The sequence below is a fragment of the Klenkia terrae genome (assembly GCF_900491935.1).
In the GTDB taxonomy this organism is placed as follows: Bacteria; Actinomycetota; Actinomycetes; order Mycobacteriales; family Geodermatophilaceae; genus Klenkia; species Klenkia terrae.
This window is the reverse complement of record NZ_UEXK01000004.1, coordinates 847,057-903,676: the sequence shown is the minus strand read 5'-3', so window position 1 is coordinate 903,676 and position 56,620 is coordinate 847,057. Positions and strand designations below refer to the sequence as shown.

Annotated in this window: 54 protein-coding genes, 2 tRNA genes and 1 pseudogene (1 of these 57 cut by a window edge); 30 read left to right on the top strand and 27 right to left on the bottom strand. The window is 74.9% G+C overall.

Annotated elements, in window-relative coordinates; genetic code table 11:
* The 5 genes from paaB to idi all read left to right on the top strand — a co-directional run.
* Positions 1–112, top strand: partial view of a 1,2-phenylacetyl-CoA epoxidase subunit PaaB gene (gene paaB, locus LFA75_RS04630; RefSeq protein WP_380092203.1) — the 3' end only. It extends 260 nt beyond the left edge of the window; the window shows 112 of its 372 coding nt (coding positions 261–372); its start codon lies off the left edge, out of view; it ends in the stop codon at positions 110–112.
* 124 nt (positions 113–236) lie between these two features.
* Complete coding sequence (paaC, locus tag LFA75_RS04625; protein ID WP_225232519.1) at positions 237–1,148, top strand: 1,2-phenylacetyl-CoA epoxidase subunit PaaC; 912 nt, start codon at positions 237–239, stop codon at positions 1,146–1,148.
* Positions 1,145–1,654, top strand: a complete 510-nt coding sequence (paaD, locus tag LFA75_RS04620; protein ID WP_225232518.1) for a 1,2-phenylacetyl-CoA epoxidase subunit PaaD — start codon at positions 1,145–1,147, stop codon at positions 1,652–1,654. The genes paaC and paaD overlap by 4 nt, the downstream gene beginning before the upstream one ends.
* Positions 1,655–2,731: a 1,2-phenylacetyl-CoA epoxidase subunit PaaE gene (gene paaE / locus LFA75_RS04615; protein WP_225232517.1), complete on the top strand. Its 1,077-nt coding sequence runs from the start codon at positions 1,655–1,657 to the stop codon at positions 2,729–2,731.
* A 14-nt stretch (positions 2,732–2,745) separates the two neighbouring features.
* A complete protein-coding gene (idi, locus tag LFA75_RS04610) occupies positions 2,746–3,393 on the top strand; it encodes an isopentenyl-diphosphate Delta-isomerase (protein ID WP_225232516.1) in 648 nt (215 codons plus the stop codon).
* Positions 3,394–3,403: 10 nt separating this feature from the next.
* On the opposite strand, the gene LFA75_RS04605 is transcribed toward idi, so the two are convergent.
* Positions 3,404–4,357, bottom strand: a complete 954-nt coding sequence (locus tag LFA75_RS04605) for an ATP-binding protein (RefSeq protein ID WP_225232515.1) — start codon at positions 4,355–4,357, stop codon at positions 3,404–3,406.
* A gap of 137 nt (positions 4,358–4,494) precedes the next feature.
* Between LFA75_RS04605 and LFA75_RS04600 the strand changes: the two genes are divergently transcribed.
* Genes LFA75_RS04600 through LFA75_RS04590 form a run of 3 tightly spaced genes read left to right on the top strand, consistent with a single transcriptional unit; the run spans position 4,495 to position 7,350 of the window.
* The gene (locus LFA75_RS04600; protein WP_225232514.1) at positions 4,495–5,523 is read left to right on the top strand and encodes a methylenetetrahydrofolate reductase C-terminal domain-containing protein; all 1,029 of its coding nucleotides are present in this window, start codon (positions 4,495–4,497) and stop codon (positions 5,521–5,523) included.
* Complete coding sequence (locus tag LFA75_RS04595; protein ID WP_225232513.1) at positions 5,520–6,290, top strand: class I SAM-dependent methyltransferase; 771 nt, start codon at positions 5,520–5,522, stop codon at positions 6,288–6,290. The genes LFA75_RS04600 and LFA75_RS04595 overlap by 4 nt, the downstream gene beginning before the upstream one ends.
* A gap of 28 nt (positions 6,291–6,318) precedes the next feature.
* Positions 6,319–7,350 carry an FAD-dependent oxidoreductase gene (locus LFA75_RS04590; protein WP_225232512.1) on the top strand — a complete coding sequence of 344 codons (1,032 nt, stop codon included), beginning with the start codon at positions 6,319–6,321 and terminating at the stop codon, positions 7,348–7,350.
* A gap of 6 nt (positions 7,351–7,356) precedes the next feature.
* Here the strand turns inward: LFA75_RS04590 and LFA75_RS04585 are convergent, their stop codons facing one another.
* The 3 genes from LFA75_RS04585 to LFA75_RS04575 are packed head-to-tail and all read right to left on the bottom strand — an operon-like array spanning position 7,357 to position 11,559.
* Positions 7,357–9,744, bottom strand: coding sequence for a SpoIIE family protein phosphatase (locus LFA75_RS04585; RefSeq protein ID WP_225232511.1), 2,388 nt, complete (start codon positions 9,742–9,744; stop codon positions 7,357–7,359).
* Positions 9,741–10,409, bottom strand: coding sequence for a biliverdin-producing heme oxygenase (locus tag LFA75_RS04580; protein ID WP_225232510.1), 669 nt, complete (start codon positions 10,407–10,409; stop codon positions 9,741–9,743). Before LFA75_RS04580 ends, LFA75_RS04585 begins: the two co-directional genes overlap by 4 nt.
* 13 nt (positions 10,410–10,422) lie before the next feature.
* Complete coding sequence (locus tag LFA75_RS04575; protein ID WP_225232509.1) at positions 10,423–11,559, bottom strand: PucR family transcriptional regulator; 1,137 nt, start codon at positions 11,557–11,559, stop codon at positions 10,423–10,425.
* 96 nt (positions 11,560–11,655) lie between these two features.
* Here LFA75_RS04575 and LFA75_RS04570 point away from each other — a divergent pair, with 96 nt between their 5' ends.
* Entirely contained in the window at positions 11,656–12,582 is a 927-nt protein-coding gene (locus tag LFA75_RS04570) for a proline dehydrogenase family protein (RefSeq protein WP_225232508.1), read from the top strand.
* 92 nt (positions 12,583–12,674) lie between these two features.
* Complete coding sequence (gene pruA / locus LFA75_RS04565) at positions 12,675–14,300, top strand: L-glutamate gamma-semialdehyde dehydrogenase (RefSeq protein ID WP_225232507.1); 1,626 nt, start codon at positions 12,675–12,677, stop codon at positions 14,298–14,300.
* Here the strand turns inward: pruA and LFA75_RS04560 are convergent, their stop codons facing one another.
* Complete coding sequence (locus LFA75_RS04560) at positions 14,301–14,834, bottom strand: gluconokinase (RefSeq protein ID WP_225232506.1); 534 nt, start codon at positions 14,832–14,834, stop codon at positions 14,301–14,303.
* 69 nt (positions 14,835–14,903) lie between these two features.
* On the opposite strand from LFA75_RS04560, the gene LFA75_RS04555 reads away from it, so the two are divergent.
* The gene (locus LFA75_RS04555) at positions 14,904–16,061 is read left to right on the top strand and encodes an MFS transporter (RefSeq protein ID WP_225232505.1); all 1,158 of its coding nucleotides are present in this window, start codon (positions 14,904–14,906) and stop codon (positions 16,059–16,061) included.
* Here the strand turns inward: LFA75_RS04555 and LFA75_RS04550 are convergent.
* Positions 16,045–16,410 (bottom strand): hypothetical protein, encoded by a 366-nt coding sequence (locus LFA75_RS04550; RefSeq protein WP_225232504.1) that lies wholly within the window; start codon positions 16,408–16,410, stop codon positions 16,045–16,047. The genes LFA75_RS04555 and LFA75_RS04550 overlap by 17 nt on opposite strands.
* A 69-nt stretch (positions 16,411–16,479) precedes the next feature.
* Positions 16,480–16,552: transfer RNA gene (locus LFA75_RS04545), tRNA-Lys, on the bottom strand.
* Positions 16,553–16,721: 169 nt separating this feature from the next.
* On the opposite strand from LFA75_RS04545, the gene LFA75_RS04540 reads away from it, so the two are divergent.
* Positions 16,722–17,945, top strand: coding sequence for a L,D-transpeptidase (locus LFA75_RS04540; protein WP_225232503.1), 1,224 nt, complete (start codon positions 16,722–16,724; stop codon positions 17,943–17,945).
* Between the two features lie 76 nt (positions 17,946–18,021).
* Here LFA75_RS04540 and LFA75_RS04535 read toward each other — a convergent pair whose 3' ends face one another.
* From LFA75_RS04535 to orn, 6 genes are all read right to left on the bottom strand, one after another.
* Complete coding sequence (locus LFA75_RS04535) at positions 18,022–18,867, bottom strand: ABC transporter permease subunit (protein WP_225232502.1); 846 nt, start codon at positions 18,865–18,867, stop codon at positions 18,022–18,024.
* The gene (locus tag LFA75_RS04530) at positions 18,864–19,730 is read right to left on the bottom strand and encodes an ABC transporter ATP-binding protein (protein ID WP_225232501.1); all 867 of its coding nucleotides are present in this window, start codon (positions 19,728–19,730) and stop codon (positions 18,864–18,866) included. The genes LFA75_RS04535 and LFA75_RS04530 overlap by 4 nt, the downstream gene beginning before the upstream one ends.
* Before the next feature lie 116 nt (positions 19,731–19,846).
* Positions 19,847–20,917 (bottom strand): hypothetical protein, encoded by a 1,071-nt coding sequence (locus LFA75_RS04525; protein ID WP_225232500.1) that lies wholly within the window; start codon positions 20,915–20,917, stop codon positions 19,847–19,849.
* Complete coding sequence (locus LFA75_RS04520) at positions 20,914–21,510, bottom strand: sigma-70 family RNA polymerase sigma factor (protein ID WP_225232499.1); 597 nt, start codon at positions 21,508–21,510, stop codon at positions 20,914–20,916. Before LFA75_RS04520 ends, LFA75_RS04525 begins: the two co-directional genes overlap by 4 nt.
* Before the next feature lie 90 nt (positions 21,511–21,600).
* A tRNA-His gene (locus tag LFA75_RS04515) sits at positions 21,601–21,676 on the bottom strand.
* A 43-nt stretch (positions 21,677–21,719) separates the two neighbouring features.
* Entirely contained in the window at positions 21,720–22,364 is a 645-nt protein-coding gene (gene orn, locus LFA75_RS04510) for an oligoribonuclease (RefSeq protein WP_225232498.1), read from the bottom strand.
* 96 nt (positions 22,365–22,460) lie between these two features.
* On the opposite strand from orn, the gene LFA75_RS04505 reads away from it, so the two are divergent.
* Entirely contained in the window at positions 22,461–23,096 is a 636-nt protein-coding gene (locus LFA75_RS04505) for a hypothetical protein (RefSeq protein ID WP_225232497.1), read from the top strand.
* Positions 23,097–23,797: 701 nt separating this feature from the next.
* Here the strand turns inward: LFA75_RS04505 and LFA75_RS04500 are convergent.
* Positions 23,798–24,079 carry a hypothetical protein gene (locus LFA75_RS04500; RefSeq protein ID WP_225232496.1) on the bottom strand — a complete coding sequence of 94 codons (282 nt, stop codon included), beginning with the start codon at positions 24,077–24,079 and terminating at the stop codon, positions 23,798–23,800.
* A 212-nt stretch (positions 24,080–24,291) separates the two neighbouring features.
* Here LFA75_RS04500 and LFA75_RS04495 point away from each other — a divergent pair, with 212 nt between their 5' ends.
* On the top strand, positions 24,292–24,897 hold the full coding sequence (locus LFA75_RS04495) for a hypothetical protein (RefSeq protein ID WP_225232495.1): 606 nt from the start codon (positions 24,292–24,294) through the stop codon (positions 24,895–24,897).
* An 18-nt stretch (positions 24,898–24,915) separates the two neighbouring features.
* On the opposite strand, the gene LFA75_RS04490 is transcribed toward LFA75_RS04495, so the two are convergent.
* Positions 24,916–25,512, bottom strand: a complete 597-nt coding sequence (locus LFA75_RS04490) for an SACE_7040 family transcriptional regulator (protein ID WP_225232494.1) — start codon at positions 25,510–25,512, stop codon at positions 24,916–24,918.
* 68 nt (positions 25,513–25,580) lie between these two features.
* On the opposite strand from LFA75_RS04490, the gene LFA75_RS04485 reads away from it, so the two are divergent.
* On the top strand, positions 25,581–27,194 hold the full coding sequence (locus LFA75_RS04485) for a carboxyl transferase domain-containing protein (RefSeq protein WP_225232493.1): 1,614 nt from the start codon (positions 25,581–25,583) through the stop codon (positions 27,192–27,194).
* Position 27,195: 1 nt separating this feature from the next.
* On the opposite strand, the gene LFA75_RS04480 is transcribed toward LFA75_RS04485, so the two are convergent.
* On the bottom strand, positions 27,196–27,723 hold the full coding sequence (locus LFA75_RS04480) for a ferritin (RefSeq protein WP_225232492.1): 528 nt from the start codon (positions 27,721–27,723) through the stop codon (positions 27,196–27,198).
* A 95-nt stretch (positions 27,724–27,818) separates the two neighbouring features.
* On the opposite strand from LFA75_RS04480, the gene LFA75_RS04475 reads away from it, so the two are divergent.
* The 5 genes from LFA75_RS04475 to LFA75_RS04455 all read left to right on the top strand — a co-directional run bounded on the left by LFA75_RS04475 (position 27,819) and on the right by LFA75_RS04455 (position 31,823).
* The gene (locus tag LFA75_RS04475) at positions 27,819–27,992 is read left to right on the top strand and encodes a hypothetical protein (RefSeq protein WP_225232491.1); all 174 of its coding nucleotides are present in this window, start codon (positions 27,819–27,821) and stop codon (positions 27,990–27,992) included.
* A 30-nt stretch (positions 27,993–28,022) separates the two neighbouring features.
* A complete protein-coding gene (locus LFA75_RS04470; protein WP_225232490.1) occupies positions 28,023–30,014 on the top strand; it encodes an acetyl/propionyl/methylcrotonyl-CoA carboxylase subunit alpha in 1,992 nt (663 codons plus the stop codon).
* A gap of 3 nt (positions 30,015–30,017) precedes the next feature.
* Positions 30,018–31,175: an acyl-CoA dehydrogenase family protein gene (locus LFA75_RS04465; RefSeq protein ID WP_225232489.1), complete on the top strand. Its 1,158-nt coding sequence runs from the start codon at positions 30,018–30,020 to the stop codon at positions 31,173–31,175.
* A gap of 154 nt (positions 31,176–31,329) precedes the next feature.
* Positions 31,330–31,575 carry a type II toxin-antitoxin system Phd/YefM family antitoxin gene (locus tag LFA75_RS04460; RefSeq protein WP_225232488.1) on the top strand — a complete coding sequence of 82 codons (246 nt, stop codon included), beginning with the start codon at positions 31,330–31,332 and terminating at the stop codon, positions 31,573–31,575.
* Complete coding sequence (locus LFA75_RS04455) at positions 31,572–31,823, top strand: Txe/YoeB family addiction module toxin (protein ID WP_225232487.1); 252 nt, start codon at positions 31,572–31,574, stop codon at positions 31,821–31,823. Before LFA75_RS04460 ends, LFA75_RS04455 begins: the two co-directional genes overlap by 4 nt.
* A gap of 25 nt (positions 31,824–31,848) precedes the next feature.
* Here the strand turns inward: LFA75_RS04455 and LFA75_RS04450 are convergent, their stop codons facing one another.
* The 6 genes from LFA75_RS04450 to LFA75_RS04425 form a co-directional block, all read right to left on the bottom strand.
* On the bottom strand, positions 31,849–32,859 hold the full coding sequence (locus tag LFA75_RS04450; protein WP_225232486.1) for an NADPH:quinone reductase: 1,011 nt from the start codon (positions 32,857–32,859) through the stop codon (positions 31,849–31,851).
* A gap of 112 nt (positions 32,860–32,971) precedes the next feature.
* The gene (locus LFA75_RS04445) at positions 32,972–34,627 is read right to left on the bottom strand and encodes a DUF885 domain-containing protein (protein WP_225232485.1); all 1,656 of its coding nucleotides are present in this window, start codon (positions 34,625–34,627) and stop codon (positions 32,972–32,974) included.
* A 51-nt stretch (positions 34,628–34,678) separates the two neighbouring features.
* Positions 34,679–36,175: a glycosyltransferase family 2 protein gene (locus LFA75_RS04440; protein WP_225232484.1), complete on the bottom strand. Its 1,497-nt coding sequence runs from the start codon at positions 36,173–36,175 to the stop codon at positions 34,679–34,681.
* Entirely contained in the window at positions 36,172–36,852 is a 681-nt protein-coding gene (locus LFA75_RS04435; protein ID WP_225232483.1) for a hypothetical protein, read from the bottom strand. Before LFA75_RS04435 ends, LFA75_RS04440 begins: the two co-directional genes overlap by 4 nt.
* A gap of 214 nt (positions 36,853–37,066) precedes the next feature.
* Positions 37,067–39,667, bottom strand: coding sequence for a bifunctional FO biosynthesis protein CofGH (locus tag LFA75_RS04430; RefSeq protein ID WP_225232482.1), 2,601 nt, complete (start codon positions 39,665–39,667; stop codon positions 37,067–37,069).
* A 17-nt stretch (positions 39,668–39,684) separates the two neighbouring features.
* The gene (locus tag LFA75_RS04425) at positions 39,685–40,197 is read right to left on the bottom strand and encodes a flavin reductase family protein (protein WP_225232481.1); all 513 of its coding nucleotides are present in this window, start codon (positions 40,195–40,197) and stop codon (positions 39,685–39,687) included.
* Between the two features lie 58 nt (positions 40,198–40,255).
* Between LFA75_RS04425 and LFA75_RS04420 the strand changes: the two genes are divergently transcribed.
* On the top strand, positions 40,256–41,653 hold the full coding sequence (locus tag LFA75_RS04420; protein ID WP_263639350.1) for a dihydrolipoyl dehydrogenase family protein: 1,398 nt from the start codon (positions 40,256–40,258) through the stop codon (positions 41,651–41,653).
* 118 nt (positions 41,654–41,771) lie between these two features.
* Here LFA75_RS04420 and LFA75_RS04415 read toward each other — a convergent pair whose 3' ends face one another.
* Complete coding sequence (locus tag LFA75_RS04415; protein ID WP_225232479.1) at positions 41,772–42,620, bottom strand: transglutaminase-like domain-containing protein; 849 nt, start codon at positions 42,618–42,620, stop codon at positions 41,772–41,774.
* A gap of 17 nt (positions 42,621–42,637) precedes the next feature.
* On the opposite strand from LFA75_RS04415, the gene LFA75_RS04410 reads away from it, so the two are divergent.
* A complete protein-coding gene (locus tag LFA75_RS04410) occupies positions 42,638–43,396 on the top strand; it encodes an SGNH/GDSL hydrolase family protein (RefSeq protein ID WP_225232478.1) in 759 nt (252 codons plus the stop codon).
* A 16-nt stretch (positions 43,397–43,412) separates the two neighbouring features.
* Here LFA75_RS04410 and LFA75_RS04405 read toward each other — a convergent pair whose 3' ends face one another.
* Positions 43,413–45,170, bottom strand: a complete 1,758-nt coding sequence (locus tag LFA75_RS04405; RefSeq protein WP_225232477.1) for a putative bifunctional diguanylate cyclase/phosphodiesterase — start codon at positions 45,168–45,170, stop codon at positions 43,413–43,415.
* Between the two features lie 199 nt (positions 45,171–45,369).
* On the opposite strand from LFA75_RS04405, the gene LFA75_RS04400 reads away from it, so the two are divergent.
* The 3 genes and pseudogenes from LFA75_RS04400 to LFA75_RS04390 all read left to right on the top strand — a co-directional run bounded on the left by LFA75_RS04400 (position 45,370) and on the right by LFA75_RS04390 (position 49,066).
* The gene (locus LFA75_RS04400) at positions 45,370–46,452 is read left to right on the top strand and encodes an alkene reductase (protein ID WP_225232476.1); all 1,083 of its coding nucleotides are present in this window, start codon (positions 45,370–45,372) and stop codon (positions 46,450–46,452) included.
* A 115-nt stretch (positions 46,453–46,567) separates the two neighbouring features.
* The gene (locus LFA75_RS04395; RefSeq protein WP_225232475.1) at positions 46,568–47,587 is read left to right on the top strand and encodes an LLM class flavin-dependent oxidoreductase; all 1,020 of its coding nucleotides are present in this window, start codon (positions 46,568–46,570) and stop codon (positions 47,585–47,587) included.
* A 294-nt stretch (positions 47,588–47,881) separates the two neighbouring features.
* Positions 47,882–49,066, top strand: a pseudogene (locus LFA75_RS04390) (IS30 family transposase).
* A 64-nt stretch (positions 49,067–49,130) separates the two neighbouring features.
* Here LFA75_RS04390 and LFA75_RS04385 read toward each other — a convergent pair.
* From LFA75_RS04385 to LFA75_RS04375, 3 genes are all read right to left on the bottom strand, one after another.
* Positions 49,131–49,427: a Fe-S cluster assembly protein HesB gene (locus tag LFA75_RS04385; protein ID WP_225232474.1), complete on the bottom strand. Its 297-nt coding sequence runs from the start codon at positions 49,425–49,427 to the stop codon at positions 49,131–49,133.
* A gap of 95 nt (positions 49,428–49,522) precedes the next feature.
* Positions 49,523–50,119 (bottom strand): pyridoxamine 5'-phosphate oxidase family protein, encoded by a 597-nt coding sequence (locus tag LFA75_RS04380; protein ID WP_225232473.1) that lies wholly within the window; start codon positions 50,117–50,119, stop codon positions 49,523–49,525.
* On the bottom strand, positions 50,116–51,456 hold the full coding sequence (locus tag LFA75_RS04375) for an FAD-binding oxidoreductase (protein ID WP_225232472.1): 1,341 nt from the start codon (positions 51,454–51,456) through the stop codon (positions 50,116–50,118). Before LFA75_RS04375 ends, LFA75_RS04380 begins: the two co-directional genes overlap by 4 nt.
* A 90-nt stretch (positions 51,457–51,546) precedes the next feature.
* Between LFA75_RS04375 and LFA75_RS04370 the strand changes: the two genes are divergently transcribed.
* The 5 genes from LFA75_RS04370 to LFA75_RS04350 all read left to right on the top strand — a co-directional run bounded on the left by LFA75_RS04370 (position 51,547) and on the right by LFA75_RS04350 (position 56,543).
* Positions 51,547–52,503 (top strand): PDR/VanB family oxidoreductase, encoded by a 957-nt coding sequence (locus LFA75_RS04370; RefSeq protein WP_225232471.1) that lies wholly within the window; start codon positions 51,547–51,549, stop codon positions 52,501–52,503.
* The gene (locus tag LFA75_RS04365) at positions 52,500–53,513 is read left to right on the top strand and encodes a methylenetetrahydrofolate reductase C-terminal domain-containing protein (protein WP_225232470.1); all 1,014 of its coding nucleotides are present in this window, start codon (positions 52,500–52,502) and stop codon (positions 53,511–53,513) included. The genes LFA75_RS04370 and LFA75_RS04365 overlap by 4 nt, the downstream gene beginning before the upstream one ends.
* Positions 53,510–54,748 carry an amidohydrolase family protein gene (locus tag LFA75_RS04360; RefSeq protein ID WP_225232469.1) on the top strand — a complete coding sequence of 413 codons (1,239 nt, stop codon included), beginning with the start codon at positions 53,510–53,512 and terminating at the stop codon, positions 54,746–54,748. The genes LFA75_RS04365 and LFA75_RS04360 overlap by 4 nt, the downstream gene beginning before the upstream one ends.
* A gap of 116 nt (positions 54,749–54,864) precedes the next feature.
* Positions 54,865–55,638, top strand: a complete 774-nt coding sequence (locus LFA75_RS04355) for an ABC transporter ATP-binding protein (RefSeq protein WP_225232468.1) — start codon at positions 54,865–54,867, stop codon at positions 55,636–55,638.
* 35 nt (positions 55,639–55,673) lie between these two features.
* Complete coding sequence (locus LFA75_RS04350; RefSeq protein WP_225232467.1) at positions 55,674–56,543, top strand: ABC transporter permease; 870 nt, start codon at positions 55,674–55,676, stop codon at positions 56,541–56,543.
* The last annotated feature ends 77 nt before the right edge of the window (positions 56,544–56,620 follow it).

Genomic DNA, 56,620 nt, shown 5'->3' with positions numbered 1-56,620 from the left:
CATCACCGCGTCCAGCCCGGACGAGAAGGACCCGATGTTCGCCCCCGCCGGCGACAAGGTCTACCGCCACCCCACGTTCTACGAGATCCCCGAGAACGTCCCCCACATGTGAAGGACCCCCTCGTCCCCCCGCACTCCTCGTACCTCGGAGCGCGGGACCCCTACGAGGGGGCCGTACTGCGCCGCACCCCTCCGGGGCGCGTGGGCGGCCGGCCCGATCGACAAGGAGCACCGCAGTGGTTCACGAGGAGACCGTCTACGACGCGTTGGACCACGCCCACGGGGGCGAGGGCCAGTGGGCGTTCGGCACCGGGTTCGACGACCCGCTGGCCGGGGTGGACACCACCGTGCCCGAGGGCGTGGACCCCGCCGACCTGGGCGCGTACTGCCTGATGCTCGGCGACGACGCGCTCGTGCTGTGCCAGCGGCTCACCGAGTGGGCGACCCGCGCGCCGGAGCTCGAGGAGGAGGTCGCGATCGCCAACTGCGGCCTGGACCTGCTCGGCCAGGCCCGGCTGCTGCTGGCCCGCGCCGGCACGTGCGGCGTCCTCGGCCGCAGCCGCGAGCACGCCACCGGCTCGATCCCCGACGAGGACGCGCTGGCCTACTTCCGGGACGCCGACGAGTTCCGCAACCACCACCTGGCCGAGGCCGACGGCGGTGACTTCGCGCAGACGATGGTCCGGCTGCTGGTCGCCAGCACGCACCGGCTGGCGCTCTTCGCGCACCTGCGCACCACCCGGGACCCGGTGCTCTCGGCGATCGCGGCCAAGGGCGTGCCCGAGCTGACCTACCACCGCGACCACGCCGCACGCTGGGTGCTGCGGCTGGGCGACGGCACCCCCGAGTCGCACCGCCGGGCCCAGGCCGCCGTCGACGCCGTCTGGCCGCTGGTCGCCGACCTGTCCACCGCCACCGACGTCGAGCGCCGCCTGGTCGAGCAGGGCGTCGCGGTCGACCCCGCCGCCGTCCGCGACGAGGTGCGCGACGTGCTGACGATGGTGGTCGAGCGGGCCACGCTGACCGTCCCCGAGTGGCCGGCCGACCGGCCCAGCCCCGGCCGCGCCGGCGAGCACACCGACGAGCTCGCCCCGCTGCTGGCCACCCTGCAGGGCCTGGCCCGCGAGCACCCGGCGGCCACCTGGTGAGCGACACCCTCACCCGGGACCCCCGGGCGGTCGCCGAGACCGTCACCGACCCCGAGCTGCCGATGCTCACCCTCGCCGACCTGGGCGTGCTGCGCGACGTCGCCACCGCCGACGATGGCACCGTGGTCGTCACGATCACGCCGACCTACTCCGGCTGCCCGGCGATGGGCGTCATGCGCGCCGACCTGGTGCACGCCCTGCACCGGGCCGGGTTCGCCGACGTCGACGTCCGCACCGTGCTGTCCCCGCCGTGGTCGACCGACTGGATCAGCGAGGACGGCCGCCGCAAGCTCGCCGAGGGCGGCATCGCCCCGCCCGGGCACGCCCCGGTGCGCGCCGCCGGTCTGGTCCCGCTGAACCTGGGCCCCACCCGCCGGACTGCGGCCTGCCCGCTGTGCGGGTCGCCGGACACCGAGGAGCTCAGCGAGTTCAGCGGCACCGCGTGCAAGGCGCTGCGCCGTTGCCGCAGCTGCCGGGAGCCCTTCGAGCACGTCAAGGAGATCTGAGTGAGCGCCCCCGCCCGCCGCCGTCCGCAGTTCCACCCGCTCACCGTCGCCCGGGTGGAGCAGCTCACCGACGACGCCGTCGCGGTCACCTTCGACGTGCCCGCCGAGCTGGCCGAGGACTACGCGTTCGCCCCCGGCCAGGCGCTGACCCTGCGCCGGGTGGACGGCGACCGGGACGAGCGCCGGTCCTACTCCATCTGCGCGCCGATGGGTGCCGCGCCGCGGGTCGGCGTCCGCGAGGTGCCCGGCGGCTACTTCTCGGCCTGGCTGGTCAACGAGGTGCGCCCCGGCCAGACCATCGACGTGCTGCCGCCCTCGGGCACGTTCACCGCCGACCTGTCCACCCCGGCCGACCACGTGTTCGTCGTCGCCGGGTCCGGGGTCACCCCGGTGCTCAGCCTGGCCGGCACCGTGCTGCGGGACGGCGAGTCCACGGTGACCGTCTTCTACGGCAACCGCCGCACCAACACCGTGATGTTCGCCGACGAGCTGGCCGACCTGAAGGACCGCTTCGGCGAGCGGCTGCAGCTGGTGCACGTGCTCTCCCGCGAGCCGCGGGACGCCGAGGTCACCAGCGGCCGGCTGGACGGCGAGCGGCTGCGCACGCTGGTGCAGGCGCTGGTCGACGTCCCCGACGTGGAGCACTGGTGGCTGTGCGGACCGCACGGCATGGTCACCGAGGCCCAGGAGCTGCTGGCCGAGCTGGGCGTGCCCACCGACCGGGTTCACCAGGAGCTGTTCTTCGTCGACGACGCGCCGCCGGAGCCGGTCCGCGGTGACGACCAGACCGTCGACGGGCCCGCCAGCCAGGTCACCATCGTGCTGGACGGCCGGTCCACGACGCTGGCGCTGGAGCAGGGCGTGCCGGTGCTGGACAGCGCGCAGCGGGTCCGCTCGGACCTGCCCTTCGCCTGCAAGGGCGGCGTGTGCGGCACCTGCCGGGCCAAGGTCACCGCCGGCGAGGTCGAGATGCGCCGCAACTACGCGCTGGACGCCGACGAGGTGGCCAAGGGCTACGTGCTTACCTGCCAGACCGTCCCGGTGTCCGCCGAGGTGACCGTCGACTTCGACGCGTAGCTACCCTTCTCCCTGTGACGCGAAGAGTGGGGGCCGGAGGCTCCCGCGAGGAGCGGCAGGACGGGCTCGTCGCAGCTGGGGACGGCACCTGGCCGCCGTGTCGTCCGGAGGACGACGATGCCATCGCCATCGCCGAAGAGCTGATCGTGCTGCTGGACGACGACGGCCGGGAGATCGGCACCATGCCCAAGCGGCTGGTGCACCACGGGGAGACCCCGCTGCACCGCGCGTTCTCGGCCTACCTGTTCGACGCCGAGGGCCGGTTGCTGGTGACCCGGCGGGCGGCCACCAAGCAGACCTTCCCGGACATGTGGACCAACACGGTGTGCGGCCACCCCGGGCCGGGCGAGGCCGACGCCGACGCCATCGCCCGCCGGGCCTCCGACGAGCTCGGCCTGCAGGTGGCGCAGCTGCGCCCGGTGCTGCCGGACTACCGCTACCGGGCCGAGCTCGCCGGCATCGTGGAGAACGAGATCTGCCCGGTCTACCTGGGGGTGCTGATGGGCGAGCCCGCCCCGGCGCCCGACGAGGTGGGGGAGTGGGAGCTGCTGACCTGGGCGGCGTTCCGCGCCCGGCAGGCCGCCGAGGGCGACGCGTGGTCGCCGTGGTGCCGGGAGCAGGCCGACCTGATCGAGACCACCGGGCTGCTGCCCGCGGCCTGACCCGCCCGGGTCAGGCGGTGCGGGGGTCGATGACCAGCCGGACGACGCAGCCGTCGCCGTGCGCCAGCGGCGCGGTGGTCATCCGGTCCACCGCGCGCCGGGCCAGCCACAGACCCATGCCGCCGACGGAGAGGTCCCGGCCGTGCGCCGGGCCGTAGCCGGCCAGCGGCTCGTCGAAGCCCTGCCCGCGGTCGGCCACCACGCACAGCACGCGCTGCTCGGTGACCCACAGCCGGACGTCGACCGGGGGCACGCCGTGCTCGGCGGCGTTGGAGACCACCTCGTCGATGGCGAGCACCAGGTCACCGGCCTCGTCGGGGTCCAGCGGCCCGTCGGCGAGGCTGGCGGTCAGCGCCCGGCGCAGGTCGCGCAGGCTGACGACGTCCTCGACCTCGAGCGTCGGTCGGGTGGTCTCCAGCGGGTCCGGGCCCGGGGCGGCCCACAGCGAGCGGAGCACCTCGGCGGGGTCCTGCCGGTCCGGGTTGTCCAGCACGCCGTCGCCCCCGAGCAGGCCGGGGTGGCAGGCCAGCGCGCGGGCGACCTCCGGGCCCAGGTCGGCCTCGTCGAGCATGCAGAAGTGGTCGACCGCGCGGTCGGCGAGCACGTGGTTCAGCAGGGCCTCGGTCTGCAGCCAGGCCGCCATCCCGGGGCCCAGCAGGCCCACGCTGTCGGTGACCAGCTGCACGCGGGACCGCGTCCCGCCGAACCGGTCCAGCAGCGCGGAGTAGCCGGCCAGCGCGTCGGGCGCCCGGCCCTGCAGCGGCGCGGGGTCCACGGTGTGCACACCCGGCCCGGGCAGCTGGTCCTGGAGTGCGGCAGCGAGCGGCGCGGAGCAGGCGAGCACGACGGAGCCGCCGGCGCCGAGCCCGGCCCGGAGCACCGGGGCCAGCGCTGCAGCGGTGTCGGGTCCGGCGGTGCCCAGCCGAGCGGCGTGCACGTATCCCACCGGAGCCGTCCCGCTCACGTGTCCACCCCCGCCGTCGACCTGCACTTCTCATGCATGCCCGCGATCCGGGGTTGCACACATCACCCGGCCCCCTCTCGGGGTGTGATGTTCGCCGGAGGGGTTGACACCCCCCGGCTGCGGGCAGCGGTCCGGGGGTGACGACGACGCTGTCCGCACCCGCCCGGGTCGGCTGTCCCAAGCGGATGGTCTTCGGCCCGTGCGGCGGCGTGCGCGCGGACGGCGGCTGCGAGGTGGCCGACCACCCGTGCACCTTCCTCGCCGACCCGGCGCCGCCGTGGGACCAGCCGGTGCCGGTGCCCGCCCCCCGGCCCGGCAGCCTGCTGGCCCGGGCGGCGGCGGGGCCGGTCGTCCTCACCGACCTCACCGTGGCGCCCTTCGACCCCGCGTCGGTCCGGGCGGTCGTCGCCGAGCTGGCCGCGGTGTCGGACGGCCTGCTGCTGGGGGAGCACCAGAACCGGCCCGACCTGCCGCCGACCCTGCTGGCCGCCGAGGTGCTCGCCGCCGGTGGCCGACCCTGGGTCACCCTCGCCTGCCGGGACCGCAACCGGCTGGTGCTGGAGCAGGAGCTGGCCGGGCTGGCGCTGGTCGGGGTGGACGGCGTGCTGTGCGTGACCGGGGACGGCCGGGGGCCGGGGGTGCGGCCGGGGGTCACCCAGGTGTTCGACCTGGACGGACCCCGGCTGGCCGAGCTGGCCGCCCGGGTCGGGTTGAGCGCCGCCGTCCCGGAGTCCCCGGAGGCGCCCCCGACCGCCGCCCGGCCGGCGCGGGTGGCGCTCAAGCAGCAGGCCGGCGCCGCGCTCTGCGTGCTCAACCACGTCTCCGGCCCGGCCCGGGTCGCGGCCTTCGTGCAGGCGTGCCGCAGCGAGGGCGCGACGCTGCCGTTCCTGGCGTCGGTCGCGGTCTACACCGACGAGCGGTCGGCCCGGGTGCTGCAGGCCTTCCCCGGCCTGCACCTGGACGCCGCCGCGGTGCAGCGCGTGCTGGCCGCACCCGACCCGGTCGAGGCCGGGATCGCCGCCGCCGTGGCCGAGGCGCGGGCGCTGCTGGCGGTGCCCGGCGTGGTCGGGGTCAACCTGTCCGGGCTCGCCTCGGACCGCGGCGTGCTGGCCGGCGCGCGCACCAAGGCCGAGGTGGCCCGACGGATCCGGGAGGGACAGGCATGAGCGAGCTGGACAGCGCGGCGATGGAGGACGAGTTCGGGGTCGCGGCGGCGTGGACGGAGGAGGCCGTGCGGGCGCTGGGCCCGGGGTACGGCCTGCCCGCCGGGTGCCGGGGCTCGGGCAGCGTGGGGTCCCTGCGCTGGCTGGCCGACCGGCTGGCGCTGGCGCCCGGCGACCTGCTGGTCGACGCCGGGTCCGGGGTCGGTGGCCCGGCCGCCTGGGTGGCCGGCGACCGCCAGGTGCGCCCGGTCTGCTGCGAGCCCATGGTCGGGGCGGTGCACGCCTCCCGGTACCTGTTCGGGCTGCCGTCCGCGGCGGCGATGGGCCAGGCGCTGCCGCTGGCCGACGGCGTCGCGGGCGCCGCCTGGAGCCTGGGCGTGCTGTGCACGACCAGCGACAAGGCCGGCGCGCTGGCCGAGCTGCAGCGGGTGCTGCGTCCCGGTGGCCGGCTGGGCCTGCTGGTCTTCGTGCAGGTGGTGGACGAGCTGCCGTCGCCGCCCCCGGAGGGCAACGAGTTCCCCACCGACGACGAGCTGGACCGGCTGCTGGACGCGGCCGGGTTCGACGTGGTCGAGCGGGCGCCGGCCGACCTGCACGACAACCCACCCGGCTGGGACGACGCCGCCGACGCGGTGGACGCCGAGGTCGCCCGCCGGCACAGCGACGACCCGCGGCACGGCCGCTCGGCCCGGCAGGCCGGCCGGATGGGGGACCTGCTGTCCGCCGAGGCCCTCCGCCCGACCCTGGTGGTGGCCACCCGCCGGGCATGACGGCGGCACCCCGGGCGTTGGCGCGGGCGTGCACGCAGAGGTGGTGGTCGTCGGGGCCGGGCAGGCCGGGCTCTCGGCGGCGTACCACCTGCAGCGGGCGGGCGCGGACTTCGTCGTCCTGGACGCCGACGCCGCGCCCGGCGGCGCCTGGCAGCACCGGTGGGCGTCGCTGCGGCTGGACCGGGCCAACGGCATCGCCGACCTGCCCGGGCTGCCGCTGACCGGGGACCCCGCCGAGCGCGCCTCGACCGCCATGGCCCGGTACTTCGCGGAGTACGAGGAGCACTTCGCGCTGCCGGTCCGGCGGCCGGTCGCCGTCCGCCGGGTGACCCGGACCGACGACGGCTTCGCGCTGCGGACCGGCGAGGGCGACTGGACCGCGCGCGGCCTGGTCAACGCCACCGGGACCTGGTCCCGGCCGTTCTGGCCCGCCTACCCCGGCCGGGAGACCTTCCGCGGCCGGCAGCTGCACGCCGCGCAGTTCCCCGAGGCCGCCGACTTCGCCGGCCAGCACGTGCTGGTGGTGGGCGGCGGCATCTCGGCGCTGCAGCTGCTCATCGAGGTCGCCGAGGTCACCCGCACCACCTGGGTCACCCGGCGGCCGCCGGTGTGGCGGGAGACCGACTTCGACCCCGACGCCGGCCGGGCGGCCGTGGCCCTGGTGGAGCAGCGGGTCCGGGCCGGCCTGCCGCCGGGCAGCGTGGTGTCGGTGACCGGGCTGCCGGTCACCGAGGAGGTCCGCCAGGCCCGCGAGCGCGGGGTGCTGGACCGGCTGCCGGCCTTCGACCGGATGACCCCGACCGGGGTGGCCTGGGACGACCCGGCCCGCACCCTGGACGTCGACGTGGTGCTGTGGGCCACCGGTTTCCGGGCCGCGCTGGACCACCTCGCCCCGCTGCACCTGCGCGGGCCCGGGGGCGGCATCGCCGTGGAGGGCACCCGGGTGGTGGCCGAGCCCCGCCTGCACCTGGTCGGCTACGGCCCGTCGGCCAGCACGATCGGGGCCAACCGGGCCGGCCGCACCGCCGTCCGGGAGCTGCTGGCCACCCTGGGCGGCTGAGCGGGCCTACCGGTCGGGGCGGGGCCGGTCCTGGCGGTGCAGCCGGACGGCGACCAGGGCGATGTCGTCCTCGGCCCGGTCGGGGACGAGGTCGGCCAGCAGGATGTCCGACAGCTCCTCGAGCGGGGTGTCGGCCAGCGTGGTGAGCCGGTCCCGGAGCGCGGCGATGCCGTCGTCGAAGACCTGGTCGCGGCGCTCGACCAGCCCGTCGGTGTACAGCAGCACCGTGGAGCCGCGGGCCAGCGTCGCCTCGTGCTCGCGCCGCGGGGCACCGGCGTGCACGCCCAGCAGCAGGTCCGCCCGGGGCCCGGTCAGCAGCTCGGTGCGGCCGTCCTCGGTCAGGACGACGGGCGGCGGGTGCCCCGCGTTGGACCAGACCAGCCGGGTGACGCCCTGCTCGACCTCCTCGGGCGTCTGCTCGAGCCGGGCCACCAGCACCGAGGCGACGGCCTCCAGCCGGAGCCCCTCCACGGCCCGGTCGAGCCGGCGCAGCACCTCGGCCGGCCCGTGGCCGCTGTCGAAGGCGATGCCGCGCAGCAGGCCGCGCAGCTGGCCCATGACCGCGGCGGCCTCGGTGTCGTGACCGACCACGTCGCCGATCACCAGGATCGTGGCGCCGTCGGGCTGGGTGAACGCGTCGTACCAGTCGCCGCCGACCTGGGCCTCGCGCGCGGCCGGCACGTAGCGGACGGCCATCTGCACGTGGTCGGGCTGCGGGGGTTCGGACAGCATGCTGCGCTGCAGGGTCTCCGCGGCCCGGGCCACCCGTCGGGTCCGGGCGTAGAGCGCCTCGAGCAGGTTGGTCCGCAGCTCGGTGGCCTCCCCGACCTCGGCCGCCGTCCACGGCTCGGCGCGGCCGTGGACCGTCTCCTGCCAGCGGTCGAAGGACTGCCGCGGGGAGATGCGGACCTCGCCGGCGTCCTCGACGACCCGGACCTTGTGGTGCGGGTCCCCGCCCCAGTCGACCGAGCGGATCTTCTCCTGCCGCAGCCACACCACCCACTGGCCCTCGGGCAGCGGGACGGCGAGGGCGCCGCAGGCCACCTCGACCGGGATGTCGAGCGCGGGGGCGTCGGCGGTCAACGACTCGGTGGCGACCACGTCGCGGCGCAGCCCCTCGGCCCAGGCGGCGACGCGGGCGGCCACCGTCTCGTCCACGGGGACGCCGCGGACGGCGGTGTGGCCCTCCAGGTGCACCACGACGCTGTCGGCCGGGACGAGGTCGAGCAGGTCGGGGGCCCCGAGCAGGGAGTCGGCCAGCGGGCGCTCCTCGTCCAGGGTGGCCGCGGTCAGCCAGGCCAGCGTGGAGCGCGCCCGCAGCGCCCGGCGGACCTCCTCCTCGGCGGCCCGGTCGACCAGCCGGAGCGACAGGGTGGAGGCCAGGAACTCCGCGGCCGCGCGGGTGGCGTAGGGCGGGGCGTGCGGACCCGCGTAGTGGTGGCAGGCGATGAGGCCCCACAGCTTGTCCTCGCGCAGCAGCGAGATCGACATCGACGAGGCCACGCCCATGTTGACCAGGTACTCGACGTGGATCGGGGAGACGCTGCGCAGCGTGGAGTAGGTCAGGTCCAGCGGCCGCCCGGTGGCGGGGTGGTCGACCGGGTGGATGACCGCCGGGGTGTAGGGCACCTCGGAGATCAGCCGGATCCAGTTCTTCTCGTACAGCGCCCTGGCCTGGGCCGGGATGTCCGAGGCCGGGTAGTGCAGGCCGAGGAAGGAGGTCAGGCCACCGTGCTGGGCCTCGGCGACCACCTCGCCGTTGAAGTCGGTGTCGTAGCGGTAGAGCATCACCCGGTCGAACCCGGTCAGGCTGCGGACGGCCTGGACGGTGATGTCGTAGAGGGACTGCAGGTCGCTCGCCCGGTTCAGCTCGGCGATGGTCCCGCGCACGGCCTGGTAGGTGTTCGGGAAGCTGAACGGGCGCGGGCCGGAGGCCGGCTCGAGCTCGATCACCAGGCTGCTGGCCAGCGGCCGGCCGGCCGCGTCGACCGGGCCGCTCGCGTCCTTGAGCGACTGCTGGCCGGGGGAGCCGTGCAGCGCCCGGTGCAGGATCGCGTCGACCGGGACCGGGGTGCCGTCGCGGTCGAGGGTGAGCTCGACGGGGTTGCGCTCGCGCAGGTCGCCGAAGGCGGCGGCGCTGCGGGCCACGGCCTGGGCGGGCACCGTGCCCAGGACGTCGGCCAGCGGCCGGCCGAGGGCGGCCTGCCAGGTCACGCCGACGACGTCGGCCAGGTTGGCCGACGCCTGCTCGACGACCAGGTCCGGCTCGCTGACCGCGAGGAGCACGCCGCGGGGCTGGATGCTGCCGGGGACGTGGATCGGCTCGCGCTCGCAGTTGGTCAGGTCCACCGGCGTGCCGGGGGCCAGCCACGGCGTCGGCTGGGTCTCGGTCACGCGGGGACACCTCCGCGGGTCGTGGTCGGTCCGGAGGCGGGACCGGACGCGCCCTGCTGGACGTCGGCGCACCACGAGGCCATCAACCGGAAGGTACGTCGTGCGGCTGCGACCAGCGCGTCGGGATCACCGCCGCGGGCGACGTGGTCGCGCACCGCCCGGCGGAACGCCGCCCAGCGGGCGCCGGTCTGCTCGCCGTAGGGGCTGAACGCCGTGAGCGGACCGGCCTGCGCCAGCCCCGGGAGGGTCGCCAGGTGCCGGTCGATGAACACCCCGCCCAGCGTGGAGCCCTCCAGCACGTACATCGCGCCCAGCGCCTCGTCGGTGGAGGCCGGCTCGGGCACCTCGACGGGCGCCGGCGCGGTGGGGTCACCGCCGAGGGCGGCGAGGTCCGCGGCGAACAGGCCGGCCCGCCGGCGCGCGGCCCAGTCGACCGCGGCGGCGTCGCCCGGGTGCGTCCGCGCCCAGGTGTCCAGGCCGTCCTCGGCCCGCACCCAGAAGGCGTGCATCCGGGCCAGCACCGTGGCCAGCCGGGCGGCGTCCAGCGCCGGGTCGAGCAGGTCGAGGGTGTCCTCGAGCTCCTGGTGCTCGCCCGCGGTGCCGGTGCGCAGCGCCAGCATCACGTCGGGTGGTGCGGCGTCCGGCCCGGTCGGCTGCCTGGTCATCAGACCGACGACCCTAGATCAGGCCACCCGGTCCGGGCCGCGGACCGCCCCTCGCGGCGAGCCGCGCCGCTCGCACGGCCAGGTGCAGCGCGAGCCGGTCCCCGCCGTCGGCCAGGTCCAGACCGGTCACCTCGGCGATCCGGCCCAGGCGGTAGTACAGCGTCTGCCGGTGCACGACGAGCTCGGCCGCGGCGCGCTGCGGGGAGCCCGCCTGGTCCAGCCACACCTCGGCCGTGCGGGTCAGCACCGGGTCGCCCAGCAGCGCGGCGAACGCCGGGTCCGGTCCCTCCAGGCGCACCACCTGGCGCCAGGCGCCCAGCTCGGCCCAGGCAGCCACCGGGGCCAGGGCCGGCACCGCACCGGCCACCCGGGCGGCGTCGACGGCCTCCCGCCACTGGTCGGGCAGCGCCCCGCACCCCGACCGCGGACTGCTGACCCCGGCGGTGCTGCCGGTCGGCAGGCGGTGCAGCGCCGCGGCCGACAGCGCGACGGCCGGGCGGTCGTCGCCCAGGTGCGGCAGCGGCAGCAGGACGGCGACCTGCCGGCCCACCACGGTGCTCACCGCGCCCGCGCCCGGCGCGGTCCACCCGGCGGGCAGCCCGTCGCCGGCGGGGCGGAGGGCCACCACCGCGACCGGGGTGTCCGCGCCGAGCCGGGCACCCAGGCGGTCGGCGGCGGGCCGGTCGGCGGCCAGCGCGACGCGCAGGTCACCGCCGACGTCGTCGGGGACCGGCCGGGCGGCCAGCAGCTCGCCGGCGCGGTCGGCCAGGGCCAGGGCGGCGGCCAGCCCCGGCGGGTCGGGGTCGGCGAGGTCGGTGCGGCCCTCGTCGAGCAGCCACAGCCACCCGTGCAGCCGGCCGCGGTGCCGGACCGGCAGGCAGAGCCGGGTCAGGATGCCGGCGACGGGGTCGGCCGGGGTGCGCAGCGGTCCGGTCGCCCGGTCGATGCCGAAGTCGCGGAACCACTGCCGGGTGGCCGCCGTCGACCCCCGGGTGAGGATCGAGCGGGTCCGGACGGCGTCCAGGCCGGTGAGCACCTCGTCGCCCTGGGCGCAGAAGGCCAGCAGGGTGAACCCGGTGTCCTCCAGCGTGGCCGGGGCGCCCAGCAGCCGGGACACCTCGTCCACGAGGTCCTGGAGGTCGTCCCGCATCAGACGATCGTACGAAGGAGTCCGGACAGCTGTCGCTGGTGACCGCGGACACCTCGCTCCTAGGTTCGAGCCAGTCCCCACCGCCCGGAGGTCCTCGTGCTCGGTCAGGCTCTGCTCGTCGCGTCCCGCCGTCCCGGGTTGCGCAAGGTCGTCGTCGGCACCCCGGTCACCCGGCGGGTCGTCGACCGGTTCGTCGCGGGGGAGACGCTGCCCGACGCGCTGGCCGCGGTGGACGCGCTGCGCCGCGACGGCATCGCCGTGACCCTCGACCACCTCGGCGAGGACATCACCAGCCGCGCCGAGGCGGTGGCCTCCCGGGACGCCTACCTCGCCCTGCTCGACGGCCTGGCGCCGCTGCAGCTGGGCCGGGCGGCCGAGGTGTCGGTGAAGCTGTCGGCGTTCGGCCAGGCGCTGCCCGGTGGCCACGACCTCGCCCTGGAGCTGGTCCGGCCGGTGGCCGAGGCGGCGACGGCGGCCGGCACCACGGTCACCCTGGACATGGAGGACCACCGCACCGTGGACTCCACGCTCGCGGTGCTGGCCGAGCTGCGGCGGGACCACCCGGGCACCGGCGCCGTCCTGCAGGCCGCGCTGCACCGGAGCGAGGCCGACGCCCGGGACCTCGCCGTCGCCGGCTCCCGGGTCCGCCTGGTCAAGGGCGCCTACGCCGAGCCGCCGACCGTGGCGCACACCAACAAGGCCGAGGTCGACGCCGCCTACCGGCGCTGCCTGGAGATCCTCTTCAGCGGCGACGGGTACCCGATGGCCGGCACGCACGACCCGGCGATGATCGCCCTGGCCCTGGAGCTGGTGGGTCGCACCGGCCGGTCGGCCGACAGCTACGAGTTCCAGCTGCTCTACGGCATCCGGACCGGCGAGCAGCAGCGGCTGGCCGCCGACGGGCACACCGTTCGCGCCTACGTGCCCTACGGCGCCGACTGGTACGGCTACTTCATGCGGCGGCTGGCCGAGCGCCCCGCGAACGTGCAGTTCTTCCTCCGCTCCCTCGTGACGAAAGGCTGAGGAAGGACCACCCTTCCCCCCTCGACTCGCACGCTCGCCGCGGGCCCCTGAAGGGCAGCCGCACCACCTACTCGATCCAAGGAGCTCCTTCTGTGGACGGCATCACCCAGGTCCCCGCCCCGCGCAACGAGCCGGTGCTCGACTACGCCCCCGGCTCGCCCGAGCGCACCGAGCTGCAGGCCGAGCTGGTCCGCCTGGCCGCGGCCCCGGAGGAGCTGACCGCGACGATCGGCGGCCGGCAGCGGATGGCCGGCGGCGCGGCGTTCGACGTGGTCGCCCCGCACGCCCACGCCCAGGTGCTGGGGACGTCGGCGCACGCCACGGCCGCCGACGCCGCCGACGCGATGACCGCGGCCAAGGCCGCCGCCCCCGGCTGGGCCGAGCTGTCCCAGGACGACCGGGCCGCGGTCTTCCTCAAGGCCGCCGACCTGCTGGCCGGGCCGTGGCGGCAGACGCTGAACGCCGCCACCATGCTCGGGCAGTCCAAGACCGCCCAGCAGGCCGAGATCGACAGCGCCTGCGAGCTGGCCGACTTCTGGCGCTACAACGTGCACTTCGCCCGGCAGATCCACGCCGAGCAGCCGGTGTCCTCGCCCGGCGTCTGGAACCGGGTGGACCACCGCCCGCTGGAGGGCGTCGTCTACGCCGTCACCCCGTTCAACTTCACCGCCATCGCCGGCAACCTGCCCACCGCGCCGGCCATGATGGGCAACACGGTGGTCTGGAAGCCCGCGCCCACCCAGCAGTTCGCCGCCCACCACCTGATGCGCCTGCTCGAGGCCGCCGGCCTGCCCGACGGCGTCATCAACATGCTGCCCGGCGACGGCGTCGCGGTCTCCGACGTGGTGCTCGCCGACCGCGACCTGGCCGGCATCCACTTCACCGGCTCGACGCCGGTCTTCCAGCACCTGTGGCGCACCGTCGGCGCCAACATCGCCGACTACCGCACCTACCCGCGGGTCGTCGGGGAGACCGGCGGCAAGGACTTCATCGTCGCCCACCCCTCCGCCGACCTCGCGGTGCTGCGCACCGCGATGGTCCGCGGCGCCTTCGAGTACCAGGGCCAGAAGTGCTCGGCCGCCTCGCGGGCCTACGTGCCGCGCTCGCTGTGGACGAGGCTGCGCGACGACCTCGCCGGGCTGGTCGACTCGCTGCCGATGGGGCCGGTCACCGACTTCTCGAACTTCCTGGGCGCGGTCATCGACGCCAAGTCCTTCGCCAAGCTGTCCGGCGTGCTGGACCGGGCGCGCAGCGACTCCGCGCTCTCGGTCGTCGCCGGCGGCACCTGCGACGACGCGGAGGGCTGGTTCGTCCGGCCGACCGTGCTGGAGGGTTCCGACCCGACGCACGACGTGTTCCGCACCGAGTTCTTCGGGCCCGTCCTCGCCGTCCACGTGTTCGACGACGCCGACTACGACGCCGTCCTCGCCCAGATGGAGTCCGTCGCCCCCTACGCCCTCACCGGTGCGGTCATCGCCCAGGACCGGACGGCGATCGCGCACGCCGCCCGGGTGCTGCGCAACGCCGCGGGCAACTTCTACGTCAACGACAAGCCCACCGGCGCCGTCGTCGGCCAGCAGCCCTTCGGCGGCGCCCGCGCCTCGGGCACCAACGACAAGGCCGGCGCCGCGCAGAACCTGCAGCGCTGGACGTCGACCCGGGTGGTCAAGGAGACCTTCGCCCCGCCCCGGTCGCACGCCTACCCCTACATGGGCTGATCAGCGGGGCCGCTCGTCGGCGAGCTCGGCCAGCAGTCCGTCCACGGTCTGCTGCGCCGAGCCCTGGCCGGTGTAGGCGTGGCCGGGCTCGTCGTCGGCGAGGGGTTCCAGGGTGGCCAGCTGGCTGTCCAGCAGCGACCCGGGCATGTAGTGGCCCTTCCGCTCCCGCAGCCGCTGCTCCAGCACCTCGCGCGGGGTGTCGATGTGGGCGAACCACACCGAGGGGTGCCCGTCGCGCAGCAGGTCGCGGTACCCCCGCCGCAGCGCCGAGCAGGTGATGACCAGGTCGGTGCCGGCGGCCTCGTGCTCGCCGACCCGGCCGGCCACCGCCCGCAGCCAGGGCCAGCGGTCCTCGTCGGTCAGCGGGGTGCCCGAGCGCATCTTCTCGACGTTGGCCGCCGGGTGCAGGTCGTCGCCCTCGACGAAGTCGCACCCCAGCGCCTCGGCGATGCCGACGCCGACGGTGGTCTTGCCGGTGCCCGACACCCCCATCACGACGACGGAGACGGGCGCGGGTCGGGGGGAGGCGGCCATCCCACGACCGTAGGGGACGGGAGCCCGGGGACTCCTGGCCCCGGGGCGGCAGGCATGATCGCGGAGCCGATGACCGGGGGAGACGTGCAGGAGACGGGTGCGGTGTGGCGGGTGCCCGCTGTCCGGGCGCTGCTGGCGGCCTCGGTGCTGGGGTTCACCAGCTACGCCGCGACGCTGTCGGCGCTGCCCTCCTACGCGGTGCGCTCGGGTGCCGGCGTCGCCGCGGCCGGGTTGGTGACGACGGTGTTCCTCGCGGCCACCGTGCTCACCCAGGTCGCGGTGCCCCGGTTGGTCGCCCGCCGCGGGCTGGGCCCGGTGTTCGCCGCCGGCCTGCTCGCCCTCGGCGCACCCGCCCCGCTGTACCTGCTGGGCGACTCGTTGGCCTGGTTGTCGGCGGTCTCGACGGTGCGCGGGGCAGGGTTCGGCGTGCTCACCGTGCTGGGCTCGACCATCGCCGCGCGGGCGGTGCCGGAGTCCCGGCGCGGCGAGGCGCTGGGTGTGTACGGACTGGCCCTGGCGGTGCCGACGCTCGCCGCGGTGCCCGGCGGGGTGGCGCTCACCCTGGGCGGGCACTTCCCGGTCGTGGCGTGGCTGGCCGCCGTCCCGGTGCTGGGGCTGGCGGCGGTGCCGGCGCTGGTCCGAGCCGTGCCGGGGGCGGTCACGCAGGCGTCCGGCCAGCCGTCCGGACCGGCCGTGCGTGCCTCGCTCGGGCCCTCCGCGGTGCTGCTCGTGGTCACCCTGGCCGGTGCCGGCCTGGTCACCTTCCTGCCGATCGCCCGCCCGGACGGGCTCGTGGCCACGGCGGCGCTGCTGGTCTTCGGCGTCGTCGGCGCGGTGGCCCGCTGGGGCGGCGGCGTGCTGGCCGACCGGGTGGGCAGCCGGGTGGTGCTCCCGCCGGCGCTGCTCGTGGGTGCCGCCGGTCTGGCCGCGCTGTCCCTGGGGCTGGGCAGCGACGTGGCCGTGCTGCTCGGTGCCGCCGCCTTCGGCGCGGCGTTCGGCGGGGTGCAGAACACCACCATCGTGGTCGCCATGGCCCGCGCCGGGGAACAGGGGACGACGACGGCCAGCGCCGTGTGGAACGCCGCCTTCGACGCGGGCACCGGCATCGGCGCGCTCGCGGTGGGCGTGCTGGCCGCCGCGCTCGGGCTGGACCTGGCCTACGCGGTGCTGGCCGCGGTGCTGGTGCTGGCCGTGCCGCTCGCGCTGCGGGTCACCCGGCCCCGCTGACCGGCCCGTCCTGGGCGGCGCGCGCGGCGGCGACGTCGAGCATGCCGCGCACGAAGACCGCCTCGCCGGCCAGGGCGGCCAGCCAGGTGCGCAGCGCCGCCGGGTCGCGCTTCGCGCTGTCGCGCAGCGCGGTGAGCCGCATGTGCCGGCCGGTGGCCTGGGCGCGGTGGGCGGGGGACAGGGTGCGGGCCCCGCTGCGGGAGATCGCGGTGAACGCCGCCCCCACGTACGTCAGCTCGGTCAGGTCGGTGACCGCGGCGAGCAGCTCGTCGGCCGCGGACTGCTCCCCGGCGGCCACCAGGCGCAGGTACTGCTCGGCGCGTCGTCGTCCGTCCTCGGCCGTGCTCATCTGGTCCTCCCGGGGGTCCCGACAGCAGAACGGCCCCGTCCGGTGGGGACGGGGCCGATCTGGGGTGGGTGCGCCATCAGGGACTTGAACCCCGAACCCGCTGATTAAGAGTCAGCTGCTCTGCCAATTGAGCTAATGGCGCGGCGCCGCTGATCACCAGCGACTCGGAGAAAGATACACGTCCCGGGGACCCGGTGGCGAGCCGGGGTGGCGTGTCCTCGGTGACAGCGGATTGTCAGTCCCGGGGTGGACACTGGGGCGACCGCCGGTCGCGATCCGCTGCGACCGGCAGTGGGGTGAGGGGAATCTTCGTGTCGTTGCAGTTCAACCGACGTGCCGTGCTGGCGCTGGGGACCGCCGGGGTGCTCGTCGCACTCGTCGGGTGCGGTCCCGAGGCCTCGAGCGGTGGCGGTGGTGCCGCCGGCACCAGCGCCGCCCCGGCCGACCCCGCCGTGGTGTCGCTGTCGGTCGCCGACGGCGCCACCGACGTCTCCCCGGCCACCCCGCTGCAGGCCACGGTCGTCGGCGGCTCGGTCACCGAGGTGACCGTGACCGACGGCGCCGGTGCGCCGGTCGCCGGCACGCTGAGCGAGGTGCCGGCCCCGGCCGCCGACGCCGCCGGGGTCACCAGCCTCTGGACGCCGTCGGCGCCGCTGGCCTACGGCACGGACTACACGGTCACCGCCACCGCCGAGAACGCAGACGGCGCCAGCAGCGACGCCTCCGGCTCGTTCACCACGGTGACCCCGGGCTCGGTCTCCACGCCCTCGATCGGCCCGCTGGACGGCACCACCGTCGGGGTGGGCATGCCGATCCGGGTCTACTTCGACGAGGCCGTCACCAACAAGGCCGAGGTCGAGCGGAACCTGGTGGTCACCAGCTCCACGCCCACCGACGGCCGGTGGAGCTGGATCAGCGACTCCGAGGTGCACTTCCGGCCCTCGACCTACTGGCCGGCCAACACCCAGGTCACCATCGACGCGAACCTCTACGGCGTCGACATGGGCGACGGCATCTGGGGCGAGAAGAACCGCTCGGTGTCCTTCTCCGTCGGCGAGAAGCACGTGTCGGTGGCCGACGCCGCGACGCACACCCTCACCGTGTCCTCCGGTGACCAGGTCGTGCAGACCTACCCGATGAGCGCCGGCAGCAACGCCAACCCGACCCGCAACGGCGCGCACGTGGTGCTGGAGAAGTTCGCCGACATCACGATGGACTCCTCGACCTTCGGCCTGGCCGTCGACGCCCCCGGTGGCTACCGGACCGACGTGCAGTACGCCACGCGGATCTCCAACAACGGCGAGTTCGTGCACGCCGCGCCCTGGTCGGTGGGCCAGCAGGGCTCCAGCAACGTCTCGCACGGCTGCATCAACCTGTCCACCGACCGGGCGCAGTGGTTCTACGACTTCAGCCAGCCCGGCGACGTCGTGGAGATCGTCAACTCCGTGGGGCCGACCCTGTCCCGCGCCGACGGCGACATCTACGACTGGGCCATCCCGTGGGACCAGTGGGTGGCCGGCAGCGCGCTGGGCTGACCCGCACCACCACGACGGCTCCCGATCCACCCGGCGGATCGGGAGCCCGTCGTGCGTCTGCGGGCGACCCGTCCGGTCAGAGGTCCTTGCGGGAGTAGGCGAGGGCCGCAAGGCCCCAGACCATCGCCACCCACAGCGCCGCATAGCCCAGGTAGACCGGGGTGAGCGCGGAGACGCTGAGGAACGGGAACGCACCCGCCCCCTGGTCCGCGCCGCCGAACGCGGCCAGCGCGCCGGGGTCCTGGAAGGCGTTCATCGCGCCCCGCCACAGCCCGTCGGTGGGCAGCAGGATGCGCGAGATGCTGCCCACCCGCTCGACCGCGTCGTTGCCCAGCGACCCGCCGATCGCCCCGACGACGCCGGCCACCCAGGTGGTGCAGAACAGGCCCACGGCGATGACCCCGGACGCCATGGGGGACACCACGGTCGACAGCAGCACGGTGAGGGTGAGCAGCACCGCGGTCTGCGCGCCCAGCAGCAGTAGGGCGGTCACCGGCGACGGCGGCCAGTAGTCCACGGTCGTCCCGACCACGAGGATCTCGGCCAGCCCGGCGAGGACGACGAACCCGCTGCCGAAGGCGACCAGGCCCAGCGTCTTGCCCAGCAGGAACGCCGAGCGCCGGACCGGCCGGGCCAGCATGGACAGGGCGGTGCCCGACTCGGTCTCCCCGGCCAGCGTCGGACCGGCCAGGAACGCGGTGCCCAGCGCGGCGACCAGGCTGAAGCCGAACATCACCAGGTTCAGCAGGATCGAGGCGACCAGCCGGGCCTCGCCGCTGGTCAGCGACTCCCCGGCCAGCCGGGTGAACCCCAGTGCGCTCAGGCCCACGAGCGCCGCGGTGAGCACGCCCAGGGCGAGCACCACCCGCCGCCGGGAGGCCTCCCGCACGGTCAGCGCGGCCACGGTCAGCACGACGGTCACGGCTGGGCCGCCCGGTCCGCGGCGCCCTCGCGCAGGATGCCGAGCAGCCGGTCCTCCAGGCTGATCCGCACCGGCTCGACCGCGTGCACCGACACCCCCAGGCCGACCAGGGCGCGCACCAGCTCGGGGGCCACGGACTCGTCGTCGGCGGGAACGGCGACGGTCAGCCAGTCGCCCTCCCGGTGCACGCCGCCGGTCCGCGCCAGCCGGGCCTCGGCCTCGGCGGTGAGCCCGGTCAGGTGCAGTCGCAGCTCGCGCTGGCCCAGCAGCTCGGCCAGCGTGCCGGCGGCCGCGACCCGGCCCCGGTCGAGCACGACCACCCGGTCGCAGACCCGCTCGACCTCCCCGATCAGGTGGGAGTTGAGCAGCACCGCGACGCCGCGGGACCGCAGGTCCAGCACGATGTCGCGCACGTCGGCGCGGCCCAGCGGGTCCAGCGCGCTGGTCGGCTCGTCCAGGACGACGAACTCCGGCCGCGCGACCAGCGCGACGGCCAGGCCGAGGCGCTGCTGCATGCCCTTGGAGAACCCGCCGACCCGGTCGTCGCCCCGACCGGCCAGGCCCACCGTCGCCAGGCACTCCCGCCGCTCGGCATCGGTGACCGCGGCCCCGGCCAGCCGCACGTGCAGGGCCAGCACCTCGGCCGGGGTGAGCCACGGCTGGTACCGGAAGAGCTCGGGCAGGTAGCCCACGCCCGCGCGGGCCGCCGGCTCGGCGGCCGGGCGGCCGAGCAGCAGCGCCTCGCCGCCGTCGGGCCGCACCAGGCCGAGCAGCATCTTGATCACCGTGGTCTTGCCGGCCCCGTTGGGGCCCAGCAGCCCGACCACCTCGCCCCGGCCCACCTGGAGGGAGACGTCGTGCACCGCGGTCTGCTTCCGGTACCGCTTGCGCAGCCCGGTGCACCAGGCCGCGGGCGCGGGCGGCAGCCCGGCGACCAGCTCGGCGGCGGCGCGCAGGGCTGCGTCGCCCGGCGTGGTGGTCAGCGCAGCCCCCGCGCGACCTCGAGCACCTCGTCGGCGCCCAGGGAGCCGGCCACGGCGGTGACGACGCCGTCCTCGACCCAGACCACGGCGGCCATCGACCGGTCGCGGCTCTCCAGCACGGTCGCGGTGACGCCGTCCACGTCGGCCGAGGAGCTGTCCACCAGGTCGGCGGGCACCGGCAGGGGCAGGGTCGAGCCGTCGGCGGTGAAGGTGCGCAGCTGGGCGGCCAGGTCGTCGGGCAGGCCGGGCAGCGACAGCAGGTAGTCCCGCAGCGTCTGGAAGGGCACCCCGGAGGAGTCCGCCGACGGCGCGACGGCGGTGGCCACGACCAGCGCCGGGACGCCCGACGCCGAGGACCAGATCTGGGCCACGCCCGGGCCGGCGACCAGCCGGACCTGGCTGCCGTCCAGCCCCGCCGGCGGCGCCTGGCCACCGGCCTGCGCGGCGAGGTCGTCGGAGAACGTGAACACGGCGGAGGCCTGGCCACCCACCTGCACGCTCGGGTCGCCGACGACGCCACCGGGCAGCTCGGCGACCTCGGGCACGTCCAGGGCGGTCTCGGCGGCGGCGGCCGCCGGGTCGGCGACGGTGTGCAGGTCGCCGTCGCCGGTGACCTCGACGGTGCCGTAGGCGCTCAGGTCGGGCAGCGCGACCAGGTCGGCGCTGTCGAAGGCCACCGGGGCGACCTGCTCGGTGCGGAAGACCGGCAGCCAGTCGTTGGCGGCAGCCACCCCGGCCACCGACAGCACCGCCGCGAAGGCGACGGCCGCGGCCAGCGGGCGGCGCACGCCGGCGGCCCGCGGCGCCCGGCCGCGTCGCCGGGCGGTGCGGGCCGGCGACGCCGCGGCGGGGAGCGCGGCCGACAGCCGGTCCCAGGCCGCGGGCACGTCGACGTCGTCGGCCCGGGTGCGCAGGGCCGCGCCTGCGGCGGTGGCGTCGGCGGTGGCGTCGGCCAGCCCGGTCAGGCAGTCGGCGCAGCCGGCGACGTGGGCGCGGTCGGCGTCGGTGACCCCGGCCGGCTCGTCGACCAGGCGGCGCAGCACGCCGGGGTTCGGGTGACGGTTCACTGGTGCAGCTCCTTGCGCAGGGCGGCCTCGGCACGACGGAGGGTCGTGCCGACGGATCCGGGGGACAGGTCGAGGGCGGTGGCGACGTCGGCGTAGCTGAGCCCGCTGTGCCGCAGCACGAGGGCCACGGCCTGGGTGCGGGGGAGCGCGGCCAGGGCGGCGCGCACCTGCCCGTGCGCCTCGCGGGCGAGGACGTCGTCGACGACGTCCGGGACGGTGGTGGGCTCGCCGCTGACCACCGCGACCTCCCGGTCGCTGCGCCGGCGTCCCGACCGCAGGTGGTTCAGCGCGGTGTGCGCGGCGGCCACCGACAACCAGCCGCCCGCCTCGCCGGCCGGCACCGTGGAGCGCCCGAAGGACAGGAACACCTCCTGGGCGACGTCCTCGGCCTCGGCGCGCCCGCCGAGCACGCGGGCGGCGACGGCGACGACGGCCGGGTAGTGCCGGCGGAACACCTGCTCGAGGTCACCGCGCACGGCGTGCAGCTGGCGGTCGGCCACGGCCGGGGAGTCCCTTCTCCTGGCACCGGCCGACGCGACGGCGACCAGCCGGCCGGCCGGTCCCGTCGAGGCTCCGGTCGCGACGAGGTCCACACCCTGTCAGCACCGCCCACCCCCGGGATGTGACACCGGTGCCCGGAGACGACGATCCCCCGGCCAGCGGAGGCTGACCGGGGGACCGGGTGGGGTGAGTGACGGGACTTGAACCCGCGACATCCAGGATCACAACCTGGCGCTCTACCAGCTGAGCTACACCCACCGTCGCACCCGCGGAACGGGGCGTTGGAAGAGTACCGGAGTGCTCAGGGAGCCTGCGGAGGGGCCAGCAGCGACGCGTAGGTGTCGGTCGCCGCGGCCGCGGCGACCTGGGCCTGCTCGGTGGACGGTCCCGGCGCGGGCACGAACACCGCACCGCGGTAGTACGCCAGCTCCCGGATGGACTCCAGGATGTCGGCCAGCGCGCGGTGCGCCAGGCCCTTGGCCGGCTGGTTGAAGTACACCCGGGGGAACCAGCGGCGGGCCAGCTCCTTGATCGAGGAGACGTCGACCATCCGGTAGTGCAGGTGGTCGTCCAGGGTCGGCATGTCCCGGGCCAGGAATCCCCGGTCGGTGCCGATCGAGTTCCCGCACAGCGGGGCGCTGCGGCGCTCGGGGACGAACCGCTTGACGTAGGCGAGCACCAGCTCCTCGGCCTCGGCCAGGGTCACCGTCGAGGCGCGCACCGCCTCGGTGAGCCCGGACTTGGCGTGCATGGCCACCACCACGTCGTCCATGCCGGCGAGGGCGTCGTCGTCGGCGTGGATGATCACGTCCAGGCCCTCGTCGAGGACGTTGAGCTCCGAGTCGGTGACCACGACGGCGATCTCGACGAGCTTGTCCGACGCCAGGTCCAGCCCGGTCATCTCGCAGTCGATCCAGACCAGGTTGTGCGCTCCGTTGCCTGCCACGGAACCGGACAGTACGCACCACCGACCCCCGAGGTCCCACCCGCCGCACGGCGCGGCGCGCGGAGGGCTGACCTGAGGGCCCGGCGCTGGATGCAGGTGGGGACGGCGACGTTCGTGGTCGCCGGGCCGGTGGAGCACCAGGAGTACGGCGTGCTGTCCCTGGCCGCCCACCGCGACGAGCACACCACCGCCGAGCAGCAGTTGCTGGACTTCGCCGCAGGCCAGGGGTCCTCGCCGACCAGCTTCCTGCTGCCGGTGCCGCCGTGGGTGCACCCGGCCTGGCTGGTCTGCGTCGGCCTGCTGACCCTCGTGGTCGCCCGCGAGGTCGTCGGCCTGCGGTGGACGGCGACCCTGCTGACCGCTACCTACCTGGGCTACCGGGCCGTCGTGTGGGGCCTGCTGGCCGCCACCGGCTTCCCGCCGTCGGTCCTGCCGGTGATGCTGCTGGCCGGGGCGGTGCTGGTCGACTGCGCGGTCACCTGGGGAGTGCCGGGCTGGGCGGCCGGTGTCCCCGTAGCCGCCGCGGTGTTCGCCGCCGCCTTCGTGCAGGAGTTCGTCGCGGTGATCCCGCCGTGGCAGTGGTCGGTCGCCCCGGTGGTGTGGATCGGCTTCGCCGTCCTGTGGGGGGTGGTCGACCGGGTCGGGCGCACCCGGCGGTGGGCCAGGTGGCGGGCTCCGGTGGCCCTGGACCACCGCGCCGCAGCGGTCGCAGGCGGCGCGCCAGCACCGTGAGTCCCGGTCGGGTCGCGGAGATGTCGTACCGTCGGACCCGATGACCCAGGAGGCCCGGTGCTGATCCTTCCGCCCTCGGGGCTCGAGACGGCTGCCGAGCGCGCCTTCTTCACCGAGCTCGGCAGCTGGGACACCGGCGGCTCGGTCCGCGGTGCGCTGGTGGCCTCCCTGGCGCTGTCCGACGGTCCGATGGATCGCCGGATCTGCGACGCCGTCGTGCTGGTGCCCGAGGGCATCGCCGTCGTCCGGGTGGTCGAGGTGGTCCGCCAGTCCGGCGTGGTCACCGTGCTGCCCGAGGGCTCCTGGACGATCGGGCCCGGCGCCGGGCCCGGTGACGTGCTGCGGCTGGCCGGCGGCGGCTCCACCCCGCTGGACGGGCTGATGCGGGCCGGCATGGAGGCCGCCGTCCGGCTGCGCCGGGCCGGGCTGGAGCCCGGCCGGATCGCCCGCCTGACCGTGCTGCACGGGGAGCTCACCGGGCTCGTCCCCGCCGACGGCGACCTCGGCGAGGGCGACCAGGTCGCGCTGCTCGAGTCCCGCTCGCTGCTGCTGGGCATCGCCCGCGCCGGGCGCTACGCCGGCACCGACAACCCCCGCCTCTGGACGACGGCCGACGTCCGGGCCGCCCTGGAGGCGCTCGGCGTCCGCGGCCGCAGCCCCGCCGTCGAGGAGCTCAACGGCGAGGGCTTCCCCTACTCGCCCTACGTGCTGCGCCGCCGGGAGCTGCTGGCCCCGGCCACCCTGGCCAGCCAGCCCGCCGTGCGGACCGCCGCACCCACCGCGACGCCCACCGGGGTGCAGCCGGCCGCCACCCCGCTCGTGCCCGACTGGCCGGCGACCGGTCCCGGGTCCTCCGGGGCGCCGGTCGGCGGGCCGAACGGCCCGCTCGTCGACCCCGCCGCCGCGGCGGCCCTGGCCGCGGCCGCGGTCGCCGCCGAGCAGGCGCCGGCCCCGCACCCGGCGCACGACACGGTGTCGCTCACCGGGGGTCCGTCCACCGGTACGGCCCCGACCCAGCGGGAGCAGGAGCCCGAGCCGGCCTGGCACGAGACCCAGGCGATCGTGCCGCGCAGCGCGCCGCCCGCCGAGGTCGACCAGACCGACGGCATCGGCGGCATCTTCGCCGACGACCCCCACCCACCCCGGCAGNAGCACGACCAGCAGGCCGCGCCGGTCCCGGCGCGGCCTGCTGGTCGTGCTGGGCGCGCTGGTGCTGGTCCTGCTGCTCGGCGTCGGCGGGTTCCTGCTCACCCGCAGCGGGTCCGACGACGACGCCGCGGCACCCACGGTCACCCCCACCTCCTCGGCGGCCCCGACCACGACCGGCCCGGCGACGCCGGCCGGCCTGCCGGTCGGCACCACGCAGGTGGTCGGCGACACCGAGTACACCCTCGAGGTGGTCTCCTACGACATCAGCTGCCGGAGCCACTCCTACGGTGCGGTCACCAGCTTCTTCGGCACCACCGACTGCCTCGGGCTGTCCCGGTCGCTGTGGTCGGCCGAGGTCGACGGCGTGCCCGCGGTCGTGTCGGTGGCCCGGGTGACCATGCCCGACGCCACCCGGGCGCAGGCGCTGCTGTCGCTGACCGACGTGTCGGGCACCGGCAACGTCAGCGACCTGCTGCGGGAGGGGTCCCGGTACACCGGCGGCCCGGAGGCGCTGTCGGACGCGGACTACGCCAGCCTGCTGGCCGACGACGTCGCGGTCATCGTGGAGACCTCGTGGGTCGACGCCGCCGGGGACGCCGGGGCGCTGCAGCAGCTGGCCGACGACGGCGTGGAGCTGGTCCCCACCCGCTGACCCGGCTCAGGCTGCGGCTCAGGCGGTCGCGGCCGCCAGCGCCATCGCGGTCAGCCGGGCCTGCATCGCCGGGCGGGACAGCCGTCCGCCGCTGTGCGGGGTGGAGTTGATCAGCCCGAACAGGGCGTGCGCGCGGGCGCGGCACTCCGCGGTCGAGGCCTCGGGCGCGAGCGCGGCCAGCACCCCCACCCAGTGCTCCACGTAGCGCCGCTGCAGCCGGCGGACCTGCCGGGCGTCGGCCTCCGCCAGCGCACCCAGGTCGCGGTCCTGCACGGTGATCAGCGCGGGGTTGTCCAGGGCGAAGTCGACCTGGAAGGCGATCAGGCCGGCCAGCTGGTCGGCCGGGTCGTCGCCGGCGTCGGTGAGCACCTGCTCCGCCCCGGCCAGCAGGCGCTCGCTGATCCGCAGCAGCATCTCGGCCAGCATCGCGTCCTTGCTGGCGAAGTGCCGGTAGATCGCCGGGCCGGTCACCCCCACCGCCGCCCCGACGTCGTCGACCCCGACGCTGCGCGACCCGCGCTCGGCGAACAGCTGGGCGGCGGCCTGCAGGATCTGCTCGCGGCGCGACGGGCGCGCGGCATCGGCGTGCAGCGCGCTGTCCGGCTCCGCGGTCATGCCCGAGATGTTAACCGGAGTTCACCTCCTGCTGGACCGGCGACGTGAACCGTGGTTAACCTGTGCCCGTGGATGCGCCGGTGCTCAGCAGTACCCCGCCCGCCGACCCCGAGGTCGCCCGGGGGTGGGCCCAGCGGCACCGCGCGCTGGCCGACGACCTGGCCGAGCAGCTGCGCGCGGTGGCCGGCGGTGGCGGGGAGCGGGCCCGCACCCGGCACACCGACCGCGGCAAGCTGCTGCCCCGCGACCGGGTCGACACCCTGCTGGACCCGGGCAGTCCGTTCCTGGAGCTGTCCCCGCTGGCCGCGCACGGCCTCTACGACGGCGACGCCCCGGCCGCCGGGATCATCACCGGCGTGGGCCGGGTCGCCGGCCGCGAGGTGGTCGTGGTCGCCAACGACGCCACCGTCAAGGGCGGCACCTACTACCCGATGACGGTCAAGAAGCACCTGCGGGCCCAGGAGGTGGCGCTGCAGAACGAGTTGCCGTGCCTGTACCTGGTCGACTCCGGCGGGGCCTTCCTGCCCCGGCAGGACGAGGTGTTCCCCGACCGCGACCACTTCGGCCGGATCTTCTACAACCAGGCGCAGCTGTCCCGCCGCGGCATCCCGCAGCTGGCCGCGGTCCTGGGCTCCTGCACCGCCGGCGGCGCCTACGTGCCGGCGATGAGCGACGAGGCCGTGATCGTCCGCGAGCAGGGCACGATCTTCCTGGGCGGTCCGCCACTGGTGAAGGCCGCGACCGGTGAGGTGGTGACCGCCGAGGAGCTGGGCGGGGGAGACCTGCACAGCCGGGTCAGCGGGGTCACCGACCACCTGGCCGAGGACGACGAGCACGCGCTGCAGATCCTCCGCCAGATCGTCGGCACCCTGGGACCGGTGGCGCCCGCGCCCTGGGACGTCGTCCCCACCGAGGAGCCGGCGTACCCCGTCGAGAGCCTGTACGACGTCGTCCCCCCGGACAGCAGGACGCCCTACGACGTCCGCGAGGTCATCGCCCGGCTCGTCGACGGCAGCCGGTTCCACGAGTTCAAGGCGCTGTACGGGCAGACCCTGGTCACCGGGTTCGCCCGCATCCACGGGCACCCGGTCGGCATCGTGGCCAACAACGGCATCCTGTTCGGCGAGTCCGCGGTCAAGGGCGCGCACTTCGTCGAGCTGTGCGACAAGCGCAAGGTGCCGCTGCTGTTCCTGCAGAACATCAGCGGGTTCATGGTCGGCCGGGACTACGAGGCCGGCGGCATCGCCAAGCACGGCGCCAAGATGGTCACCGCCGTCGCCTGCGCCCGGGTGCCCAAGCTGACCGTGGTCATCGGCGGCTCGTTCGGCGCTGGCAACTACTCGATGTGCGGCCGCGCCTACTCGCCCCGCTTCCTGTGGACCTGGCCCAACGCCCGCATCTCGGTGATGGGCGGCGAGCAGGCCGCCGGCGTGCTGGCCACCGTCCGCCGCGACGGGCTCGAGGCCCGCGGGGAGACCTGGTCGGCCGAGGACGAGGAAGCCTTCAAGGCCCCGGTCCGCGCGCAGTACGAGGAGCAGGGCCACCCCTACTACGCGACCGCCCGGCTCTGGGACGACGGGGTCATCGACCCCGCCGACACCAGGACCGTGCTCGGTCTCGCGCTCACCGCGTGCTCGCACGCCCCCCTGGAGGAGGTCGGCTATGGCGTCTTCCGGATGTGAGTCAGACGCCCGCGATGCGCGGCGCGGTGGGGTCGGCACCCTCGCCGGCGGCGGCCTCGCGCTGGACGTAGTCCTCGATCTGCTCGACGTCGTGCGCGCTGCGCTTGGCCACGGCCAGGAGGTCGCTCATCTTGCTGACCTCCTCGACCTGCTCCTTGATGAACCACTGCATGAACTGGTCGGAGGCGAAGTCGTTCTCCCGGCGGGCGACCGCGGTGAGCTCGTTGATCTGCTCGGTGACGCGCTTCTCCTGCTCCAGGGCCAGCGCGATCGGCGCGACCACGTCGGAGAAGTCGTTGATCGGGGCCGGCAGGGCCGGGATGCGCACCTCGGCGTCGGCGTCGAGCAGGTAGCGCACCATCATCATCGCGTGGGTCCGCTCCTCGGCGGCCTGGTCGAAGAACAGCTGCGCGGTCTGCTGCATCGTCTGCTGGTCGTAGTAGACGGCGCACGCGACGTACTGCTGGTGCGCGGCGAACTCGTTGCCGATCTGCACGTTGAGCTGGTTCACGAAGGCTTCGGCGGCCACGGTGTCTCCTCTTCGGTGGCGGACGTCGACCGAACGGTACCGGGCACCCCCTCCCACCCCTTCCGCAGCGAGGCAGGCATGGCTAACCTCACCCCGTGGCCAAGCAGCAGCGCATGCCGAAGAAGAAGTGCTGCGTCGACAAGCCGCGCTGCGGCCGCTGCCCGCTCCGCGCGCTCGCCGAGGGCACGCTGCCGCCCGGCTACACCGTCAAGAAGCGCCGGCTGGTCAAGGTCGGCAAGGCCGACAAGGTCCTGGGGCGCGCAGCCTGACCTGACCGCACGGCCGGCGGTGGACGCCTGATGTTCACCACCGTCCTGGTCGCCAACCGCGGCGAGATCGCGGTGCGGGTGATCCGCACCCTGCGCTCGATGGGCATCCGCTCCGTCGCGGTCTACAGCGAGGCCGACGCCGGCGCGCTGCACACCCGGGTCGCCGACCTCGCCGTCCCGATTGGCCCGGCCCCGGCCGCGCAGAGCTACCTCTCGATCGAGCGGGTGCTGCAGGCGTGCCGGGTCACCGGCGCCCAGGCCGTGCACCCCGGCTACGGCTTCCTGTCCGAGAACGTCGAGTTCGCCCGGGCCCTGGAGGCCGCGGGCATCACCTTCATCGGGCCGCCGGTCGCCGCCATCGAGGCCATGGGCGACAAGATCCGGGCCAAGGCCACGGTGCGGGCCGCCGGCGTCCCCGTCGTCCCCGGGTCCTCCGAGCCCGGGATGGACGACGACGCTGTGGCCGCGGCCGCCGTCGAGGCCGGGTTCCCGGTGCTGCTCAAGCCCTCGGCCGGTGGCGGCGGCAAGGGCATGCGGGTGGTCCGGTCGGCCGACGAGCTGCCCGAGCAGATCGCCGGCGCCCGCCGCGAGGCCCGGTCCTCCTTCGGCGACGACACGCTGCTGGTCGAGCGGTACGTGGGCAACAGCCGGCACATCGAGGTGCAGGTGATGGCCGACGCGCACGGCTCGGTCGTCCACCTCGGCGAGCGGGAGTGCTCGCTGCAGCGCCGGCACCAGAAGGTCATCGAGGAGGCGCCGTCGCCGCTGCTGTCGGCGCGGATGCGGGCCACCATGGGCCAGGCCGCGGTCGACGCGGCGGCCGCGGTGGGCTACACCGGGGCCGGCACGGTCGAGTTCATCGTCGACGCCGACAACCCGCGCGACTTCTTCTTCCTGGAGATGAACACCCGGCTGCAGGTCGAGCACCCGGTCACCGAGGCGATCACCGGGCTGGACCTGGTCGAGCTGCAGGTCCGGGTCGCGGCGGGGGAGCAGCTGCCCTTCGAGCAGGCCGACGTGGAGCTGGGCGGGCACGCCATCGAGGCCCGGGTCTACGCCGAGGACCCCTCCCGCGGGTTCCTGCCGCAGGCCGGCACCGTCGTCGCGCTGACCGAGGCGGTCGGCGAGGGCATCCGGGTGGACAGCTCGCTGGTCGAGGGCGGGGTCGTCGGCTCGGACTACGACCCGATGCTGGCCAAGGTGATCGCCTGGGGTCCCACCCGGGAGACCGCTCGGGGCCGGCTGGTCGCCGCGCTCGGCCGCACCGCCGTCCTGGGTGTGACCACCAACGTGCCGTTCCTGCGCGCGCTGCTCAGCGACCCGGCCGTGGTGGCCGGCGACCTGGACACCGGGCTGATCGAGCGGCGCGGCGAGGAGCTGACCCGCGCCGAGGACCCGCCGGCCGGCATCTACGCGGCGGTGGCGATGTCGTTGCTGGTGGACGACGAGCCGATCAACGGCGTGGTGGATCCCTGGACTGTGCCCGGTGGTTGGCGGGTCGGGGAGCACGCGTGGACCCCGCGTCGGCTGGTCGTGCCCGGCGGCGAGCCGGTCGTGGTGCGCACCCGTGGCCGGGCCGGCGACGGCGAGGTCCGGGTGGGTGAGGGCGAGCCGCTGCGCGCCCGGGCCTGGCGGCAGGACGGCCGGCTGGCCGTCTCGCTGGACGACGTGACCACCTGGTACGCCCTGGCCCGGGACGGCTCGACCGTCTGGCTGGGCGCCGAGGGCTTCGCGCTGCCGTTCCGGCTGGTCGAGCGGACGGCGGGCGCGGGGACGGCGGCGCTGGCCGGTGGCGTGGTGACCGCCCCGATGCCGGGGACGGTGACCCTGGTGCGGGCCGCGGTCGGCGACGAGGTGACGGCGGGGACCCCGCTGCTCGTCGTCGAGGCGATGAAGATGGAGCACGTGCTGGTCGCGCCGATCGACGGCGTGGTCGACGAGCTCCCCGTGACGGCGGGCCAACAGGTCCGGCTGGACGAGCAGGTGGCCGTGGTGATCCCGCGGACCCCCGAGGAGGACTGAGCGATGCTGGACTATCGGCTCGACACCGAGACCGAGGCGCTGCGGACGATGGTCCGCGAGTTCGCCAACGAGGTCGTGCGCCCGCAGATCGGCGCCTTCTACGAGGCCGACGAGTTCCCCACGGCGATCGTGCGCCAGATGGGCGAGCTCGGGCTGTTCGGCCTGCCCTTCCCGGAGGAGTACGGCGGCTCCGGCGGTGACTACTTCACCCTCTGCGTGGCGCTGGAGGAGCTGGCCCGGGTCGACTCCTCGGTGGCCATCACGCTGGAGGCCGGCGTCTCCCTCGGCGCGATGCCGATCTTCCGGTTCGGCACCGAGGAGCAGAAGAAGGAGTGGCTGCCCCGCTTGTGCGCGGGTGAGGCGCTCGGCGCCTTCGGGCTGACCGAGGCCGGCGGGGGCTCCGACGCCGGCTCCACCCGGACGACGGCGAAGCTCGAGGACGGCCAGTGGGTGATCAACGGGTCCAAGGCGTTCATCACCAACTCCGGCACCGACCTGACCGAGCTGGTCACCGTCACCGCCGTCACCGGCACCAAGCCCGACGGCGGCAAGGAGATCTCCGCGATCATCGTGCCCTCGGGCACGCCGGGCTTCGTGGTCGGCCAGCGGTACTCCAAGGTCGGCTGGAACGCCTCGGACACCCGCGAGCTGTCCTTCACCGACGTCCGGGTGCCCGAGGAGAACCTGGTCGGCGAGCGCGGCCGCGGCTACGCCCAGTTCCTGTCCATCCTCGACGAGGGCCGGATCGCGATCGCCGCGCTGGCCGTCGGGCTGTGCCAGGGCTGCGTGGACGAGAGCGTGAAGTACGCCGCCGAGCGCGAGGCGTTCGGCCAGGCCATCGGCCGCAACCAGGCGATCTCGTTCATGATCGCCGACATGGAGGTCCGGGCCTCCACCGCGCGGCTGGCCTACTACCGGGCCGCGGAGAAGATGCTGCGCGGCGAGCCGTTCAAGCGCGAGGCCGCGATTGCCAAGCTGTACAGCTCGGAGATGGCGATGGAGAACGCCCGCTACGCCACCCAGGTGCACGGCGGGTACGGCTTCATGAACGAGTTCCCGGTCGGCCGGTTCTACCGGGACGCCAAGATCCTGGAGATCGGCGAGGGCACCAGCGAGGTGCAGCGGATGCTCATCGCCCGCTCCCTCGGCGTCGGCGCCTGACCCCTCCGTACTCCCCAGCGTCGATCAGGGGGGTGCGCCGGAGTCCGTCCTCCTGCACCAGAGCTGGTGCAGGAGGACGGACTCCCGCGCAGGTGGACGCCCACCACCCGTCGAGGCGGTACAGTTTCCGGTACCACTCGTCGATGGAGGTCCCGTGTCCGTCACCGCCAGCGAAGCGCGCCAGCGGCTCTTCCCGTTGATCCAGGAGGTCAACGAGGACCAGACAGCCGTCGAGATCGTCTCGAAGAACGGCACGGCCTTCCTGGTCTCCGAGGACGAGTACCGATCGCTGAAGGAGACCGTGTTCCTCCTGCAGTCCCCGGCGAACGCTGCACACCTGCGGGAGAGCCTGGCGCAGGCGCGAGCCGGTGAGGTCCAGGAGCACGAGCTGCTCCCGTGAGGGTGGTCTTCACGCCGAACGGCTGGCGTGACTACACCTCGTGGGTGGGGGATCGGAAGACGCTCACCAGGGTCAACCGGCTCATCGTCGAGGCTGCCCGCGACCCGGGGGTGGGCACGGGGAAGCCCGAGCGGTTGAGCGGAGACCTGTCCGGTTGCTGGTCGCGACGCATCGACCAGGAGCACCGGCTGGTCTACCTCGTGGACGGCGACGACCTGGTCGTGCTGCAGGCGCGCCGCCACTACTGACCTCGGCGCGCCGCTCCCCGCGGGCTCAGGCGGTGACGTCGACCAGCACCTTGCCGACGACGGCGTCCTGCACGGCCTGGTGCGCCGCGGCGGTGTCGGCGAGCGGGTAGGTGTGCAGCGGCAGCCCGGCGTCCTCGCCGACCCGGATCGCCCCGGCGGCCAGCGCAGCCGTGATGTCGTCGACCGCGTGGCCCTTGGCCGTGGCCGGCGCGGTGTAGACCAGCACGAACTGGAAGCGGGCGTTGGGGCCCATCAGCGCGCGGACCGGCAGGGTGAACTCGGTGCCGCCGTCGTCGGCGTAGATCGCCACCGACGCGTGCGGCGCCAGCACGTCCACGTCCTTCGCGGCGTTGGCCACGATCGACACCTCGACGACGGCGTCCACGCCGCGCGGGCTGATCTTCTTGATCTCGGCGACCACGTCCTGGGTCGTGTAGTCCACGACGTGGTCGGCGCCGGCCGCGGCGGCCAGCTGCGCCTTGCGGGGCGAGCTGATCGTGGCGATCACCGTCGCGCCGGCCCAGTGCGCCAGCTGGATCGCCGCGTTGCCGACCGCGCCGGCGCCGCCCTGCACCAGCACGACCCGGCCCTCCAGGGTGCCGGGGCCGATCCGGTCGGGCAGCTCCTCGGCCACGGTGAGGCAACGGTGCGCGGTCATGAACGGGATGCCCAGCGCGGCGCCGAGGTCGAAGCCGTGCTCGCCCAGCGGCACCGCCTGGTGCGTGGGGACGACGGTGTACTCGGCCGCGGTCCCGGTGGCGCGCTGCCAGGCGGCCTCCCAGACCCACACCCGCTCGCCGACCCGGCCGGCGTCCACGCCGGGGCCGACGGCGTCGACCGTGCCGCTGCCGTCCTGGTCCGGGGTCTTGCCGCTGTCGCCGGGGTCGGCGGTGCTGCGGGACTTCCAGTCGGTCGGGTTGACCCCGGAGTACGCCAGCCGCACCCGGACCTCACCCGGCCCCGGTTCGGGGGTGGGCAGCTCGGTCAGCTGCAGGACGTCGGGGCCACCGGCTTGGGTGTAGGTGATCGCTCGCACGCCCCCTGCCTACCCCTCCCNCGCCGGGGCCGGGTGAGGTCCGGGTGCGGCTGGCGTACTCCGGGGTCAACCCGACCGACTGGAAGTCCCGCAGCACCGGGGCTCCGGACGGCTAAAGGCGGGCGAGCTCCTCGGCCAGCGGACCCAGGCCCAGCGGACCGAGGTCCAGGACCTGGCGGTGCCACTCGACCAGGTCGAAGGCCTCGCCGTGCCGGGCCCGGGCCTCCTCACGGCAGGTGAGGAAGACCCGCTCGCCGACCTTGTAGACCGGCGCCTGGCCGGGCCAGCCCAGGTAGCGGTGCAGCTCGTCGACCAGCATCTGGTCGTCCATCGACACGTGGTCGCGGAGGAACTGCAGCGCCACGTCGTAGCTCCAGCGGTCGGCGTCGATGCCGTGCCCGGGCGGGATCGGCAGGTCCAGGTGCACCCCGATGTCCAGCACCACCCGGGCGGCCCGCAGCTCCTGGGCGTCGAGCATGCCCAGCCGGTCGCCGGCGTCGTCCAGGAAGCCCAGCTCGCCCATCAACCGCTCGGAGTACAGCGCCCAGCCCTCGGCGTGCGCGGAGCAGAAGTTCAGCATCCGCTGCCACCGGTTCAGCGAGGCCGAGTTGTGCACCGTCTGGCCGATCTGCAGGTGGTGGCCGGGCACGCCCTCGTGGAAGACCGTGGTTGTCTCCCGCCAAGTGGTCATCTCGTCCACGCCGTCGGGCAGCGACCACCACATCCGGCCCGGGCGGCTGAAGTCCTCGGTCGGGCTGGAGTAGTAGACGCCGGCGCCCGAGGTCGGGGTCAGCCGGCCCTCGATCCGGCGCACCGGCTCGGGGATGTCGAAGTGGACGCTGTGCAGCGCCGCGATCGCCCGGTCTGCGGTGTCCTGCAGCCAGCGCTGCAGCGCGTCGCGCCCGCGGACCAGCCGCGCCGGGTCGGCGTCCAGCACGGCCATGGCCCCGGCGACGCCCTGCCCGGGCGCGATGGTCTCGGCCACGGCGGCCTTCTCCGCCACGATGCGGGCCAGCTCCGCCCAGCCCCAGGCGTACGTCTCCTCGAGGTCCAGGTCGGCGCCGGTGAAGAACCGGGACTCCAGGGCGTACCGCTCGCGGCCGACGCCGTCGGCCTCCGGGGCGCGGGGCAGCAGGCTGCGCTCGACGTGGTCGGCGAACCGGAGCAGCGCGTCGTGCGCGCCCTCGACGGCCCGGTCCAGCTCGGCGCGCAGCGACGCCGGGGCCGGCTCGGTGAACGTGGTGAAGAAGCCGGGGACGTGCGGTGTACCGGCCCACTTCCGGGCCAGGGCCGCGGTGAGCCGGACCTGCCGGACGGCGGAGACCCGGCCGGCGTCGGCCGCGGCGTCCAGGCCGGCGAGGTACCCCTCGACCGCGGCCGGGAGGGCGGCCAGCCGGGCGGCGATCGTGGCCCAGTCGGCCTCGGTGTCCACCGGCATGAAGTCGAAGGTCTGCCGGAACGCCTGCAGCGGGGACTCGGTGCTGTTCAGGTCGGCGGCGGCCCAGCCGGAGTCCAGCCGGGCGAGCTCGGACTCCAGCCGCTCGACCATGGCGGCCCGGGCGACCTCCTCGCGGTGGTCGGCCGCGGGGCAGCCCCGGACGTCGGCCACCGTGCGGCGGAGCAGGTCGGCCCGGGCGGCGAGGCCGGCGGGGGAGAGGTCCGGCCACGCGTCGTCGTACCCGGGGACCCCCAGGTAGGTGGCGATGGTCGGGTCGATCGCGGCGTAGGAGTCGACGAACCGGTCGGCGAGCTGCTCCAACGGGGTCATCGGCCCACCGTAGGGGGGTGGGCCGATGACCGGGTCGTCAGGAGAGCGGGATCAGACCTGGAAGCCGCGCTGGCGGCGGACCAGCTTCTTCACCATGAACAGCGTCTGCAGCACGGTCAGCAGGTAGAGCACCGGCCAGCCGATCGACAGGATCGCCGACTGCAGCCCCACGCTCTGCTGGCTCCAGGCGAAGATCAGCACCGCGAAGGTGGCCGCCGCGCAGACCAGCGGCATCACGTAGGCCGAGCCACGACCACGCTCGGCGGCGGCCTGGGCAGCCCAGTTGTCCTTGTCCGAGCGGGCGAAGAACTGGGTCCACGCGGTGAGGAAGTGCCCCATCCGCAGCCACATGTAGAGCTCGGCGGGCACGGCCAGCAGCGCGTAGAAGATGTCCGAGGCGCTCTTGTCGTGCATGGACGCCGCGATCCGCAGGTTCAGCATCGTCGCCACCGCCGGCGGGATCAGCCAGATCGGGTTGAACACGAAGGCGTCGATGCTCAGCGCGGCGGCCAGCAGCAGCAGGAACGCCATGCGGCTGAAGATGTTCAGCACCATCGCGATGTTCTCGTACCAGCGCAGCCGCAGGTTGGGGTGCAGGGGCTGGCCCTTGGTGTCCCCGCGCTGGCCGGGCCACAGCAGGTCGATGCCGCCGTAGTTCCACTTCACCTGCTGGCCGTGCAGCGAGCGCAGGGTCTCCATCGGCCCCACGTTCGCCCGGGCGCGGGCGCTGATCTTCGTGCTGAACCCGGCGTCCTTGATCTGCAGGGAGAGCTTGGAGTCCTCGACCTCGGAGTCGCGCACCCAGGGTGCGGCCTGGTGGTTGAGGTACATGACCTGCTCCAGCGCGCGCACGCTGAACAGCGAGCACTGGCCGCCGAGCACGGCCATGTTCCGGCCGCGGACCAGGTTGTCCATGTTGAACCCGGCGAACTGGGCGCGCTGCCCGGCCACCAGGAACTTGGCCATCGGACCCTTCACGGTGGACTTGTCGAAGGAGTAGATCGCCGAGAGGCCGCCGATGCGCTGGTCGGTGACCATCTCCTTCTCCATCCACTCGACGCAGAAGCGGTCGAGGGTGGTGTCGCCGTCCACGCCGAGGATGTAGTCGTGGCCGCGGCTGACGTAGTAGCCGTAGTTCAGCGCGCCGACCTTCTTGTCCGGGTTCACGCCGATGTCGTGCACGTGCACGACGGTCGAGTACGTCTCGCCCTTGACGGTGCGCTCGTGCTCGCCGACGAACTCCCCGGCGATCTCGCCGGTGTCGTCGTCGGTGTTGTTGATGACGACGTGGATGGTGTCCGGCGGGCGGGTCTGGGACAGGATCGAGGCGAGGACGGCGCGGATCGTGCCCTCCTCGTTGTAGGCCGGGATGACGCAGGCAATCGTGGCGTGCCGACGGCTGGACGTGCTGCGCCCGTCGGAGAACTCGGCCGGCACCAGGGTGCTGACGTCGGGGATCTCGCCCCCGCTGCGGGCGAGGAGGGTGACCCGGTCGGTGGACCGGCGCATGCCTCGCGTGGTCAGGTCGGGGACGGCGAGCTCGGTCACGGGGTCTCCTGCAGGGCGGTGAGGGGCAGCACGAGGCTGTCGAGGACGGTCTGGCGGAAGTAGCGCTGCGACCCGGGCTCGGTCTCGACCAGCAGGTCGAACTGGAGGTCGACGGTCACCGACGTGGCGCCCTCGGCCGACGCGGGCAGGGACAGCGCCGTCCCGTAGGTGTAGGGGGCCTGCAGGGCGAACTCGCCCTGGTCGTCGGCCAGCGACGTGCGGGTGGTGCCGTCGTCGAGCACGGCGGCGAACCGGGTGACGAGGACCTCGAGGTCGGCGTCGTCGCCGCCCTCGAGGTGGGCCGACAGCTGCAGCGACTTCTCGTCGGCGGCGGTCCAGGTCGTCGGCGACCCGGAGGTCCACCAGTCCACGACCAGCTGGCGCTCGCCGGCGGCGACCACGTGGGTCACCGAGCCGGGGTCGAGCTCGCCGGCCGGGCGGGGTGCGACGGTGGGCTCGGCGACCTGGACGGCCTCGACGGCGGCCGTCGGGGTCGGCTCGGCGGTCGGCGACGCCGACGTCGTCCGGGCCGCGGTGGTCGAGCGGTCGGCCAGCGACGGGCTCATGCTCACGTCGGGGAACTGGCACGCGCTGAGCGCGGCGGTGCCGGCGAGCACGGCCCCGACGAGGAGGGTGCGGGACCTCGCGGTCCGACGGGTGCGGGCGGGTGGCCTCACGGGAGAGCTCCTGGCTGGCGGCGCAGGGCCGCGGTCTGGGGGAGGGTGAGCACCCCGGATCGCCGTCGTCCCGGGCTGTTGGTGATGACCCTGTTACCGCCCGTCACAGGGGTCAAGGACCGCCCGTGCTGACCAAACCCGAAGGGGTCAGGCTCGACCGCTTTCCACCCGCCGGGGTGACCGACCCCCGGCGTCCCTACTCCGCGTCACCGGCTCAGACGGGGCTGATCCGCAGGGTGAGCGCCGCGCGGCCGGCGTCGGTGCGGGCGGTGGCCAGCCGCTCGGCCGACGGCATCCCGTAGTCGGTGGTGCGCTGGCGGGCCGGCCGGCCGATCCCGGCGGCCATCGACTCGAGCTGGGCGACGGTCTTCAGCGAGCCGTTCTCGCTGCCGGCCATCCGGCTGATCGTCTCCTCCATCAGCGTGCCGCCCAGGTCGTTGGCACCGCCGGTCAGGACCACCTGGGTGCCGGCGTCGCCGAGCTTCACCCAGGAGGTCTGGATGTTGTCGATGCGGCCGTGCAGCAGCAGCCGGGCGACGGCGTGCACGGCCCGGTTCTCCCGCATCGTCGGCCCCGGCCGGGCCACCCCGGCCAGGTAGACGGGGGAGTTGTGGTGCACGAAGGGCAGCAGCACGAACTCCCGGAACCCGCCGGTGCGGTCCTGCAGCGCGGCCAGGGTGCGCAGGTGGCCGACCCAGTGGTGCGGGGCGTCGACGTGGCCGTACATCATCGTCGAGGTCGACGGGATGCCCACCGAGTGCGCGGTCTCCACGATCTCCAGCCAGGTCGCGGTCGGCAGCTTGCCCTTGGTGAGCACCCAGCGGACGTCGTCGTCCAGGATCTCGGCCGCGGTGCCGGGGATGGAGTCCAGCCCGGCCTCCTTGGCGGCGAGCAAGAAGTCGCGGAACGACAGGCCCGTGCGGGCCGCGCCGTTGACGATCTCCATCGGGGAGAAGGCGTGCAGGTGGATGTCGGGCTGCCGGCGCTTCACCTCGCGGGCCAGGTCCAGGTAGGCGGTGCCGGGCAGGTCGGGGTGGATGCCGCCCTGCATGCAGATCTCGGTCGCCCCGCCGGCCCAGGCCTCGTCGACCCGGTCGCCGACCTGCTCCAGGGACAGCGTGTAGGCGTCGGCGTCGGTGCGCCGCTGGGCGAAGGCGCAGAACCGGCAGCCGGTGTAGCAGACGTTGGTGAAGTTGATGTTGCGGTTCACCACGTAGGTGACGTCGTCGCCGACCACGTCGCGGCGGACCGCGTCGGCCAGCGCGGCCAGCGCCTCGAGGTCGTCGCCGTCGGCGCCGAGCAGGGCCAGGTACTCCGCGTCGGTCAGCCCGGCCGGGTCGGCCTCGGCGCGAGCCAGGGCCGCGTGCACCTCGGGGTCGCCGGCGGCGATCGCGGTGGACAGCCCGCTGCGGGCGCCGGTGGTGCGCTCCCGCAGCTCGGCCCAGTCGCCGTAGACGGCGTCGAAGTCGCTGCGCCGGTCGTCGGTGCGGCCCTCGGTGTCGATCGAGGTGTGCAGGTCGACCCGCCCGGAGGCGCCCCAGGTCTCGTCGGGCTCCTGCCACGGCAACCCGACCGGGCTGCGGCCCTCGACGGCCAGCCCGTCCGGGCCGGCCAGGGCGGTGACGTGCGGGCGCACCCGGGGGTCCAGCCACGGCTCGGGCTGCTGCACGTAGCCCGGCTGGGCGGCCAGCCGCTCGCGCAGGGTGTACCCGGCCTGCGCCGTCAGCTCGGTGAGGGTGTCGATGTGCGGCCAGGGCCGCTCGGGGTTCACGTGGTCGGGCGTGAGCGGGGAGACCCCGCCCCAGTCGTCGACGCCGGCCCGCAGCAGCAGGCCCAGCTCGGTCGGGTCGGTGAGGTTCGGCGGCGCCTGCACCCGGTGCTTGGGGCCCAGCAGCAGCCGGGTGACGGCGACGGCGGCCAGGTACTCCTGCAGCCCCAGGTCGTCGGCGGCGGCCATCGCCGTCCGCCGCTTGGCCCGGAAGTTCTGCACGATCGTCTCCTGCACGTGCCCGTGCCGCTGCGCCGCTGCCCGGATCTGCAGCACGGCGTCCACCCGCTCGGCCGGGGTCTCGCCGATGCCCAGCAGCACGCCGGTGGTGAACGGGACGGCGGAGCGGCCGGCATCCTCCAGCACCCGCAGCCGCACGGCGGGGTCCTTGTCCGGGGAGCCGTAGTGCGGGCCGCCGGGCTCGGTGAACAGCCGGGTGGCGGTGGTCTCCAGCATCATGCCCATCGACGCCGACACCGGCTTGAGCCGCTGGATCTCCTCCCAGGTGAGCACGCCGGGGTTCAGGTGCGGGAGCAGCCCGGTCTCCTCGAGCACCCGGATCGCCATGGCCCGCAGGTAGCCCAGGGTGGAGTCGTAGCCGTGCGCCTCCAGCCACTCGGCCGCGACCGGCCAGCGGTCCTCGGGCCGGTCGCCCAGGGTGAACAGGGCCTCCTTGCAGCCCAGCGCCGCGCCGTCCCGGGCGATCTGCACGACCTCGTCGGGGGACAGGAACGGCGCCTTGCCCTCGGCGCGCAGCTGGCCGGGCGTGGTGACGAACGTGCAGTAGTGGCAGCGGTCCCGGCACAGGTGGGTCAGCGGGATGAACACCTTGCGGCTGTAGGTGACCACCCCGGGGCGGCCGGCGGAGGCCAGGCCGGCGTCGCGCACCCGGGTGGCCGCGGTGAGCAGCCGGTCCAGCGGGTCGCCGGCGGCCAGGCCGCGGGCCGACAGCAGCGTCTCGGCCTCGAGGGCGTCCAGCGCCACCCCCCGCTCGGCCCGGACCAGGGCGCGGCGGACGGCGGACTCGGAGAAGGGTGCGTCGGACATCGATGCCCAGTGAACCCCTACGGACGGCGGAAGGCGCGGCCCGCCCCGTCGGTCCAGCGGCCGCGCAGCCGCAGCAGCGGGTCGCGGGACTCGTCCAGCACCGGGACGGCGAGCACCTCCAGCAGCACCACGGTGTGGTCGCCGGCCTCGACCAGCCGGTCCACCCGGCAGTCCAGCGCAGCGACGCCACCGGTGAGCACGACGGCGCCGCTGTGCTCGGCCCGCTGCCAGGGCACGGTCTCCAGCAGGTGCCGTGCGCTGGGCCGCCCGGCGGAGGCGAACCGGCTGGCCACGATCTCGTGCTCGGCGGCCAGCAGGGTCAGCGCGCCGGACCCGACGGTCTCCAGGACCTCCAGCGGGTAGCCGCCGGTGGTCAGCGCCACGGCCACCAGGGGCGGGTCGGCCGAGACGCTCATGACCGAGCTGACCGTCGTCCCGACGTCGTCGATGTCGTCCTGGACGCACAGCAGCGCTACCCCGGCGGCGTACTGGCGGAGGGCCTGGGCGAAGTCCGCGGGGTCGACCGGCATGCGGCCAGTCGACCACACGGGCGAGACTGTGCCGGTGACTGCGGACCAGACCTTTGACGTGATCGTGATCGGAGCCGGCTCGACCGGCGAGAACGTGGCGGACGTCGTCGTGAAGGGCGGGCTGACCGCCGTCCTCGTGGAGAGCGAGCTGGTCGGCGGCGAGTGCTCCTACTGGGCCTGCATGCCCAGCAAGGCGCTGCTGCGCGGCACCGAGGTGCTCGAGGAGGCCCGCGCGGTCGGCGGCGCCGCGGCGGCCGTCACCGGCGAGCAGGACGTCGCGGCCACCCTGGCCCGCCGCAACTCCTTCACCAGCAACTGGGACGACTCGGGCCAGGTGACCTGGGTCGACGGTGCGGGGATCGCGCTGGTCCGCGGCGCCGGCCGGCTGGACGGCGAGAAGCGGGTCGTGGTGACCGCCGCCGACGGCAGCACCAGCACGCTCACCGCCCGGCACGCGGTCGTGGTCTGCACCGGCTCGGAGGCCGCCGTCCCGCCGCTGGAGGGCATCGACGACGTCGAGGTCTGGACCGCCCGCGAGGCCACCAGCGCGCAGCAGGTCCCCGGCCGGCTGGTGATCCTGGGCGGCGGCGTGGTGGGCGTGGAGATGGCCACGGCGTGGTCCGCATTGGGCTCGCAGGTGACGCTGCTGCAGCGCGGCGACCGGCTGCTGGCCGGCCAGGAGCCCGAGGCCGGCGACGCGGTGGCGGGATCGCTGCGCGGGCGCGGGGTCGACGTGCAGCTGAACACCTCGGTGACCGCCGTGCGCAAGGACGGCGACGAGGTGGTCGTGGTGACCGGCGCCGGCGAGGTGCGCGGCGACCAGTTCCTGGTCGCCGCCGGGCGCCGGGCGCGCACCGGCGACATCGGGCTGGACACCGTCGGCCTGGCGCCGGGGGAGTACCTCGACGTCGACGACACGCTGCGGGTCCGCGGCGTGGACTGGCTCTACGGCGTCGGCGACGCCAACGGCCGCCGGCTGCTCACCCACATGGGCAAGTACCAGGCCCGCCAGGCCGCCGCGGCGATCGTCGCCCGGGCCACCGGCGAGCAGGTCTCGATGGCCGACTGGTCACCGTTCGTCGCCACCGCCGACGCCGCGGCCACCCCGCAGGTGACCTTCTCCATCCCGCAGGTCGCCTCGGTGGGGATCACCGCCGCGCAGGCCGAGGAGCAGGGGATCGCGCACACCGTCGTCCGGTACGAGCTGGGCAACGTGGCCGGGTCGGCGCTGTTCGCCGACGGCTACGCCGGCAAGGCCGTGGCCGTGGTGGACACCGACCGGCAGGTGCTGGTCGGCCTGACCTTCGTCGGCCCGGGCGTCTCGGAGATGCTGCAGGCGGCGACCATCGCCGTCGTCGGCGAGGTGCCGATCAGCCGGCTCTGGCACGCCGTCCCGGCCTACCCGACGATGAACGAGGTCTGGCTGCGCCTCCTGGAGACCCTCCGGGATCAGTAGAACGACCCCGCCGCCCCGGCGTGGATCAGGTGGGACGACGGCCGTGCATCCTCAGCCGCCGACGTCGGTGGCTGAGGATGCACATCGCTCGTCGGACCTGATCCACGACGGTGGAGAGTCAGGGCAAGGCGTAGGGCGCGTCGTCGGGGGTCGGGAGGTCGCCGTCGACGGTGGCGGTGACCGTCATCCGGCCCAGCGTCGCCCGGCCGCCGAACAGCGACAGGAACGCGGTGTCCGCGGCGTCCCGACCGTGGCAGATCCGGACCAGGGACGACGTCGGCGCCAGGCGCGTCGGGTCCACGGTCTTCCACACCCCGTCGACGTCGGCCTCGACCACGGCGTGGAAGTCCATGGGCGACAGGCCGGGGGCGTAGACGGCGACCAGCCGGGCCGGCACCTCCAGCGCGCGCAGCAGCATCACGGTCAGGTGCGTGTAGTCCCGGCAGACGCCGGAGCCGGCCAGCAGCGTGTCGATGGCGGTGTCCACCGGCCGGCTGGCGCCGGCGACGTAGACCAGCCGGTCGGTGACCCACTGCGCGACCTGGCCGACCAGCGCGCCGCGCTCGACGTCCTGGTCGAACTCGCGGGCGGCGAACCCCTCGACCTGGTCCGACGGGCAGTAGCGGGAGGGCCGGAGGTACTCCGCCCAGTCGGCGGCGGAGACCTCGCGGGGCTCGCCGCCGGACTCGACCGACGCGCTGTAGGAGATGGTGGTCTCCCCGGCGGCCACCTCGAGCTTGTGCACCCGGGCGCCGTCCACCTGGGTCTCCACCGCGTGCCGCGGCTGGCCCGCCGACAGGATGGTCAGCTCCTCGGTGGTCGGCGCGGCGACCGCGACCTGCAGCAGCGCCGTCGCCGGCACGGGGGAGGAGATGGTCAGCGAGCAGGCGACGTCGGTGCGCATGGCCGCAGATGATCCCGGTCCGGCCGCCCCCGGGTCGAACCCGCGCGGTGTGTCGTCGGCCACCGGGTCAGGATGGTCCGGTGGCATGGCAGCGGTACGTGGCGATCGGGGACTCCTTCACCGAGGGCGTCGGTGATCCCGGCACCGGCCCGGACGAGCTCGTCGGCTGGGCCGACCGCCTCGCCGGGCACCTCGCCGTCGCCGGCGGTGGGGTGGAGTACGCCAACCTCGCGGTGCGCGGACGCCTGCTCCAGCAGGTGCTCGACGAGCAGCTGCCCGTCGCGCTGGAGCTCGCGCCGGACCTGGTGAGCCTGGTCGCCGGCGGCAACGACCTGCTGCGCCCGGGCGCGGACCCCGACGCGCTGGCCGTCGCGATGGAGGCCGCGGTGGTGCAGCTGCGCGCCGTGGGCGCCGACGTGCTGCTGGCCACCGGCGTCGACCCGCGGCAGACCCCGCTGATCGGCCGGACCCGCGGCCGGTCGGCGGTCTACAACGCGCACCTGTGGTCGATCGCCGCCCGGCACGGTGCCTACGTGCTGGACCAGTGGGGTGCCACCTGGGTGCAGGACGCCCGGATGTGGGACGTCGACCGCCTGCACCTGGGCACCGAGGGACACCGCCGCACCGCGCTGGCCGCGGCCGCCGTCCTCGGGGTGGACGTCGACCCGGGCTGGGCGGTGCCGCTGGACCCCGCGCCGGCGCTGCCCCGCCGGGAGCGGATCGCCGGCGAGGTGGCGTGGGTGCGCTCGTTCGTCGTCCCGTGGGTGGGCCGTCGGGTGCGCGGCCGGTCGTCGGGGGACGGCCGGACGGCGAAGCGCCCGGTGCCGACCCCCGTCTGACGCCGGCTCCCCCGCCTCAGGCCGGGGCTGAGACCTGCTCGACGGGCTCCCGGGGCGGCAGCGGTGCCGGCCGGCCGAACGCGTAGCCCTGGGCCATCGTGCAGCCGTGCTCGCGCAGCCAGGTGGCCTGCTCCTCGTCCTCGATGCCCTCGGCGATGACCTCCAGGCCCATGCCCTGACCCAGCTGCAGCAGGCCCTGGACCAGCGCGGCCGTGGAGGGCTCGGTGACCACGTCGGCGACGAAGGAGCGGTCGATCTTCACGGTGTGGATCGGCAGCCGGTGCAGCGCGGTGATGGCCGAGTAGCCGGTGCCGAAGTCGTCCAAGGCCAGGGTGACCCCGCTGGCGGTGACCTCGGAGACCGAGCGGAGCGTCGCCTCGGCGGCGAACAGCGCGGTGGACTCGGTGATCTCCAGCTCCAGGCGGCCGGACTCCAGACCGGACTCCTCCAGCGCGGTGGCCACCAGCTCGGAGAAGCCGGGCTCGGCCAGGTGCCGGGCGGAGATGTTGACGTGCACCCGCAGCTCGGGGTCCCAGTCGGCGGCGTCGGTGCAGGCGCGGCGGAGCACCCAGGCGCCCAGCTTGGAGGTCAGCCGGTTGTTCTCCGCGGCCTCGAGGAAGGCACCCGGGGGCAGCAGCCCGCGGGTGGGGTGCTGCCAGCGGATGAGCGCCTCGTAGCCCAGCAGCCGCTCGTCGGCCAGGGCGACGATGGGTTGGTAGAACAGCCGCAGCTCGCCGGCGTCCACGGCGTGCCGGAGGTCGCTCTCCAGCTGCAGCTGGTCGACGTCGCCGCCGCTGAGCGCCTCGTCGTGCACCTCGATCCGGCCCCGGCCGCCGTTGGCCTTGGCCCGGATGAGCGCCCCGTGCGCCTGCTTGAGCAGGGCGTCGGGGGCGGCGTCCTGGCCCAGGGTGAGGGTCAGGCCCATGCTCGCCGACAGCACGATCTCGCGGTCGTTGACGTGGAAGGGGTCGTCGAGGACCCGCATCAGCCGGTCGGCCAGCGTCCGCAGGCCGTCGACGTCGACGACCTCCTCGGCCAGCACCAGGAACTCGTCGGCGCCCAGCCGGACGGCGGTGTCCTCGACCCGGGTCGACCAGCGCAGCCGGTCGGCCACCTGGCAGAGCAGCTGGTCGCCGGCCTCGTGGCCGAGGGAGTCGTTGACCGCCTGGAACCGGTCGAGGTCCAGGTAGACCAGCCCGACCGGGCCGCCGCGGCGGCGGGAGATGTTCAGCGCGTGCTGCAGCCGGTCGGTGAGCGAGCGCCGGTTGGGCAGCCCGGTCAGCGGGTCGGTCAGCGCCCGGCGGACCAGGTCCTCCTCGGCGCGCCGGCGGTCGGTGACGTCGACCAGGGACAGCACGACGAAGTGCGGGTCGCCGTTGGTGCGGTGCACCAGCTCGCGGGCCTGCTGCACCCACAGGGTGCTGCCGTCGGCGCGCTGCAGCCGTCGCTCGCCGAGGACCTCCAGGTGCGGGTCCAGCGGGGTGCGGCCGGGCACCGGCATGCCGGGCTGGTCGGCGACCGGGGTGTCGTCGGGGTGGGCGAGCACGTCGAGGTGCTCGCCGACCAGCTCGTCGGCGGTGCGCCCGGTGAGCGTGCACAGCGCGGGGTTGACCACGAGCATGCGCCCGTCGACGGCGACGACGGCCTTGCCGATCGGCGCGGACAGGAACAGCGCCCGGAAGAGCTGGCCCCGGTCGGCGAGCAGGGTGTCGACCGCCCGCGGCCCGCTGGGGCCGCCGGGCGTCGGCGGGGTCGGCGGGACGGAGAGGCTCACCGGCACACTGTCGCCCATGGAACGGCCCGGACGGCGCAACTCCGGTGGTGCGTCGCAACTGAGGAGACATGTTCCGTCACAGGATGGGAGTTCTGCTGTCAGAAGTGGCCGGTGGGACGACGAGGCCCGGCGGAGGTGCTGTGGCGTGACTCGCACCGCACACCGGAATCCTGGGCGTCCCTGCACGGCTGGGCCGGACATGGACTTGTTCTCACCCGTGCAGCTCGGCGACCTCGAGCTCGCCAACCGCGTCGTCATGGCCCCGCTGACCCGGACCCGCTCCGGTGACGCCGGCATCCCCGGCGAGCTCGTCGTCGAGCACTACGCCCAGCGCGCCGGCCTCGGCCTCATCGTCACCGAGGGCACCTACCCCAGCCACGAGTCCCGCTCCTACCCCGGCCAGCCCGGCATCGTCACCGACGAGCAGGCCGCCGGCTGGGCCCGGGTCGCCGACGCCGTGCACGCCCGCGGCGGCCGGCTGGTCATGCAGCTCATGAACGGCGGCCGGGTGTCGCACACCGCGATCACCGGCACCGACCGGATCGTGGCGCCGTCGGCCATCGCCGTCCCGGGGGAGGCGCACACCCCCGAGGGGAAGCTGCCCTACCCGGTGCCGCACGCGCTGACCACCGAGGAGGCCGTCGCGGTCAAGGCGGAGTTCGTCGCCGCCGCCCGCCGCGCGGTGGACGCCGGCCTGGACGGCGTCGAGGTGCACGGTGCCAACGGGTACCTGCTGCACGAGTTCCTCGCCGTCGACGCCAACACCCGCACCGACGTCTACGGCGGCAGCCCGGAGGCCCGGGCCCGCTTCGTGGTCGAGGTCGTCACCGAGGTCGCCGCGGAGATCGGCGCCGGCCGGGTCGGCCTGCGCATCTCGCCCCAGCACGGCGTGCAGGGCGTGGTCGAGCCCGACGCCGACGACGCCCGCGCCACCTACGGCGCCCTGGTGGACGCCCTGGCGCCGCTGGGCCTGGCCTACCTGTCCGTGCTGCACGCCGACCCGGCCGGTGAGCTGGTCCAGGACCTGCGGCGGCGCTTCGGCGGCCCGCTGATGGCCAACACCGGCTTCGCCACGCCGACCGAGCGCGACGAGGCGATCGGCTACGTCGAGTCCGGCCACGCCGACGTCGTCGCCGTGGGTCGCGCGGTCATCGCCAACCCGGACCTGGTCGAGCGCTGGGTCGGCGGCCACCCGGAGAACGCCCCGGACGGCTCGACCTTCTACGGGGCCGGCGCGAAGGGCTACACCGACTACCCGACGCTGAGCACCGCCGGCGCCTGACCCGCGCGCAGCACCCTCCCCGGGCCCGATCGCACCCTGCGGTCGGGCCCGGCTGCTGTGCAGGAACACCGATGGGTGGTTGAGTGTTCAACAGAGCGACCGAGGAGGTCACGACATGGACAAGAAGATCGGTTTCCTGAGCTTCGGGAACTGGAACCCCGGCCGGGGGTCGCAGGTACGCACCGGCCGCGAGGCCCTGGTGCAGAGCGTCGAGCTGGCCGTGGCCGCCGAGGAGCTCGGCCTGGACGGCGCCTACTTCCGGGTGCACCACTTCGCCCGGCAGCTCGCCGCGCCGTTCCCGCTGCTGGCCGCCGTCGCCGCCCGCACCTCGCGGATCGAGATCGGCACCGGCGTCATCGACATGCGCTACGAGAACCCGCTGTACATGGCCGAGGAGGCGGCGATCACCGACCTGCTCGCCGACGGCCGGCTGCAGCTGGGCATCAGCCGGGGATCACCGGAGACGGCGCTGCGCGGGGCCACGGCCTTCGGCTACGCCTTCGACGACGACGGCGGGGACCTGGCCCGCCAGCACACCGACCTGTTCCGCGCGGCGATCGCCGGCGCGGGCGTGGCCGACGCCGACCCGCGGATGACCGGCGGGGTGACCGGACGGCTGGGCATCCAGCCCCAGGCCGCCGGGCTGGGCGACCGGATCTGGTGGGGCTCGGGCACCCGCGGCACCGCGGAGTGGACCGGCCGCCAGGGCATGAACCTGATGAGCTCGACCCTGCTCACCGAGGACACCGGCATCCCGTTCGACGAGCTGCAGGCCGAGCAGATCGAGCGCTACCGCGCCGCGTTCGCCGACGCCGGCTTCGACCGCGAGCCGCGCGTCTCGGTCAGCCGCAGCGTGATGCCCGTGGTCACCGACGAGGACCGGATGTACTTCGGCGATCGGTCCGGCGAGGACCAGGTCGGCATCCTGGACGGCGCCCGCTCGCGGTTCGGCAAGACCTACGCCGGCCCGCCGGACCAGCTGGCCGAGGAGCTGGCCAAGGACGCCGCAGTGCGCGAGGCGGACACCCTGCTGCTCACGGTGCCCAACATGCTCGGCGTGGACTACAACGTCCGGCTGCTGGAGACCATCGTCCGGGACGTCGCCCCGGCGATCGGCTGGACCCGCAGCGCCTGACCCCGCACGGACGACGGCCCCGCACCCGGGGGCGGGTTCTAACGGTCGCTGCAACACCCGAGCACTTCGGGAGTTGCAGCGACCGTGTCGTTCCAGGACATCTCAGACCCAGCTCGGGATCGCGTGCGGGTGAAGGCGGCGTTCTTTGCATCCTTCGATCGCACTGGCAGCGTCACGGTGTCAGCGGCCGAGGTCGGAGTCGGGCGCAGCTTGGCGGCTGGTTGGACCCGCGCTGCCGGTGTGCGGTCACGACGCCAGTACACCGGGCATCCCGGTCGCGGTGAGTACGAGCGTCTGCGGGCTGGTGGTGCCACCCGGCGGGCGGCTGCGGCGTCGGTCGGGGTCAACGTGCGCACCGCGCAGGACTGGGACAAGGGCATCCGCAAGGTCAACTCCCGGCGGCTGCATCCCGATGGTCGGGTCGTGGACTACGCCGCCGGCACGATCACCCACCAGCCATCGTTGCCAGCGGTGGAGAAGGTGCTGCACCACCGCTTCCTGAGCCTGGCCGAGCGGGAGCAGATCGCCGACCTGCGCGCCGCGGGCCACTCGATCCGCCACGTCGCCGCAGCACTGGACCGTCCGCCCTGCACGGTCAGCCGCGAGCTGACCCGCAACACCGACCCCGGCGGCGCCTACCGGCCCCACGGCGCCCACCGCGCAGCTGCAGGACGCCGGGCACGACCCAAGACGGCCAAGCTGGCCACCGACGGGCCGCTGCGCGCGGCGGTGTAGGCCGGGCTGGGTGAGCGCTGGTCACCGGAGCAGATCCACCACACCCTGCGTCAGGATCACCCCGGTGACCAGGACATGCAGGTGAGCACCGAGCCGATCTACCAGGCCATCTACCTCCAAGCCCGCGGCGGACTGCGCCGGGAACTGGCCGTCGCGTTGCGGACCGGGCGAACCCGCCGCACACCTCACCGCGATCCCGCCGCCCGCACCTCCCGGTTCACCGACCCGATGGTCATGATCAGCGAGCGGCCTGCCGAGGTCGAGGACCGTGCCGTGCCCGGGCACTGGGAAGGCGACCTGATCATCGGCGCCGACGGTGCATCGGCGATCGGCACCCTGGTCGAGCGCACCACCCGCTACGTGATGCTGGTGCACCTACCCAACGGGCGGACCGCCGAAGCAGTCCGCGATCAGCTCGTGGCCACCATGGCCACGCTGCCCGGGCATCTACGCGGCTCTCTGACCTGGGACCAGGGCGCGGAGATGGCCGCTCACCGATCCTTCAGCATGGCTACCGGCATGCCGGTCTACTTCTGCGACCCGGCCAGCCCCTGGCAACGCGGCTCCAACGAGAACACCAACGGACTACTCCGCCAGTACTTCCCCAAGGGAACTGACCTGGCCGCCCACGGCCCCGCCGACCTCGAACACGTTGCCCAGCAGCTCAACGGCCGACCACGCAAGACGCTGGACTGGCAGACCCCAGCCCAGCGTCTGCGTGCTCTACTGCAACCGGCCTACTGACCAGCGGTGTTGCGACGACCCCTGGAATCCGCCGGGTGGGTGCGGGGCCGTCGTCGTCCCGGGGTCAGGCCTGCTCGGTGATCCCGAACTGCAGGTTGCCCTCGCCGTCGGCGGCGGCGTCCAGCGTCTTGTCGGCCAGTACGGCGGCGGCCTGGTCGTCGAGGAAGACCCGGGCGCCCCTGCCGTCGGGGTCCTGGGCCTCGACCACCTGGTCGGCGGCCTCGGGGCCACCGGTGATGGCCAGCTCCAGGGCGGGGCCGGTGGGGTCGTCGCTGATCCGCAGGCCGGCCTCGGCGGGGGCCTGCACCCCGTCGACCAGGGTGCGGATGGCGGTGGCGGCGTTCTCGGTCAGGGTGAGCACGGGAGTCGTCCTCTCGTCGTCCGGTCCGGTGGGCAGCCGTCGACCATGCCGGGCGAGCCCCCGGGGCGTCAAACGGGCCGGCCGGCCGGCCAGCGTCAACCGGCGAGGTACCGGTGCTGCCAGCCGTCCCCGGCCCGGGTGTAGCGCACCCGGCGGCTGGCGGTGTCCGCGCCGCCGGCCCAGAAGGTGAGCTCGGCCGGGCGCAACCGGTAGCCCACCCAGGAGGGCGCGGGCTGCGCGGCGGCGTCGTCCCGCACGTCGACGGCCCAGCCCCGGCGGCGGCCGGCGAGGTCCAGGCCGGCGAGGTCGTCGGTGTTGAGCCAGGCCAGCCGGCGCAGGTGGTCCGAGCGGGCCGCCCAGGCGCGGGCCAGCGCGTCGGCGTCCTCGACGACCACGTCGCCGCGCACCACCAGCTGCCGGGTGAACCCCGGCCAGAGCACCGTCATGCTCGCCCGCGGGACGGCGGCCAGCTGCGCCACCTTGCGGCTGCCGCGGGAGGTGTGGAAGGCGAACCCGCTCGCGTCGAACGCCGACAGCAGCACCGTCCGGGCGTCCGGGCCGCCGTCCTCGCCGACGGTGGACAGCACCACCTGCGGCCGGTCGGGGTCGGCGTCGGCGGGCAGCCAGCTGCGCGCCAGGTCCAGCGGGTCCGCCGGCGGGTCGCCGTCGGCGTGCAGGTCGAACGGCGTCACCGCACCGCGCCCTTGGTGGGGCCGCCGTAGTCGGGGTTGAGCTTGCCGGGGTTCAGCAGGCCGCGGGGGTCGGTGCGCCGGGCGGTCTCCACGGTGCGCTGGAGCTGGAAGTCCACGTTCCACTGGTGCGGGTCGTGCACCCCGACACCGAGGGCGTTGAGCTCCAGGATCCCGGCGGCCACCTGCTCGGGGCTGCGGTAGACCCCGGCGAGCATCCCGATCGGGCCGGAGTGGCCGACCTCGTTGTGCAGCAGGCCGCCCTCGAAGACCGCGTGCACCTCGTCGACCCGGTCGATCAGCGCCTCGCCGCCGACCTCGAGGTGGAAGTACACGCCGGGGGCGGACTTCTGCAGCCACTCGATCGGGTGGTTGTAGCTCAGCACGCTCAGCGACAGGGGCACCTGCGGCCCCTCGCGGACGTCCTCGAGACGCCCGCCGGCGGCCTCGACGAGCTCGGTCGCCGCGCCCACCGTGCCGGCCTCCAGGATGCCGCGGACGCTGGCCCGGCCGGCCGGGAAGGCGGGGTCCTCGGGCAGCGCGGCGGTGATCTCCGGGGTGTCCGCCGAGATCAGCCGCGGGGTCGGCGAGAGCGCCCCTAGCGCCCGCAGCACCGACTGCGCACCGCGGAAGTCGGGGAAGCTCGCGTAGAACCCGCGCCACTCCTGCAGCGGCTCCAGCCGCACCGTGGCCCGGGCGATGATCCCGGCGGTGCCGTAGTTGTGCACGAAGTGCTGGGCCTCCTCGCCCTCGACGTGCACCAGCTCGCCGGACCCGTCGGCGAGGACGACGTCCAGCGCGGCCACGAAGCCGGCGTCGTTGGTGCCGTGCACGATGCTGCCGGTGCCCCCGGACCCGCCGGCGAGGAAGCCGCCCAGCGAGGACTGCACGGTCGAGGGGTACATCCACAGCTGCTGGCCGGTGGCCTGCGCGGCCCGCTCGCAGGTCACCATCGGCGTCCCCGCCTCGGCGGTGAGCAGCCCGTCGGTGACCTCGACGACCGCGCGGGCCCGGGACAGGTCGAGCACCAGCCCGCCGGCCATCGGGATGCCCTGGCCGTAGTTGCCGGTGCCCTTGCCCCGCGGGGTGATCGGCACGCCGTGCCGGACGGCGGCCGCGACGGCCTGGCCGGCCAGCTCGGCGCTGGTCGGGAAGGCCACCAGCTCGGCGACGCCCAGCGGGAGCAGCTCGCTGATGATCGGGCTCATCCGGGCGCCGTCGACGGAGACGCGCTCGCGCACGCGCAGCTCGCTGCTGACGTTGCGCTCGCCGAGCAGCGCGGTCAGCTCGGACTCCAGGGCGGCGACGGCGGTCGGGGACGCAGGCGCAGTGACGGTCACGCTGCCGATGGGAACCCACCCCGGTTACGTCCGTGTGACCCTTCTGCGTCAACGGTCCACCGCCGTCGGGGGTGTGTGCAGAATCCGCCGGTGAGCTTCTTCTCCGACGTCGAGCGCGACCTCGTCGTGGCCGCCCGGACCCCGCTGGCCGACGGCGTGCTGGGGCTGGACCTGGTGTCCCACAACGGCCGTGACCTGCCTGCCTGGACCCCCGGGTCGCACCTGGACGTGGTGGTGCGGCCGGGCCTGGAGCGCCAGTACTCGCTGTGCGGCGACCCGGCCGACCGGTCCACCTGGCGGATCGCCGTGCTCCGCGAGGACGCCGGTGGCGGCTCGGTGGCGCTGCACGACGAGGTCGAGGTGGGCCAGCGGCTGCGGGTCCGCGGGCCGCGCAACCACTTCGTCTTCGAGGTCACCCCGGGCACCCGGTACCACTTCGTCGCCGGCGGGATCGGCATCACGCCGCTGCGCGCGATGGTGGGTGCCGCGGACGCCGCCGGGGCCGACTGGGTGCTGGACTACGCCGGGCGCTCGCGGACGACGATGGCCTTCGCCGGCGACCTGGCCGCCGCCCACCCCGACCGGGTGCGGCTGCACGTCGCCGACGAGGGCGGCCGGCTGGACGTCGCCGGGGTGGGCCTGCCGGACGGGCCCGCGCTCTCCGCCTGCGGCCCCACCCGCCTGCTCGACGCGCTGGAGACCGCGGCGTCGTCCTGGCCGGCCGGGGCGCTGCACGTCGAGCGGTTCGAGGCCAAGGAGTTCGGGGCGCCGGTGTGGCCGGACCCCTTCGAGGTCGAGCTGGCGCTGACCGGGACGACGGTCACCGTCGAGCCCGGCGTCTCGGTGCTGGACGCCGTGGCCGCCGCCGGGGTCGACGTCCTCTCCTCGTGCCGGGTGGGCACCTGCGGCACCTGCGAGACCCCGGTGCTGGAGGGCGCGGTGGAGCACCGCGACTCCGTGCTCAGCCCCGGCGAGCAGGCCGAGGACACCGCGATGATGGTCTGCGTCTCCCGCGCGGCCGGCCCCCGGCTGGTGCTCGACCTGTGACGGCCCCGCCGCGTCCCGACCTGCAGTGCCCGAAGTCGATGACCCACGGGCCGTGCGGCGGGGTGGGCGAGGACGGCAGCTGCGAGGTGGCGCCGGTGCCGTGCGCGTTCCTGCCGCTGCCCACCGTCGCCTGGGCCGGGCCGACCGCGGTGCGGACGACGCCCGAGCCCCGGCTGCTGGCCCTCATGCGCCAGCGACCGGTCGTGGTCGCCGACCTGCCCGCGGTCGCGCTGGACCGCGGCTCGCTGCAGCGGGCCGCGGACACCGTCGTCGGCACGGTGGACGCCGTCCTGCTCGGGGACCACGGCGGTGCCCGCGTGCAGTTCTCCCCGACCTACCGGGCCTCGCTGGTGCAGGCCCGCGGGCTGCCGGTGTGGCAGGGGCTCAACTGCCGGGACCGCAACCGGGTCGCGCTGGAGGGCGAGCTCGCCGGCCTGGCCGACCTCGACGTGGGCGCGGTGCACTGCGTGACCGGGGACCACACCGCCACCGGTGACCGACCCGACGCCCAGCCCGTCTTCGACCTGGACTCCACCCAGCTCGCCGCGGCCGCCCGGGCCGCCGGGCTGCTGGTGTCGGTGGGGGAGACCCCGCACGGACCGCCCGCGGAGCGCCGTCCGCACCGGCTGGTGGAGAAGGTCCGGGCCGGGGCCGACGTCTGCTTCGTCAACCACGCCGGCTCGGTGCAGGCACTGCGCGCCTTCGTCGAGCAGGCCACCGACGCCGGGGCCGACGTCCCGTTCGTCGCCTGCGTGGCGGTCGCCACCGACCCGGGCTCGGCCGCGCAGCTGCGCCGGTTCACCGGGCTGCGCCTGCCCGAGGGCTACCTCGCCGGCATCGAGTCCGCCCGCGACCCGCGCCGGGCCGGCATCGCCGCCGCGGTCGCGCTGGCGCAGGCCTACCTGTCGGTGCCGGGGGTGCGCGGCGTCGACCTGTCCGGCGTCCCCTCGCCCGGCACCGAGCTGACCACCGCCACCGCCCTGGCCGAGATCGGGAGAGCACTGTCGTGAGCCTGTTCCTGCAGTCCGTCACCACCCTGGACGGCGACCTGGTCGACGTCCGCGCCGACGCCGTCGTCACCGACGTGGCACCCGCCGGCACCCTCGCCGTCCGCCCGGACGACGAGGTGCACGACCTGACCGGGCACCACCTGCTGCCGGCGCCGGCCGAGCCGCACGCGCACCTGGACAAGGCGCTCACCAGCCACCGCGCCCCCAACCGGACCGGGGACCTGGCCGGGGCGATCGAGGCCATCCGGGCGATCGCCGCGGCCTTCACCCACGAGGACCTGGTCGACCGGGCCACCCGCGCCGCGCACGAGTACCTGGCCAACGGGACGACGGCGATCCGCACCCACGCCGACGTCGGCGCGCACTCGGGCACCCGGCACGTCCGGGCCCTGCTGGAGGTGCGCGACGCGCTGGCCGGGCTGGTGGACATCCAGGTGGTCGCCCTGGCCAGCGCGCCGTGGGGGCCCGGGGAGGCCGAGGAGAACGCCCGGCTGCTGGAGGAGGCCGTCGACCTCGGCGTCGACCTGGTCGGCGGGGCGCCGCACATGTGGGCCGACCGGTCGGCCGGGCTGGAGCTGTCCTTCGGGGTCGCCGCCCGCCGCGGCCTGCCGCTGGACCTGCACACCGACGAGACGCTGGACCCGACCGCCCAGGGCCTGCTGCACCTGGCCCAGCGCGTGCGGGCGACCGGGTTCGCGCACGGCGCCACCGCCAGCCACTGCGTCTCCCTGGGGGTGCACCCGCTGGAGGTCGCCCGGGCCACCGCCACCGAGGTCGCCGCGGCCGGCGTCGGCGTCGTCGCGCTGCCGCAGACCAACCTGTACCTGCAGGGCCGGGGGTCCACGGTGGCCACCCCGCGCGGGCTGACCGCCGTCCGGGCGCTGCTGGACGCCGGGGCGACCCTCGCCGCCGGCGGGGACAACCTGCGCGACCCGTTCAACCCGATGGGCCGGGCCGACGCCTGCGAGGCGGCGTCGCTGCTGGTGACGTCGGGCCACCTGTCGACCCGGGAGGCCTGGCACGCGGTGAGCGCCGGGGCCCGACGCTGCATGGGCCTGCCGGTGCCCGCGGCCGTCGTCGGGGCGGCCGCGGACTTCCTCGCCGTCGAGGCGGAGAGCCTGGACGCCGCCGTGGCCGGGGCGGGGACGGCCCGCGTCGTGGTGTCCCGCGGGCGGGTGGTGGCCAGCTCGTCGGGGCGCCGGGTGCTGCCGGGGAGGGCTGTGTCCCAGTCGTGACCACTCGGTCGACTCCGTTCACCGACGGCACACGCAACGGAAACAGACCCAGCCCATGGTGGCGTCATCGCCCGGTACCGCCGGGCGCACCGACCCCGACCGCACCGGAGGTGCCCGTGAGCGCTCCCGCGCCCACCGCCCCGCCCGCCGCCACCGGCACCACCGTCCTGGACTTCACCGACGTCGCCCGGCAGTTCCCGGACGGCACGGTCGCCCTCGAGGGCGTGGACCTGACCATCCAGCGCGGCGAGTTCGTCACCGTCGTCGGCCCCTCGGGCTGCGGCAAGAGCACGCTGCTGCGGATCGCCTCCGGCCTGGACGCCGCGTCCGCCGGCACCGCGCGGATCGACGCGAAGCGGATCGGCTACGTGTTCCAGGACGCCACGCTGCTGCCCTGGCGCAGCGTGAAGAAGAACGTGGAGCTGCTCGCCGAACTGCACGGCATGAGCAAGACGGCGACCAACCAGGCGGCGCTGGACGCCATCGAGCTGGTCGGCCTGCGGGGGCACGAGAAGAAGCTGCCCCGGGCGCTGTCGGGCGGCATGAAGATGCGCGCCTCGCTGGCCCGCTCGCTCACCCTGGACCCCGACCTCTTCCTCTTCGACGAGCCGTTCGGGGCGCTGGACGAGATCACCCGCGAGCGCCTCAACGACGAGCTCCTCCGGCTCTTCGTGACCAAGGGCTTCGGCGCGCTGTTCATCACGCACTCGGTCTCCGAGGCGGTCTACATGTCGACCCGGGTGCTGGTCATGTCCGGCCGGCCCGGCCACATCGTGGACTCCTTCGAGGTGCCCTTCGGCCCCGACCGGACGCCGGAGCTCCGGTTCACCCCGGAGTTCGCCAAGCTCGCCGGCGAGGTCTCCCACGCGCTGCGGGAGGGCCACTCGTGACCGCCGTCCAGAACCCGCCGACCGAGGAGGCCCTCGTGAGCACGACCCTGGAGAGCCCGACCGAGGCGCCCGTGGCCGCCGGCGCGACGCCCGCTCCGCTGGTCCGCCGCCGCCGGGGCAAGAAGCTGACCGGCTACCTGCTGCCGGTCGCGGTCTTCGCCGCGCTGATCGGCGTCTGGTACGCCATCACCTACCTGATCCTGGACCCGGGCCGGCGCTTCCTGATGCCGGCACCGCACACGCTGATCACCGAGGCGCTGCTCGACCCGGTCATCACCGACAAGGTCTGGCCGGCCCTGGGCCGCTCGATCGTGGTCACCTTCACCGGGCTGGCCATCGCCATCGTGATCGGCATGCTCTGGGCGATCGCGATGAGCCAGAGCAAGGCGGTGGAGGCCTCCCTCTACCCCTACGCCGTGGCGCTGCAGTGCATCCCGATCCTGGCCCTGGTCCCGCTGATCGGCTTCTGGTTCGACTTCGGGTTCACCTCGCGGGTGATCGTCTGCGTGATGATCGCGCTGTTCCCGATCGTCTCGAACACGCTGTTCGGCATCCAGTCCGTCGACCGCGGGCACCACGAGCTGTTCACCCTGCACAAGGCCGGCCGCATCACCCGCCTGGTCAAGCTGCAGCTGCCCGCCGCCATGCCGGCCATCTTCGCCGGCTTCCGGATCTCCGCCGGGCTCTCGGTCGTCGGCGCGATCGTCGGCGACCTGTTCTTCAAGCAGGGCGAACCGGGCCTGGGGATCCTGCTGTCGAACTTCAGCTCCCGGCTCCAGGGCGCCCCGCTGTTCTTCACCATCGTGGTCACCGCCGCCCTGGGCTTCGCGGTCTTCTTCCTCTTCGGCTGGCTGGCCAAGCTCGCCGTCGGCAGCTGGTACGACCAGTCCCGCGACGCGAGCTGAGCTCCCGCACCACCCCCCCCGAACCGCACCACCCCGGAGCCGGCCTCACCGCCGGCCCCGGGGTGGTGCGGCTCTGC

Excerpts from the sequence above, each read along its gene's own strand:
- LFA75_RS04425 (WP_225232481.1), bottom strand. The coding sequence starts at position 40,197 with ATGCCGGTCGACCCCGCGGACTTCGCCCAGGCCCTCCGCCAGTACGCC.
- LFA75_RS04550 (WP_225232504.1), bottom strand. The coding sequence starts at position 16,410 with ATGAGCACGGCCGAGGACGGACGACGACGCGCCGAGCAGTACCTGCGC.
- LFA75_RS04575 (WP_225232509.1), bottom strand. The coding sequence starts at position 11,559 with ATGCGGGACGACCTCCAGGACCTCGTGGACGAGGTGTCCCGGCTGCTG.
- LFA75_RS04395 (WP_225232475.1), top strand. The coding sequence starts at position 46,568 with ATGGACAAGAAGATCGGTTTCCTGAGCTTCGGGAACTGGAACCCCGGC.
- LFA75_RS04430 (WP_225232482.1), bottom strand. The coding sequence starts at position 39,667 with ATGTCCGACGCACCCTTCTCCGAGTCCGCCGTCCGCCGCGCCCTGGTC.
- LFA75_RS04490 (WP_225232494.1), bottom strand. The coding sequence starts at position 25,512 with ATGACCGCGGAGCCGGACAGCGCGCTGCACGCCGATGCCGCGCGCCCG.
- LFA75_RS04580 (WP_225232510.1), bottom strand. The coding sequence starts at position 10,409 with ATGACCAGGCAGCCGACCGGGCCGGACGCCGCACCACCCGACGTGATG.
- LFA75_RS04445 (WP_225232485.1), bottom strand. The coding sequence starts at position 34,627 with ATGACCCCGTTGGAGCAGCTCGCCGACCGGTTCGTCGACTCCTACGCC.
- LFA75_RS04560 (WP_225232506.1), bottom strand. The coding sequence starts at position 14,834 with ATGGCCGCCTCCCCCCGACCCGCGCCCGTCTCCGTCGTCGTGATGGGG.
- LFA75_RS04465 (WP_225232489.1), top strand. The coding sequence starts at position 30,018 with ATGCTGGACTATCGGCTCGACACCGAGACCGAGGCGCTGCGGACGATG.
- LFA75_RS04595 (WP_225232513.1), top strand. The coding sequence starts at position 5,520 with ATGAGCGAGCTGGACAGCGCGGCGATGGAGGACGAGTTCGGGGTCGCG.
- LFA75_RS04555 (WP_225232505.1), top strand. The coding sequence starts at position 14,904 with ATGACCGGGGGAGACGTGCAGGAGACGGGTGCGGTGTGGCGGGTGCCC.
- LFA75_RS04400 (WP_225232476.1), top strand. The coding sequence starts at position 45,370 with ATGGACTTGTTCTCACCCGTGCAGCTCGGCGACCTCGAGCTCGCCAAC.
- LFA75_RS04470 (WP_225232490.1), top strand. The coding sequence starts at position 28,023 with ATGTTCACCACCGTCCTGGTCGCCAACCGCGGCGAGATCGCGGTGCGG.